Annotated in this window: 48 protein-coding genes (1 of these 48 running past the window's edge); 20 read left to right on the top strand and 28 right to left on the bottom strand. The window is 57.5% G+C overall.

Features of this window, described 5'->3' with window-relative positions; translation table 11 throughout:
- The 3 genes from nirD to IM284_RS02720 form a co-directional block, all read left to right on the top strand.
- Nucleotides 1-316: the 3' portion of a nitrite reductase small subunit NirD gene (gene nirD / locus IM284_RS02730; protein WP_047367187.1), read on the top strand. Its footprint begins 11 nt before the window's first position; only the last 316 of its 327 coding nucleotides appear in the window; its start codon lies beyond the left edge, outside the window; its stop codon occupies nucleotides 314-316.
- Between the two features lie 135 nt (nucleotides 317-451).
- Nucleotides 452-1,825, top strand: a complete 1,374-nt coding sequence (gene cysG / locus IM284_RS02725) for a siroheme synthase CysG (RefSeq protein ID WP_047367188.1) — start codon at nucleotides 452-454, stop codon at nucleotides 1,823-1,825.
- A 144-nt stretch (nucleotides 1,826-1,969) separates the two neighbouring features.
- On the top strand, nucleotides 1,970-2,140 hold the full coding sequence (locus IM284_RS02720; RefSeq protein WP_008503029.1) for a YhfL family protein: 171 nt from the start codon (nucleotides 1,970-1,972) through the stop codon (nucleotides 2,138-2,140).
- Nucleotides 2,141-2,211: 71 nt separating this feature from the next.
- Here the strand turns inward: IM284_RS02720 and trpS are convergent, their stop codons facing one another.
- The 12 genes from trpS to IM284_RS02660 all read right to left on the bottom strand — a co-directional run bounded on the left by trpS (nucleotide 2,212) and on the right by IM284_RS02660 (nucleotide 12,180).
- A complete protein-coding gene (gene trpS / locus IM284_RS02715) occupies nucleotides 2,212-3,216 on the bottom strand; it encodes a tryptophan--tRNA ligase (protein ID WP_023298773.1) in 1,005 nt (334 codons plus the stop codon).
- The gene (gene gph / locus IM284_RS02710; RefSeq protein ID WP_047367189.1) at nucleotides 3,209-3,970 is read right to left on the bottom strand and encodes a phosphoglycolate phosphatase; all 762 of its coding nucleotides are present in this window, start codon (nucleotides 3,968-3,970) and stop codon (nucleotides 3,209-3,211) included. Before gph ends, trpS begins: the two co-directional genes overlap by 8 nt.
- Complete coding sequence (rpe, locus tag IM284_RS02705) at nucleotides 3,963-4,640, bottom strand: ribulose-phosphate 3-epimerase (RefSeq protein WP_023333698.1); 678 nt, start codon at nucleotides 4,638-4,640, stop codon at nucleotides 3,963-3,965. Before rpe ends, gph begins: the two co-directional genes overlap by 8 nt.
- 41 nt (nucleotides 4,641-4,681) lie before the next feature.
- On the bottom strand, nucleotides 4,682-5,494 hold the full coding sequence (gene dam, locus IM284_RS02700) for an adenine-specific DNA-methyltransferase (protein WP_028014659.1): 813 nt from the start codon (nucleotides 5,492-5,494) through the stop codon (nucleotides 4,682-4,684).
- Nucleotides 5,495-5,561: 67 nt separating this feature from the next.
- A complete protein-coding gene (gene damX, locus IM284_RS02695; protein ID WP_047367190.1) occupies nucleotides 5,562-6,863 on the bottom strand; it encodes a cell division protein DamX in 1,302 nt (433 codons plus the stop codon).
- Nucleotides 6,864-6,955: 92 nt separating this feature from the next.
- Nucleotides 6,956-8,044 (bottom strand): 3-dehydroquinate synthase, encoded by a 1,089-nt coding sequence (aroB, locus tag IM284_RS02690; protein ID WP_041911921.1) that lies wholly within the window; start codon nucleotides 8,042-8,044, stop codon nucleotides 6,956-6,958.
- Between the two features lie 57 nt (nucleotides 8,045-8,101).
- On the bottom strand, nucleotides 8,102-8,623 hold the full coding sequence (gene aroK / locus IM284_RS02685) for a shikimate kinase AroK (protein ID WP_003861630.1): 522 nt from the start codon (nucleotides 8,621-8,623) through the stop codon (nucleotides 8,102-8,104).
- 286 nt (nucleotides 8,624-8,909) lie between these two features.
- A complete protein-coding gene (gene hofQ / locus IM284_RS02680) occupies nucleotides 8,910-10,148 on the bottom strand; it encodes a DNA uptake porin HofQ (protein ID WP_047367191.1) in 1,239 nt (412 codons plus the stop codon).
- Complete coding sequence (locus tag IM284_RS02675) at nucleotides 10,060-10,464, bottom strand: HofP DNA utilization family protein (RefSeq protein WP_045259352.1); 405 nt, start codon at nucleotides 10,462-10,464, stop codon at nucleotides 10,060-10,062. The genes hofQ and IM284_RS02675 overlap by 89 nt, the downstream gene beginning before the upstream one ends.
- Entirely contained in the window at nucleotides 10,454-10,909 is a 456-nt protein-coding gene (locus tag IM284_RS02670; RefSeq protein ID WP_047367192.1) for a hypothetical protein, read from the bottom strand. The genes IM284_RS02675 and IM284_RS02670 overlap by 11 nt, the downstream gene beginning before the upstream one ends.
- 3 nt (nucleotides 10,910-10,912) lie before the next feature.
- A complete protein-coding gene (locus IM284_RS02665; protein WP_047367193.1) occupies nucleotides 10,913-11,407 on the bottom strand; it encodes a PilN domain-containing protein in 495 nt (164 codons plus the stop codon).
- Nucleotides 11,404-12,180 carry a hypothetical protein gene (locus tag IM284_RS02660; protein ID WP_047367194.1) on the bottom strand — a complete coding sequence of 259 codons (777 nt, stop codon included), beginning with the start codon at nucleotides 12,178-12,180 and terminating at the stop codon, nucleotides 11,404-11,406. The genes IM284_RS02665 and IM284_RS02660 overlap by 4 nt, the downstream gene beginning before the upstream one ends.
- Nucleotides 12,181-12,300: 120 nt before the next feature.
- Here IM284_RS02660 and mrcA point away from each other — a divergent pair, with 120 nt between their 5' ends.
- Nucleotides 12,301-14,853, top strand: a complete 2,553-nt coding sequence (mrcA, locus tag IM284_RS02655; RefSeq protein WP_028014665.1) for a peptidoglycan glycosyltransferase/peptidoglycan DD-transpeptidase MrcA — start codon at nucleotides 12,301-12,303, stop codon at nucleotides 14,851-14,853.
- 79 nt (nucleotides 14,854-14,932) lie between these two features.
- Here the strand turns inward: mrcA and nudE are convergent, their stop codons facing one another.
- On the bottom strand, nucleotides 14,933-15,493 hold the full coding sequence (gene nudE, locus IM284_RS02650; RefSeq protein ID WP_028014666.1) for an ADP compounds hydrolase NudE: 561 nt from the start codon (nucleotides 15,491-15,493) through the stop codon (nucleotides 14,933-14,935).
- Between the two features lie 322 nt (nucleotides 15,494-15,815).
- On the opposite strand from nudE, the gene IM284_RS02645 reads away from it, so the two are divergent.
- The 5 genes from IM284_RS02645 (at nucleotide 15,816) to pckA (ending at nucleotide 21,979) form a co-directional block, all read left to right on the top strand.
- The gene (locus IM284_RS02645; RefSeq protein WP_028014667.1) at nucleotides 15,816-17,951 is read left to right on the top strand and encodes an intracellular growth attenuator family protein; all 2,136 of its coding nucleotides are present in this window, start codon (nucleotides 15,816-15,818) and stop codon (nucleotides 17,949-17,951) included.
- Between the two features lie 67 nt (nucleotides 17,952-18,018).
- Nucleotides 18,019-18,702 carry a GMP/IMP nucleotidase gene (gene yrfG / locus IM284_RS02640; RefSeq protein ID WP_028014668.1) on the top strand — a complete coding sequence of 228 codons (684 nt, stop codon included), beginning with the start codon at nucleotides 18,019-18,021 and terminating at the stop codon, nucleotides 18,700-18,702.
- The gene (hslR, locus tag IM284_RS02635) at nucleotides 18,699-19,100 is read left to right on the top strand and encodes a ribosome-associated heat shock protein Hsp15 (RefSeq protein ID WP_028014669.1); all 402 of its coding nucleotides are present in this window, start codon (nucleotides 18,699-18,701) and stop codon (nucleotides 19,098-19,100) included. The genes yrfG and hslR overlap by 4 nt, the downstream gene beginning before the upstream one ends.
- An 18-nt stretch (nucleotides 19,101-19,118) precedes the next feature.
- Nucleotides 19,119-20,003 carry an Hsp33 family molecular chaperone HslO gene (hslO, locus tag IM284_RS02630; RefSeq protein ID WP_161495995.1) on the top strand — a complete coding sequence of 295 codons (885 nt, stop codon included), beginning with the start codon at nucleotides 19,119-19,121 and terminating at the stop codon, nucleotides 20,001-20,003.
- 356 nt (nucleotides 20,004-20,359) lie between these two features.
- Nucleotides 20,360-21,979, top strand: a complete 1,620-nt coding sequence (gene pckA / locus IM284_RS02625) for a phosphoenolpyruvate carboxykinase (ATP) (RefSeq protein ID WP_041911911.1) — start codon at nucleotides 20,360-20,362, stop codon at nucleotides 21,977-21,979.
- Nucleotides 21,980-22,069: 90 nt separating this feature from the next.
- Here pckA and envZ read toward each other — a convergent pair whose 3' ends face one another.
- Together envZ and ompR are read right to left on the bottom strand one after the other, a co-directional pair.
- On the bottom strand, nucleotides 22,070-23,416 hold the full coding sequence (gene envZ, locus IM284_RS02620) for a two-component system sensor histidine kinase EnvZ (RefSeq protein WP_028014672.1): 1,347 nt from the start codon (nucleotides 23,414-23,416) through the stop codon (nucleotides 22,070-22,072).
- Nucleotides 23,413-24,132 carry a two-component system response regulator OmpR gene (gene ompR, locus IM284_RS02615; RefSeq protein ID WP_001157751.1) on the bottom strand — a complete coding sequence of 240 codons (720 nt, stop codon included), beginning with the start codon at nucleotides 24,130-24,132 and terminating at the stop codon, nucleotides 23,413-23,415. Before ompR ends, envZ begins: the two co-directional genes overlap by 4 nt.
- Nucleotides 24,133-24,360: 228 nt before the next feature.
- Here ompR and greB point away from each other — a divergent pair, with 228 nt between their 5' ends.
- The 5 genes from greB (at nucleotide 24,361) to feoC (ending at nucleotide 30,379) form a co-directional block, all read left to right on the top strand.
- A complete protein-coding gene (gene greB, locus IM284_RS02610) occupies nucleotides 24,361-24,834 on the top strand; it encodes a transcription elongation factor GreB (protein WP_047367195.1) in 474 nt (157 codons plus the stop codon).
- 86 nt (nucleotides 24,835-24,920) lie between these two features.
- Entirely contained in the window at nucleotides 24,921-27,251 is a 2,331-nt protein-coding gene (locus IM284_RS02605; protein ID WP_047367196.1) for a Tex family protein, read from the top strand.
- Between the two features lie 302 nt (nucleotides 27,252-27,553).
- The gene (gene feoA, locus IM284_RS02600; RefSeq protein ID WP_006177893.1) at nucleotides 27,554-27,781 is read left to right on the top strand and encodes a ferrous iron transporter A; all 228 of its coding nucleotides are present in this window, start codon (nucleotides 27,554-27,556) and stop codon (nucleotides 27,779-27,781) included.
- Between the two features lie 30 nt (nucleotides 27,782-27,811).
- Nucleotides 27,812-30,130 carry a Fe(2+) transporter permease subunit FeoB gene (gene feoB / locus IM284_RS02595; protein WP_047367197.1) on the top strand — a complete coding sequence of 773 codons (2,319 nt, stop codon included), beginning with the start codon at nucleotides 27,812-27,814 and terminating at the stop codon, nucleotides 30,128-30,130.
- A 12-nt stretch (nucleotides 30,131-30,142) separates the two neighbouring features.
- Complete coding sequence (gene feoC / locus IM284_RS02590; RefSeq protein ID WP_041911908.1) at nucleotides 30,143-30,379, top strand: [Fe-S]-dependent transcriptional repressor FeoC; 237 nt, start codon at nucleotides 30,143-30,145, stop codon at nucleotides 30,377-30,379.
- A gap of 33 nt (nucleotides 30,380-30,412) precedes the next feature.
- Here the strand turns inward: feoC and IM284_RS02585 are convergent, their stop codons facing one another.
- Together IM284_RS02585 and bioH are read right to left on the bottom strand one after the other, a co-directional pair.
- Entirely contained in the window at nucleotides 30,413-30,682 is a 270-nt protein-coding gene (locus IM284_RS02585) for a YdgH/BhsA/McbA-like domain containing protein (RefSeq protein ID WP_028014676.1), read from the bottom strand.
- A gap of 111 nt (nucleotides 30,683-30,793) precedes the next feature.
- On the bottom strand, nucleotides 30,794-31,567 hold the full coding sequence (bioH, locus tag IM284_RS02580; RefSeq protein WP_047367198.1) for a pimeloyl-ACP methyl ester esterase BioH: 774 nt from the start codon (nucleotides 31,565-31,567) through the stop codon (nucleotides 30,794-30,796).
- Nucleotides 31,568-31,603: 36 nt separating this feature from the next.
- Here bioH and gntX point away from each other — a divergent pair, with 36 nt between their 5' ends.
- The 3 genes from gntX to gntT all read left to right on the top strand — a co-directional run bounded on the left by gntX (nucleotide 31,604) and on the right by gntT (nucleotide 34,547).
- Nucleotides 31,604-32,287 (top strand): DNA utilization protein GntX, encoded by a 684-nt coding sequence (gene gntX, locus IM284_RS02575; RefSeq protein WP_047367199.1) that lies wholly within the window; start codon nucleotides 31,604-31,606, stop codon nucleotides 32,285-32,287.
- A gap of 61 nt (nucleotides 32,288-32,348) precedes the next feature.
- A complete protein-coding gene (nfuA, locus tag IM284_RS02570) occupies nucleotides 32,349-32,924 on the top strand; it encodes a Fe-S biogenesis protein NfuA (RefSeq protein ID WP_003861601.1) in 576 nt (191 codons plus the stop codon).
- Between the two features lie 306 nt (nucleotides 32,925-33,230).
- The gene (gene gntT / locus IM284_RS02565; RefSeq protein ID WP_028014680.1) at nucleotides 33,231-34,547 is read left to right on the top strand and encodes a gluconate transporter; all 1,317 of its coding nucleotides are present in this window, start codon (nucleotides 33,231-33,233) and stop codon (nucleotides 34,545-34,547) included.
- 59 nt (nucleotides 34,548-34,606) lie between these two features.
- Here the strand turns inward: gntT and malQ are convergent, their stop codons facing one another.
- A complete protein-coding gene (gene malQ, locus IM284_RS02560; RefSeq protein ID WP_047367200.1) occupies nucleotides 34,607-36,688 on the bottom strand; it encodes a 4-alpha-glucanotransferase in 2,082 nt (693 codons plus the stop codon).
- Between the two features lie 9 nt (nucleotides 36,689-36,697).
- Nucleotides 36,698-39,091: a maltodextrin phosphorylase gene (gene malP, locus IM284_RS02555; protein WP_047367201.1), complete on the bottom strand. Its 2,394-nt coding sequence runs from the start codon at nucleotides 39,089-39,091 to the stop codon at nucleotides 36,698-36,700.
- Between the two features lie 585 nt (nucleotides 39,092-39,676).
- Between malP and malT the strand changes: the two genes are divergently transcribed.
- On the top strand, nucleotides 39,677-42,382 hold the full coding sequence (malT, locus tag IM284_RS02550; RefSeq protein ID WP_047367202.1) for an HTH-type transcriptional regulator MalT: 2,706 nt from the start codon (nucleotides 39,677-39,679) through the stop codon (nucleotides 42,380-42,382).
- Between the two features lie 61 nt (nucleotides 42,383-42,443).
- On the opposite strand, the gene IM284_RS02545 is transcribed toward malT, so the two are convergent.
- From IM284_RS02545 to glpE, 3 genes are read right to left on the bottom strand one after another with little or no spacing between them, the layout of a single operon-like run.
- On the bottom strand, nucleotides 42,444-43,202 hold the full coding sequence (locus IM284_RS02545) for a DeoR/GlpR family transcriptional regulator (RefSeq protein WP_008503060.1): 759 nt from the start codon (nucleotides 43,200-43,202) through the stop codon (nucleotides 42,444-42,446).
- A gap of 16 nt (nucleotides 43,203-43,218) precedes the next feature.
- A complete protein-coding gene (gene glpG / locus IM284_RS02540) occupies nucleotides 43,219-44,049 on the bottom strand; it encodes a rhomboid family intramembrane serine protease GlpG (RefSeq protein ID WP_028014685.1) in 831 nt (276 codons plus the stop codon).
- 47 nt (nucleotides 44,050-44,096) lie between these two features.
- Nucleotides 44,097-44,429, bottom strand: a complete 333-nt coding sequence (glpE, locus tag IM284_RS02535) for a thiosulfate sulfurtransferase GlpE (protein WP_028014686.1) — start codon at nucleotides 44,427-44,429, stop codon at nucleotides 44,097-44,099.
- Nucleotides 44,430-44,617: 188 nt separating this feature from the next.
- On the opposite strand from glpE, the gene glpD reads away from it, so the two are divergent.
- Nucleotides 44,618-46,126 (top strand): glycerol-3-phosphate dehydrogenase, encoded by a 1,509-nt coding sequence (gene glpD, locus IM284_RS02530; protein WP_041911900.1) that lies wholly within the window; start codon nucleotides 44,618-44,620, stop codon nucleotides 46,124-46,126.
- A gap of 36 nt (nucleotides 46,127-46,162) precedes the next feature.
- Here glpD and glgP read toward each other — a convergent pair whose 3' ends face one another.
- From glgP to asd, 6 genes are all read right to left on the bottom strand, one after another.
- The gene (gene glgP, locus IM284_RS02525) at nucleotides 46,163-48,610 is read right to left on the bottom strand and encodes a glycogen phosphorylase (RefSeq protein WP_041911899.1); all 2,448 of its coding nucleotides are present in this window, start codon (nucleotides 48,608-48,610) and stop codon (nucleotides 46,163-46,165) included.
- 18 nt (nucleotides 48,611-48,628) lie between these two features.
- Nucleotides 48,629-50,062: a glycogen synthase GlgA gene (gene glgA / locus IM284_RS02520; RefSeq protein ID WP_193055711.1), complete on the bottom strand. Its 1,434-nt coding sequence runs from the start codon at nucleotides 50,060-50,062 to the stop codon at nucleotides 48,629-48,631.
- Nucleotides 50,062-51,357: a glucose-1-phosphate adenylyltransferase gene (gene glgC / locus IM284_RS02515; protein ID WP_028014690.1), complete on the bottom strand. Its 1,296-nt coding sequence runs from the start codon at nucleotides 51,355-51,357 to the stop codon at nucleotides 50,062-50,064. Before glgC ends, glgA begins: the two co-directional genes overlap by 1 nt.
- A 17-nt stretch (nucleotides 51,358-51,374) precedes the next feature.
- Nucleotides 51,375-53,348 (bottom strand): glycogen debranching protein GlgX, encoded by a 1,974-nt coding sequence (glgX, locus tag IM284_RS02510; protein ID WP_047367204.1) that lies wholly within the window; start codon nucleotides 53,346-53,348, stop codon nucleotides 51,375-51,377.
- The gene (glgB, locus tag IM284_RS02505) at nucleotides 53,345-55,531 is read right to left on the bottom strand and encodes a 1,4-alpha-glucan branching enzyme (RefSeq protein WP_047367205.1); all 2,187 of its coding nucleotides are present in this window, start codon (nucleotides 55,529-55,531) and stop codon (nucleotides 53,345-53,347) included. The genes glgX and glgB overlap by 4 nt, the downstream gene beginning before the upstream one ends.
- A 239-nt stretch (nucleotides 55,532-55,770) precedes the next feature.
- Nucleotides 55,771-56,874, bottom strand: a complete 1,104-nt coding sequence (gene asd / locus IM284_RS02500) for an aspartate-semialdehyde dehydrogenase (RefSeq protein WP_022649649.1) — start codon at nucleotides 56,872-56,874, stop codon at nucleotides 55,771-55,773.
- Nucleotides 56,875-57,051: 177 nt separating this feature from the next.
- Here asd and yhgN point away from each other — a divergent pair, with 177 nt between their 5' ends.
- Nucleotides 57,052-57,645, top strand: a complete 594-nt coding sequence (gene yhgN / locus IM284_RS02495) for an NAAT family transporter YhgN (RefSeq protein ID WP_003861574.1) — start codon at nucleotides 57,052-57,054, stop codon at nucleotides 57,643-57,645.
- Nucleotides 57,646-57,671 lie beyond the last annotated feature (26 nt).

Genomic DNA, 57,671 nt, shown 5'->3' with positions numbered 1-57,671 from the left:
GGTAAACATCTGCAACATTAACGACATTCTGCCAGCAACCGGCGTCTGTGCCTTGCTGGGTAACGAGCAGGTGGCGATTTTCCGCCCTCGCCACGATGAACAGGTCTTTGCCATCAGCAATATCGATCCGTTCTTTGATGCCAGCGTGCTCTCCCGCGGTCTGATTGCTGAACACCAGGGTGAGCTGTGGGTCGCCAGCCCGCTGAAAAAGCAGCGTTTCCGCTTAACCGACGGGCACTGCATGGAAGATGAAAGCTTCTCCGTGAAGCACTACGACGCCCGCGTGAAGGACGGCAAGGTGCAGCTCAAAGCGTAACCCTCCGCCTTTCCAATAGGAAAGGCTTATGACCCCTTATGGGTAACGGCAGGAAAAACCGTATGTTCTGTACGATTCCTGCTGTTATCCTGACGTCAATTCTTACCCCCTCCTTGAATGCTGTGAGGTAACGTCGTGGACCACCTGCCGATTTTTTGTCAATTACGCCATCGCGACTGCCTGCTTGTAGGCGGCGGCGATGTGGCTGAACGCAAAGCGCGCCTGTTGCTGGATGCTGGAGCCCGACTGACCGTCAATGCCCTCACCTTCGCTCCGCAGTTTGACGTCTGGGCTCAGGAAGGGATGCTCACGCTGGTGCAGGGGGAGTTTGATGAGTCCCTGCTGGATACCTGCTGGCTGACGATTGCCGCGACGGATGACGATGAAGTGAACCAGCGCGTCAGCGACGCCTGCGAAGCGCGCCGGATCTTCTGCAACGTGGTGGATGCGCCGAAAGAGGCCAGCTTTATCATGCCGTCGATTATCGACCGTTCACCGCTGATGATCGCGGTGTCTTCCGGCGGCCGCTCGCCCGTACTTGCCCGCCTGCTGCGGGAGAAACTGGAAGCTATTTTGCCGCAGCATCTCGGCCAGATAGCCCACTACGCCGGGCAACTTCGCTCCCGCGTGAAGCAAACCTTCTCAACCGTGGGTGAGCGTCGTCGCTTCTGGGAGAAATTTTTCGTTAACGACAGGCTGGCGCAGTCGCTGGCGAATCAGGACGCGAAAGCGGTTGAAGAGACGACCGAGCAGCTGCTGAGCGAGCCGCTGGATCACCGTGGTGAAGTGGTGCTGGTCGGGGCTGGTCCGGGAGATGCGGGTTTACTGACCCTGAAAGGGCTCCAGCAGATCCAGCAGGCGGATATCGTGGTGTATGACCGCCTGGTCTCCGATGACATCATGAACCTGGTGCGCCGCGACGCCGACCGCGTCTTCGTCGGTAAACGGGCAGGCTACCACTGCGTGCCGCAGGAGGAGATTAATCAGATCCTGCTGCGTGAAGCGCAAAAGGGAAAACGCGTGGTGCGCCTCAAGGGCGGCGATCCGTTTATCTTTGGCCGCGGCGGCGAGGAGCTGGAAACCCTGTGCAATGCAGGCATTCCGTTCTCCGTGGTGCCGGGCATAACGGCGGCGTCCGGCTGTTCAGCCTACTCAGGCATTCCGTTGACCCATCGCGACTACGCCCAGAGCGTGCGTCTGGTGACGGGCCACCTGAAAACCGGCAGCGAGCTGGACTGGCATAACCTGGCTGCTGAAAAGCAGACGCTGGTGTTCTACATGGGGCTGAACCAGGCCGCCACCATCCAGGCGAAACTGCTGGAACACGGCATGGAGGCAGATATGCCGGTCGCGCTGGTAGAAAACGGTACCGCCATTACGCAGCGCGTGGTTGATGGAGTGCTGACGCAGCTGGGCGAGCTGGCGCAGCAGGTTCAAAGCCCGGCGCTGATTGTGGTGGGTCGCGTGGTTGAACTGCGCGATAAGCTGAACTGGTTCTCGAATCACTAACGCATATTCTCCCCCCTTCGAGTAGTCCTTAAGCGGACTACTCCCTTCATACCCCAGTCGATAACATACCGCTCGCATAGTGGAACTTTTCCATTTATTCCCTCGTGTTACATCCAATTTAAGATTTTTAGACAAGGAATGCGTATGTTCAAGCTGGCAAAAGCCGCCGTTCTGGTTGGCCTGTTATCGACTCTGACCGCCTGCACCGGTCACGTTCAAAATACTAAAAATAACTGCAGCTACGATTACCTGCTGCACCCGGCGATCTCCATTTCGAAGATCATCGGCGGTTGCGGCCCGGCGGCACAGCAGTAAGCGTTTTTCAGGCGTAAAAAAACCGGGGATTTCCCGGTTTTTTATTGAGTCCGTATTTGTCGGGTAGCGGCTTAAGGTTTCGCCACAAACCCAATCGCCTCGTACACCGCTTTCAGGGTTTCGGACGCGCGCGCGCTGGCTTTTTCTGCGCCCTCTTTCATCACTTTTTGCAGGAAAGCTTCGTCGTTACGGTAACGATGATAACGCTCCTGCAACTCGGTCAGCATACCGGAAACGGCATCAGCCACTTCGCCTTTCAGGTGGCCGTACATCTTGCCTTCGAAGTGTTTTTCCAGCTCAGGGATGCTCTGTCCGGTTACGCCGGAGAGAATGTCCAGCAGGTTGGAGACGCCCGCTTTGTTCTGCACGTCGTAGCGCACTACCGGCGGCTCGTCGGAGTCGGTTACCGCACGCTTGAGCTTTTTCACCACCGATTTCGGATCTTCCAGCAGGCCGATAACGTTGTTGCGGTTATCGTCAGACTTGGACATCTTTTTGGTCGGCTCCAGCAGCGACATCACGCGCGCGCCGGATTTAGGAATAAACGGCTCTGGCACTTTGAATACGTCGCCGTACAGCGCATTGAAGCGCTGGGCGATATCGCGGCTCAGCTCCAGGTGCTGCTTCTGGTCTTCACCCACCGGCACCTGGTTGGTCTGGTACAGCAGGATGTCGGCCGCCATCAACACCGGATAGTCGAACAGGCCAGCGTTGATGTTTTCAGAGTAGCGGGCAGACTTATCCTTGAACTGGGTCATGCGGCTCAGCTCGCCGAAATAGGTATAGCAGTTCAGCGCCCAGCCCAGCTGCGCATGCTCCGGCACGTGAGACTGAACGAAAATGGTGCTCTTTTCAGGATCGATACCGCAGGCCAGATAGAGGGCCAGGGTGTCCAGGGTGGCTTTGCGCAGCTTCTCAGGATCCTGACGCGCGGTGATAGCATGCAAATCTACGATGCAGTAAATGCAATGGTAGTCATCCTGCATGCTGACCCACTGACGCAACGCACCCATGTAGTTACCAATGGTCAATTCACCTGAAGGCTGTGCGCCACTAAAAACGATGGGCTTAGTCATTATTCAATTCCTGATGTTCACTGTGCGAAAGCCCGAGTGCGGGCAACAAATCTTTGAAGTGGTCGAACACAACATCCGGCTCACTCAGCGTAATGGCCTCACCGTAGTTGTAGCCATAGGTTAAACCGACGGAAGGACACCCCGCCGCTCGGGCAGCCAGAATATCATTACGCGAATCCCCGACAAAGAGCAGCTCCGCAGGCGTTAAGGATAATTTTCCTGCCACCAGCAACAGCGGCTCCGGATGCGGCTTTTTGTTCTGCACGTCATCCCCGCCTACAATCACGGAGAAATATTTCGCGATATTGAGCGCTTCCAGCAGCGGCGCAACAAACGGCGTCGGCTTGTTGGTCACCAGTCCCAGCGGGATGCCTTTTGCGTGCAGCGCGCTCAGGGTTTCCTGGACGTCCGGGAACAGGAAGCTCCCCTCCTCGACGGCCTCTTCATAGAAGCGATCGAACAGCTTGCGCAGAATACGCAGCTGCTCATGCTGCGGGATATCGGCGTGATCGACGCTTGGTTTCCCCTGCGCGGAACGCTGCGACGCGCGTTCCTGACGAGCCCACGTCAACGCCCGCTCCATCAGGACATCGGCACCGTTGCCAATCCACGTAATCACACGATCTTCGCCCGCAACGGGCAGTTCCAGTGCATACAGCGCCTGATCGACGGCGCTCGTTAAGCCCGGCGCGCTGTCCACCAGCGTGCCGTCGAGGTCGAATGCCACACCCCGAATTGCCTGCAATTTATCCATGACTTACCTTCGCCAGCTCGCGGCGCATTTCATCAATGACTTTTTTGTAATCCGGTTGGTCGAAAATTGCCGAACCTGCAACGAACATATCCGCGCCCGCTGCCGCAATTTCGCCAATATTATTCACTTTCACACCGCCGTCCACTTCCAGACGAATATCATAGCCAGACTCGTCAATGCGACGGCGCACTTCGCGCAGCTTATCCAGCGTGTGAGGGATGAACGACTGGCCGCCAAAGCCCGGGTTGACGGACATCAGCAAAATCACGTCCAGCTTGTCCATCACGTAATCGAGATAGCTCAACGGTGTTGCCGGGTTAAACACCAGCCCCGCCTTACAGCCGTTCTCTTTGATCAGCTGCAGCGTGCGGTCAACATGCTCGGAGGCTTCCGGATGGAAAGTGATAATGCTGGCGCCCGCTGCGGCAAAGTCAGGCACGATGCGGTCGACAGGCTTCACCATCAGGTGAACGTCGATCGGTGCGGTAATACCGTAGTTACGCAGGGCCTTGAGCACCATCGGACCGATGGTCAGATTGGGAACGTAGTGGTTATCCATAACGTCGAAATGGACGACATCTGCGCCAGCTGCGAGAGCTTCCGCCGTGTCTTCACCCAGGCGGGCAAAATCGGCCGACAGAATTGAGGGGGCAATCAAAAACTGTTTCATCCGCATCTCCTTGAAATGTGTTTACCGGCGGGCAAAACGGCTCAGGGGCGATAAAGAGCCAGGAGTTCGTCCACCTTTTTACGTGTGCCGCCGTTGCTGCTAATGCTACGCCGCACCTTAACCTGAAAATGCTTCGCGGCTTTGTACCATTCGCGCGTATCAGGGGTATCGTGATTTGAAATTAACACCGGAATTCTTTTGCTGACCAGTTTTTCCGCCATCTCCGCCAGGCGGGCCTGTTCGGCCGGGCTGAAGCTATTGGTGTGGTAGGCGGTGAAGTTCGCCGTCGCAGACAGCGGCGCATAAGGCGGATCGCAGTAAACCACCGAGTTTACGCCTGCCAGTTCCATGCACTCTTCATAGGAGAGGCAGTGGAACTCTGCATTCTGCGCTTTCTTCGCAAAATGATACAGCTCGTCCTGCGGGAAGTACGGGCGCTTATAACGACCAAACGGCACGTTAAATTCGCCGCGCAGATTATACCGGCACAGGCCGTTGTAACCATGACGGTTGAGGTAAAGGAACAGCAGCGCGCGGCGGAACGGATCCTGGCTCTGATTAAATTCCGTGCGGAACTGATAGTAAACGTCAGGGCTGTTGTTCTCTGGCGTAAACAGCTTGCGCGCCTCTTCCACATACTCATCGGTACGCAGCTTAACGATGTTATAAAGGCTGATAAGGTCGCTGTTGATATCCGCCAGGATATAACGAGAAAAATCGGTGTTCAGGAACACCGATCCCGCACCCACGAAGGGCTCGATAAGACACTCGCCTTTTGGCAGGTGCTTTTTAATATCATCGAGCAGGGGGTATTTCCCCCCTGCCCATTTCAGAAAAGCGCGATTTTTTTTCATGCTGACTAACTGATTACACCTTCTCCGGCTGTGGAGAAAGCTCCGACAGCATCCTGCGCTTTAAACATTACTTCAGATCGGCCTGCACCTGATGAATCGGCTTCGCCCACGGGTTTTTCGCCTGAACGTCTGCTGGCAGTGTCGCCACGGCGCGCTTCGCTTCATCTTTAGAAGCATACACACCGCTCACCAGCACGTACCACGGCTGTCCGTTACGGGTTGTCTGATAAACCACGTAGTTTTTCAGATTCGATTTCTTCGCCCAGCCGTTGAGGTTGTCATAGTTAGACGAACTGCTCAACTGCAGCGTGTAGTTGCTGGACGGTGCAGATTTCAGCGAACCGACGTTGCCAGCTGATTTACCTGCTGCAGCACTGGAAGCCGTCGCCGTTGCGGCAGGCGCAGCGGTGGCAGCAGGTGCCGTTGTGGTTGCCGTCGCTTTCGGCGCAGTCTGCGTGACTGGCGCTTTGGCCGGCTCGCTCACGGCAGCCGTTTCAGAGCGTTTCGGCTGTGCCGGTGCGGCTTTCACTTCAGGCGCTTTTACCACGGCCTGAGGCTTGGTTTCACGCTTCGGCTCAATGACCGCCTGCTTACGTTCAGGACGCGTCGCAGTTTGCGTCTGGCGCGGTTTAGTTTCCGTTGCTGCCGTCTGCGGCTGCGCGGTAGCACCGTGGATCGGCGCGACGGTTGCAGGTTCAGTTGGCAGCGTAGAGTTAACCACAACGTTATCAACCTGCTGCTGGTTTTGCGGCTGCATCAGCGCATTGTTCAGGTCTCCCTGAACTTCAACACGCTGCTGGCCTTCGGGCGTGACAGGTGCCTGGCCCTGAGCAGGCGTTGATGAAACGGGCGGCAGAGAAACATCCTGCGGCGTCGTTGTGTTGCTGGCAGTCTGCTCAGCGGAAGTGGTGCCCGGCGCTGGCTGTGCACCATTCGCCTGATCCGTCGCATCATTACCGGAGAGGTTGATGCTCTTCTCTGCGGAGGCGGTTTGTTCGGTTGAGTTGGTGGACGGTGCTTTCAGCGCAGAGCCAATGCCAACAATCAGCAGCACAAGCACCAGAACGCCAAGTCCCATCATGATGTACTGACGGGAGGCCGGTTTCTGCGCAGCGGCTTTTTTACGTTTACGCGGGCGACGCTCTACAGGCTGTTCGTCCATTGAATCTTCTTCGGACTCATAATCCTCTTCTTCTCGCTCATCACGCGCGTTGCGGCTGCGCGAAGGGCGACGATCGTCTGCATCCAGATCAACATCGTCAAAGTTGATCTGCGGCTCGTTATCACGTTCTGAAGATTGACGAGAACGACCAGTACGACGATCGCTGGGATCGGGTTTCAGCTCGTCTTCTGGTTTGAATTCATCCATTTAACACCCCACTCAAAGGCTTATGCCTACGTCTTTGCATTTCGCCTGAAGCTAAACGACCACCGATAACAGTGGCCTGACCTTTCTAGTTGTTACGCCTGCTGGCAATCAGCAATGGCGCCAAGAACGACATCGTGCGACACTCCGCCGCGCACTTCACTCTTCCCTATTGCAAGCGGGAGTACAAGACGCATCTCACCTGCCAATACTTTTTTATCGCGCATCATGTGGGGTAAATACGCCTGCGCCGACATCTCCTGCGGCCCGGTTACCGGCAAACCTGCACGTTCAAGTAGCGCAATGATACGTGCCGTCTCTTCCGGTTTAAACTGCCCAAGACGTTCAGAGGTGCGGGCTGCCATGACCATGCCAGCCGCGACGGCTTCACCGTGCAACCAGTTGCCGTAACCCATTTCGGCTTCAATGGCGTGGCCAAACGTATGCCCAAGATTCAGTAAAGCACGTAAGCCGGTTTCACGCTCGTCTGCCGCGACAACTTCTGCTTTCAGCTCACAACAACGACGAATGCAGTATGCCAGTTTCGCCTCATCCAGGCGCAGCAGCGCATCCATATTCTCTTCAAGCCAGTTAAAGAACTCGCCATCCAGAATAATGCCGTATTTGATCACTTCAGCCAGGCCAGAGGCCAGCTCGCGTTTCGGCAGGGTTTTCAGGCAGTCGAGATCCACCACCACCGACGCAGGCTGGTAGAACGCGCCAATCATGTTTTTGCCGAGGGGATGGTTGACTGCCGTTTTGCCACCGACAGAGGAGTCGACCTGAGACAGCAACGTGGTCGGGATTTGAATAAAACGGACGCCACGCTGATAGCTTGCGGCCGCAAAGCCGGTCAGATCGCCCACAACACCGCCGCCCAGGGCAAGCAGTGTTGTATCGCGACCGTGCGGTTTTTGCAGCAATGCGGTAAAGACGGTATCGAGTACCGTCAGGCTTTTATACTGCTCGCCATCGGGCAGAATCACACTGTCGACTTTTACGCCTGCCTGCTCAAGCAGGTGGCGCACGCGGTCGAGATAAAGCGGAGCCAGCGTCTCATTGGTGACCAGCATCGCCTGATCACCCGCTTTTAGTGGTAAAAAGGAAGCTGGGTCGTTAAACAAACCAGCCGCGATGGTGATAGGGTAACTACGTTCCCCGAGAGTAACTGTAATCCTCTCCATGACGCGACATCCACCTTTAATGCTTTTACCCGCAGGCGAGTGTATATAAAGCCAGAATCAGTTGCTTTCCAGCATATGAATAATCTGGTTTGCAACCACTTTAGCGCTCTGATCGTCAGTACGAATGGTCACATCGGCAATCTCTTCATACAGGGGATTGCGTTCGTCGGCCAACGCTTCCAGAACTTCGCGTGGTGGCGTTTCAACCTGCAGCAGCGGGCGCTTTTTATCGCGCTGCGTACGTGCCAGCTGTTTCTCAATGGTCGTCTCAAGATAGACCACTACGCCACGGGCGGAGAGACGGTTGCGGGTTTCGCGAGATTTCACAGAGCCGCCGCCTGTTGCCAGTACGATGCCCTGTTTTTCCGTGAGTTCGTTGATCACTTTTTCTTCTCGGTCACGGAAACCTTCTTCGCCTTCTACATCGAAAACCCAGCCCACATCAGCTCCGGTTCGTTTCTCAATCTCTTGATCAGAATCGTAAAATTCCATATTGAGTTGTTGAGCTAACTGACGCCCAATAGTGCTTTTGCCGGCACCCATAGGCCCAACCAGAAAGATATTGCGTTTCTCTGCCATTTTATCGGTACTACTAAGACTATTCGTTAATGGTAATCCCCGCTTCGCAGACACCCGGCGTAGCAGGACATGAACTGAAACCTCATATGCAATAGAGCGAGAGTCAGACTAAAAATTATCTCAATACTCCGGCTTGTTTGGCAACTGATTAAATCACCGCGCCGGACGCATAAGGTAATAAGACGTAAGTCCAACTCAAATCGGTACTCCTTGTATGCTAATTCATGCCCCACGTCAAACATCTGCAACAAACTGAATGCAAAATCATTGCGGGGATCGTTACCCGTTAGTGAATACCGACCAGACGTGGCGTAATAAACACCACTAACTCACGCCGCTCATTATCTTTTCCATCATGGCGAAAAAGCTGTCCCAGCCAGGGGATGCTCCCAAGCCCGGGCACGCTGTCACTGCCGGTTTTGTTCTTTTGCGAGAAAATTCCCCCCAGCGCCAGCGTTTCTCCACTTTTTACCTCCACCTGGGTTTCTATCTCCTGCTTATCGATGGCAAGCGTTTCGCCATCGGCCTGCTGCAGCACCTGTCCCGGCATGTTTTCACTGATGTGTAGCTTCAGGCGCACGCGCCCGCCGGGCAGTACTACCGGCGTGACCTCCATTCCGAGTACCGCCTCTTTGAACTCCACCGAGGTCGCCCCGCTTTCACCGCTTGAAACCTGATACGGGATCTCACTCCCCTGCTTAATGCTGGCCGGTTGCATGTGCGAGGCCAGCAGCCGCGGGCTGGCAATGATATCGACCTGCTGTTTTTGCTCCAGCGCAGAGAGCTCCAGATCCAGCAGCCTGCCGTTAATTCGCCCGATATTAAACCCCACATGCGTGGTAGCACTGGCCACGGAAAGATCGCTGCCAAGCGTCGTTAGCTGTCCAACCTTGCCCGCCTCAGTGGCCTCGGCAAGATTCCACTTCACCCCCAACTCTCGCAGGCTTTTTTCATTAATGGTGACAATGTGCGCCGCCAGTTCGACCTGCTCGACGGGAATATCCATCTGAGCCGCCCACTGCTGCAGCGCCTCCAGCACCGCCTGGCTATCCCTGACCAGTAGACGGTTGGTGCGTTTGTCGACAGATAAACTCCCCTTTGGGCTCAGGAGCTTTTCAGCCGCTTTTTGCAGTTCTCCGGCATCCGCATAAGAAAATGGGATGCTGTGCGAGACCAGCGGAGCATCAAGCTGTCGACGCGCTCGCTCCTGCTCTAAACGTTCCCGCTGTTCACGCTGCCAGGCCGCGGTATGGACATAATAAATACCGCCCTCCTCTCGTAAAACGAGTCCGGCGCTGGTGACTACCGTCTGTAACGCCTGCCGCCAGGGAACGCGCGTCAGGTTAAGCGAGAGCGTGCCGCCGACATCCGGCGATACCACCAGATTACGGTTCTCCTGCGCAACCAGCGCCTGTAGCACCTGAACCACCGGCACGTCATCCACCACCAGCGTGACCGGCTTTGGCGCGACTGCCCACAGCGGGCGGCTGAACGCCAGCAGCAACAGCACTATCCTTAACTTCATTTTTATCCTTTCCTTCTCGTTGCCACGCCCATTCTTCGGGATCGCATGTGTCACCCACATCAACAACCAGTTCCGTTTCATTGATGGCCGTTATCCGCCAGCCCGCCGGGAAACGATCGTGCTCTTTCAGACGATGCCAGCGCCGTTGCCCATCCAGCAAAATACCAACGCGCTGCTGCCCTCCCACCATTCCGCGGTAGTGCCACTGTGCCAGCTCGGCTGTGGCGCAGGGGTCGTCCGGCGGGCGAAACGGATCGCGCATGCCGGTCAACAGCAGCGCCGAGCAAACCAGCAGGTATCTCGCGCTATTTCGCATGTTCCAGCTCCAGCCTCAGGCGTAACGCCGTACTTTGTGGCGCAAGCGTGAAAGCAGCGACCCGCACATCCCGCTGCGCCAGCCGGGAAAAAAGAGGCGGGATCGCCTGCCACTGCGCCTCCAGCGCCAGTTCACCGCCGTTTTGCAACGGCTTCCAGTGAAGGAGCCTTGTACCCTCCCCCTGAAAATCGAGCGGTGAAAAGGGCTTTATCTCCAGTGCCGTCCGGGTTTGCGGGCTAAACGGCACCTGACTGGCGGTGGGCCACAGCGACGCGTTAGTCCGCGCCGCCTGGCTCAACTGCTGCCGCTGATCCGCACACTGCCTCTCTGCTGGCCGGAGCAATACACCCCATGCTGTCAGGCCCATCAGGAGAATACCCAGCCCCCCGCAGACCAGCCGACACCAGGGACGACTTTCACACCAGCGTTCTAGCAAGGTCTCCACGCATTACCCCTCGCTTTTCAGGTGCAGAGTGAACATCCAGCGCCCCTGGCTATCCTGCCGGAGTTCCCCCTCAGAACCGGGCGTAAAGCCGTCTATGTGCTCCAGCCCATTCCGCAAGGCAGAGAGCGCCTGCAGGGTAGTGGCATAGCCGATCAACATCAGAGCAGGAGGCTGATAACGCAGCTCTGTCAGCCATACCTGCGCAGGCATGGCCTCAGAAAGTGACTCCAGCACCGGTTGCCATGCGCGGCGTTGCGGCGTGCCCGCAGGGTTCTGCACCTCTGCGGTGGGTCGCTGGCGAGACACAAGACCACGCTGCACGGACTGCGTGCCCGCCAGTTGAGCCTGCAGCGCGCGCAGCGTTACCAGATGATTCATCCTTACGCTAAAAACGGTCACCAGCATGAGCAGCAATGCGCCGACAAATACGCCGCCCCAGAAACGCAGGCATCGCGCGCGCCGCTGCTGACGCCAGGGCAGGAAGTTGGTCACGTTCATTCAGGCACCTCGCTCATGGCCAGCGCCAGCGCGACGGTATAGTCAGCCCCGCATTCGGGAAGAGGCGCATGCCAGCGCTGCAGCGTTTCCCATGGGGTTCGTTCGGCATCAAAGAACGCGATGTCATTCTGATTGAGGGCCAGCAGCGCCGCCAGCTCAGTGACGTTTTCTGCTTCAGTGGTATAACGACGCCCCCACTGATGGCGCATAGCCCACAGCCAGTAATGCGCATCCCGCCAGGCGACGCACTGCGTCGGCGCTAACGAAGGCAGCAGGTTCGCCAGCGCGCTGGCATCCGGGGTGATGGTCGCCAGCCGCAAACGTAGCGTTTTCGCCAGATCAAGAAGCGTTTCAACCTCTTTGTTTTGTGCAGCAGTCACGTGAAACGTATTGCTGAAGGTGTCCTGGGTGTAGTCGAAACAGAGGGACTCTGTCGACATCTCCAGTTCGCGCGAAAGCGCCGCCCCCATCCACGAGAGCTGCTCGCTGTCGCGCAATGCAAGAGCCGGTCGGGGCAACGTTTTTTGCAGAGTCCGTGCAGCAGGAAAGGAGAGAAATACCCGGTGGTAGTGCGGGAGCGCTTTTCGCCAGTCGCGTAAGGCATCGGCCAGCGCTTCTGGCTGACAAATTTTGCCGTCACGAATGATGCCTTCGGCCAGAGAAATGGCCCACCAGCGGCGTAAGCACCAGCCGCCTCTCTCCCGGACCAGTGCCGTAATCAGCACCTTATCCTGTTGAATATGAACGCCCGTTTGCCATGTTTTGAAAGCCATGCTTCACGATCTCCTTATCGCCCGTCGCCTTGACGGCTATATCAATGAATCAGGCTTGCCTTTATACTACCGCGCGATTGTTTAGAAACTGCCCAAGTGAAACCAAATGGGAAATCTCCGGTGAAGTTCGTAAAGTATTTATTCATCCTTGCAGTCTGTTGCATTCTGCTGGGAGCAGGCTCGATTTACGGTTTGTACAAATATATTGAGCCACAGCTACCTGATGTCGCCACGCTCCGCGATGTGCGTCTCCAGATCCCAATGCAGGTCTATAGCGCCGATGGCGAGCTGATGGCGCAGTATGGCGAGAAGCGTCGTATCCCGCTGACCTTAAACCAAATTCCCCCCGTGATGGTGAAAGCTTTTATCGCCACGGAGGACAGCCGTTTCTACGAGCACCACGGTGTCGATCCGGTCGGGATTTTCCGTGCCGCAAGCATTGCGTTGTTCTCCGGTCACGCCTCCCAGGGGGCGAGCACCATTACGCAACAGCTGGCGCGTAACTTCTTCCTCAGCCCTGAAAAGACGCTGACGCGTAAGATCAAAGAGGTGTTCCTGGCGATCCGTATTGAGCAACTGCTGAACAAGGACGAGATCCTTGAGCTGTACCTCAATAAAATCTATCTGGGCTACCGTGCCTATGGCGTGGGGGCAGCCGCGCAGGTGTACTTCGGTAAGCCTGTTGAACAGCTCACCTTAAGCGAAATGGCAACCATTGCCGGTCTGCCAAAAGCGCCGTCCACGTTTAACCCGCTTTACTCGCTCGATCGCGCTACCTCACGTCGTAATGTCGTCCTGTCACGTATGCTGAGCGAAGGCTATATCAGCCAGAGCGAGTACGACCAGGCGCGTAACGACGTCATTGACGCCAATTATCACGCCCCTGAGATCGCCTTCTCTGCCCCTTATCTGACTGAAATGGTGCGCCAGGAGATGGTGAGTCGTTATGGCGACAAGGCCTATGAAGATGGCTATCGCGTGTACACCACCGTTACCCGTAAAGTGCAGCAGGCGGCTCAGGACGCGGTGCGCAATAACGTGATGGACTACGATATGCGTCACGGCTATCGCGGACCGTCGAACGTGCTCTGGAAAGTGGGCGAAAGCGCATGGGACAGCAAAAAAATCACCAGCACGCTGAAAGCGCTGCCAACCTATGGTCCGCTCCTTCCAGCCGTAGTGACGCAGGCCGATCCTCAGGAAGCCGTTGCGACGCTGGCGGACGGCACGTCCGTCTCCCTGCGCATGGACGGTATTCGCTGGGCGCGTCCATACCGTTCGGACACCCTGCAGGGGCCAACGCCGCGCAAGGTGACCGACGTGGTACAGGCCGGGCAGCAGATTTGGGTGCGCAAGTCAGGCGATGCCTGGTGGCTGGCGCAGGTACCGGATGTGAACTCGGCTCTGGTCTCCATCAACCCACAGAACGGGGCGGTAATGGCGCTGGTCGGCGGGTTCGATTTCAACCAGAGCAAATTTAACCGCGCCACGCAGGCGCTGCGTCAGGTGGGTTCCAACATCAAGCCGTTCCTCTACACGGCAGCGATGGATAAGGGACTGACCCTTGCCAGCATCCTAAACGACGTGCCGATTTCCCGCTGGGATGCCGGTGCCGGTTCCGACTGGCAGCCGAAGAACTCTCCTGCGGAGTATGCCGGTCCTATTCGTCTTCGCCAGGGTCTGGGGCAGTCGAAAAACGTGGTGATGGTGCGTGCCATGCGCGCGATGGGCGTCGACTATGCGGCAGAGTACCTGCAGCGCTTCGGCTTCCCGGCGCAGAACATCGTTCGCACCGAGTCGCTGGCGCTGGGCTCAGCCTCCTTTACGCCGCTTCAGGTCGCCCGCGGATACTCGGTGATGGCCAACGGCGGCTTCCTGGTTGACCCGTACTTCATCAGCAAAATCGAGAACGACCAGGGCGGCGTGCTGTTTGAAGCGAAGCCGAAAATTGCCTGCCCTGAATGTGATATTCCGGTTATTTACGGCAACACGCCGAAATCCGAGGTGCTCGAAAACAAGGACATGGAAGACCCTGCCGTTTCTCAGGAGCAGCCAAATATCGTCTTGCCGCAGCCGCAGCTGGAGCAGGCTAACCAGTCGCTGGTGGCGCAAACCGGCGCGCAGGAGTACGCCCCGCATGTGATCAACACGCCGCTGGCGTTCCTGATCAAGAGCGCGCTGAACACCAACATCTTCGGTGAACCCGGCTGGCAGGGTACCGGCTGGCGAGCAGGGCGCGATCTGCAGCGCCATGATATCGGCGGTAAAACCGGGACAACTAACAGCTCGAAGGATGCGTGGTTCTCCGGCTATGGGCCGGGCGTGGTGACGTCAGTCTGGATCGGTTTCGACGATCATCGCCGTGATTTAGGCCGTACCACGGCATCCGGCGCGATTAAAGATCAGATTTCCGGCTACGAAGGCGGCGCCAAAAGCGCGCAGCCGGCCTGGGATGCCTACATGAAATCCGTTCTTGAAGGCGTGCCGGAGCAGCCGCTGACGCCGCCACCGGGCGTGGTGACGGTCAATATTGACCGCAGCACCGGCCAGCTCGCTAACGGCGGTAATAGCCGTGCCGAGTATTTCATCGAAGGTACGCAGCCAACCACACAGGCGGTGCATGAGGTGGGTACAGAGATTATTGATAACGGCGAGACGCACGAGCTGTTTTAAGCATAAAAATGCCCGGTAAAAACCGGGCAAAGAATTGCAGGCCGGGTAAGGCGAAGCCGCCACCCGGCTTTTTTATGGCCTACAGCCGCCCTTGCCCCTTCAGCCACTCGCGAACCAGGAACAGCGCGCTCACGTTGCGAGCCTCGTTAAAGTCAGGGTCTTCAAGCAGATCCATCAGATGCGCCAGCGGCCAGCGAACCTGCGGCAGCGGCTCTGGCTCATCTCCCTCCAGCGATTCAGGATAGAGATCTTCAGCCACCACAATGTTCATTTTGCTGGAAAAATAGGACGGCGCCATGCTCAGCTTTTTCAGGAACGACAGTTCGTTCGCGCCAAAACCCACCTCTTCTTTCAGCTCGCGGTTTGCTGCTTCAAAGACCGTTTCACCCGGATCGATGAGCCCTTTCGAGAACCCAAGCTCGTAAGATTCCGTCCCCACGGCGTATTCGCGGATCAAAATCAGATGATCGTCGACGATAGGGACAATCATCACCGCTTCGCGCGAAGAGGGGCGCATACGCTCATAAACACGACGCACACCGTTGCTGAACTCCAGATCCACACTCTCGACGTTAAACAGGCGCGATTTGGCGACAGTTTCAACGTGCAGAATGGTGGGTTTTTGTAGTGGTTTGCTCATCTTGATGGGGTCTTAGCAGTGTGAACTGGCGTTATTGTGCGATATGCCGCACGGTTTCGGCAATGTCAATTGTTCTTTATTTACATTTATGCAACGCAGCAGGGATCAATCCTCAATTCAAAACAAATGTCAAGAGGTTGAAATGTTTCCAGGAATTTGCTGATATCGCGCCATGACAGGCTTTGCTATCATCACCGGTCACTGGGATGCGCTTTAGAATGCTCAAGTTCGACTCCATACTTGCCGATAGCCAGCCACAGACTCTCATTCAATGTAAAGGTGCTACTGACTACACCTGTAAGATAAGTAAGATGGGGAAAGCATGAGCACCATTTTGATTGTTCTCGCTGCTATGCTGGTCAGCGCATTGATTGCAGGGTGGCTGTACAGGCGACGCATACAGCGCCGTTACCGGCTGCCCTTTTTAAATGCCTTCGCGGGTGCGACAACGCGTAAACTCACGCAAGACGAGCGCGATGCAGTTGAAAACTATCTCGAAACGCTGAACCGTTCTCAGTTAACGCCTGGGCCGACGGGAGCCACGACTGCACCTGTCGCGCTTAAGCTTAACGCGCAAAGTGACACCGTGCTCTGCGTGACGCGCTCCATCACGCGCTACGGCATTACGACTGACGACCCCAACAAGTGGCGCTACTACCTGGATTCGGTTGAGGTGCATCTGCCTCCGTCCTGGGAGCAGTACATTAACGACGAAAACAGCGTTGAGCTAATTCACACCGATTCGCTGCCGCTGGTAATCTCGCTCAACGGCCATACCCTGAATGACTATCTTCACGAAGCCCCGCGCTTTGCGCTGGAACGCGCGAGTTCAACGCAGGCCTCTATTCGTGGTGAAGAGACCGAGCAGATTGAGCTGCTGAATATTCGTCAGGAGACGCATGAAGAGTATGCCCTGAGCCGTCCGGACGGTATTCGTGAAGCCATCCTGATCGTTGCCGCTTTCCTGCTCTTTTTTGTCTGCCTGCTGACGCCGGACGTCTTTGTCCCATGGCTGGCGGGTGGCGCGGTGTTGCTTCTTGCGGCCGGGCTGTGGGGGCTCTTTGCCCCGCCGGCCAAAACCTCGCTGCGGGAGATCCACTGCCTGCGCGGCACGCCAAAGCGCTGGGGCCTGTTCGGTGAGAACGATCAGGAGCATCTCAACAATATCTCACTCGGGATCATTGACCTGATCTACCCGCGCCACTGGCAACCGTGGATTGCGCAGGATTTAGGGCAGAAAACCGATATTGATATCTATCTTGACCGCCACGTTGTGCGACAGGGGCGCTTCCTGTCTCTGCATGATGAAGTGAAAAATTTCCCGCTTCAGCACTGGCTCCGCAGCACGGTCATCGCCGCTGGCGCCGGGCTGGTGTTTATCATGCTGCTGCTTTTCGTGCCGCTGGATATGCCCATCAAATTTACCCTGTCGTGGATCAAAGGCGCGCAGACCATCGAGGCGACCAGCGTCAACCAGCTCGATGAAGCGGGTGTACGGGTGGGCGATACGCTGCGCCTGAAAGGCACCGGAATGTGTAATATCCATACCCCGGGGGCGTGGAACACGCGCCAGAATTCACCGTTCACGCCGTTCGACTGTTCGCAAATTATCTGGAACGACGCCCCGCCGCTGCCGCTGCCGGAATCCGAAGTGGTGAATAAAGCCACGGCGCTGACCCAGACGGTCAACCGCCAGCTGCACCCGAAACCGGACGATGATTCACGCGTCAGCCCCGCGCTGCGTTCCGCCATCCAGAAATCAGGCATGATTCTGCTGGATGATTTTGGCGACATTGTCCTGAAAACCCAGGACTTATGCTCCTCGCAGGATGAGTGCATACGCCTCAAGAACGCGCTGGTTAACCTCGGGAACAGTAAAGACTGGGACTCGCTGGTGAAACGCGCCGAGGCGGGACGACTGGATGGCGTCAACGTGCTGCTGCGTCCGGTCAGCGCGGAATCGCTTGATAACCTGGTCGCCACCTCGACATCGCCGTTTATGATGCGCGAAACCACCCGGGCGGCTCAGGCGCTCAACAGTCCGGCACCGGGCGGCTTTGTGATTGCCAGCGATGAAGGCAGCGACCTGGTCGATCAGCCTTACCCACAGGTAGCGCTTTATGACTACCCGGCCCAGGAGCAGTGGAGCCAGTTCCAGCGTCTGGCGCAGATGCTGATGCAAACGCCGTTCAGTGCCGAAGGGATTGTCACAAGCATCTACACCGACGCCAACGGCACGCGCCATATCGGCCTGCACCGGATGCCGGACAGCGCAGGATTGTGGCGTTACATTGGCACCTCTCTGCTGATGATCGCCATGCTGATCGCTATTTTCTGGAACGGTTTTATGGCCCTGCGCCGCTACCAGCGCTCCCGCACGCGTCTGGCGGAGATCCAGCAATATTATGAGAATTGCCTCAATCCTAAGCTGATCCCCTCCTCTGAGAGCCTGATCTGATAACGTCGTTGCGCGGCAAGATGTGCTACCCTGTCGCGCACGTTTCTTCTGGCTGGAGTTCCCCCCTATGCATCTTGATATCGACTGGCAGCAGGTCGACACCGTTCTGCTGGATATGGACGGCACGCTGCTCGATCTCGCCTTTGATAACTATTTCTGGCAAAAGCTGGTGCCGGAAACCTATGGTGAGCAGCAGGGTATCTCCCCGGCAGAAGCGCAGGCGTTCATTCGTTCGCAATATAGCGCGGTGCAACATACGCTAAACTGGTACTGTCTGGACTACTGGAGCGAGCGCCTCGGTTTGGATATTTGTGCCATGACCACTGCCCAGGGACCACGCGCCGTGCTGCGCGAAGATACGGTTCCCTTCCTGGACGCGCTGAAAGCAAGCGGCAAGCGCCGTATTTTGCTGACTAACGCGCATCCACATAACCTGGCCGTGAAGCTGGAGCATACGGGACTGGCGTCGCACCTTGATTTATTACTTTCCACCCACACATTTGGTTATCCGAAAGAGGATCAGCGGTTGTGGCATGCGGTGAAGGAAGAGACCGGCCTGCAGCCGGAGCGCACGCTGTTCATTGACGACAGCGAGCCTATTCTGGATTCTGCGGCAACGTTTGGCATTCGCTACTGTCTGGGTGTCACTAATCCTGACTCTGGCCTGGCTGAAAAAAGCTATCTGCGCCATCCGGGACTGAACGACTACCGCCAGATGATCCCCTCACTGACCGTGAAGGAGACGCCATGAAAGAAAAGCCCTCAGATGGGGTAAGACTGGATAAATGGCTGTGGGCAGCCCGTTTTTATAAAACGCGCGCCCTTGCCCGTGAAATGGTTGACGGCGGTAAAGTGCATTACAACGGCCAGCGCAGCAAGCCGAGCAAGCTGGTTGAGCTGAACGCCACCTTAACGCTGCGCCAGGGCAACGACGAACGTACGGTAGTGATTAAAGCCATTACCGAACAGCGGCGGCCCGCATCGGAAGCCGTACTGCTTTACGAAGAGACGGCTGAAAGCGTTGAAAAGCGCGAGAAGACCGCGCTGGCGCGCAAAATGAATGCGCTGACCATGCCCCACCCGGACCGGCGACCGGATAAAAAAGAGCGCCGCGATCTGATGAAATTTAAACACGGTGAGAGCGAGTAACCCTCACCCGCACGAGAGATGAAAATGGCCCAACACGACCAATTACACCGCTATCTGTTTGAACAATTCGCCGTGCGCGGCGAGCTGGTCACCGTATCCGAAACCTGGAAACAGATTCTGGAAAACCACAACTACCCGCTGCCGGTGAAGACCCTGTTGGGCGAACTGCTGGTTGCCACCAGCCTGCTGACCGCAACGCTGAAGTTTGCCGGTGATATCACCGTGCAGCTGCAGGGTGACGGCCCGATGACGCTGGCGGTGATCAACGGCAATAACCAGCAGCAGATGCGCGGCGTAGCGCGCGTTCAGGGCGACGTTCCTGAAAATGCTGATCTCAAAACGCTGGTGGGCAATGGCTACCTGGTGATCACCATCTCCCCGGAGGAAGGTGAACGCTATCAGGGCGTGGTCGGTCTGGAAGGCGATACCCTGGCAGCCTGCCTGGAAGATTACTTCATGCGCTCCGAACAGCTGCCGACGCGTCTGTTCATCCGTACCGGTGAAGTGGACGGCCAGCCTGCTGCGGGCGGCATGCTGCTGCAGGTTCTGCCAGCGCAGGACGCGCAGACCAATGACTTTGAGCATCTGGCGACGCTGACCGAAACCATCAAGGCGGAAGAGCTGTTCAACCTGTCGGCGACCGACGTGCTGTGGCGTCTGTACCACGAAGAAGAAGTGACCGTGTACGATCCGCAGTCCGTGGAGTTTAAGTGCACCTGCTCGCGCGAGCGCTGCGCTGGCGCACTGAAAACTCTGCCGGATGAAGAGATCGACAGCATCATGGCTGAAGACGGCGAAATTGATATGCACTGTGACTACTGCGGTACGCACTACGTGTTCAATTCAATGGATATCGCTGAAATCCGCAATAACGCCTCTCCGGCGGATCCGCAGGTTCATTAATACGCTACCCCTCACCCTGCCCTTTCCCCTTTGCGGAGAGGGTTAGGGTGAGGGGCAAAAATCCCCCAAAAGCTGAATCGTTTTCCCTATGTAACTCTTACGTAATTTTCTTACATGTATGCGATTACATTCACATTCTCTCCGATAAAATCACCACCTCTTAACCTTTTCGGAACATTTTCCCCAACCAAAAAGCGATTCCTGCGATAATCCGCCTGCACTGTGACTGGAGTCGCAGCGTTTTCCGTTAGTAAGGGTTTTATCCAGATGCACAAATCTATGAGCCCCGTCGCGGTTAACATCCCCAGAAAAACCCTACAATTTCAGGCAGTACATATTGGCTAAGGAGCAGTGATATGCGTGTTACTGGTTTAACCCCGCAAGATCTCAAGGCTTATGGTATTCACGACGTCCAGGAAATCGTCTACAACCCCGATTACGATACGCTGTATCAGGAAGAGCTCAATCCAGCACTGGAAGGATACGAGCGCGGTGTGTTGACGAACCTTGGTGCTATCGCCGTCGATACCGGTATTTTTACCGGTCGTTCGCCGAAAGATAAGTATATCGTCCGAGACGAAACTACCCGCGATACGCTGTGGTGGGCTGACAAGGGCAAAGGGAAGAACGACAACAAACCGCTCTCCCCGGAAACCTGGCAGCATCTGAAAGGGCTCGTCACCCATCAACTTTCCGGTAAGCGTCTGTTCATTGTCGACGCTTTCTGCGGCGCTAACGCCGACACCCGCCTTTCCGTGCGTTTCATTACCGAAGTGGCCTGGCAGGCGCATTTCGTTAAGAATATGTTTATTCGTCCGACCGACGAAGAGCTGCAGGACTTCACACCTGACTTCATCGTGATGAACGGTGCGAAATGCACTAACCCACAGTGGAAAGAGCAGGGACTGAACTCCGAAAACTTCATTGCCTTCAACCTGACCGAACGTATTCAGCTGATCGGCGGTACCTGGTATGGCGGCGAAATGAAGAAAGGGATGTTCTCGGTTATGAACTACCTGCTGCCGCTGCGCGGTATTGCCTCTATGCACTGCTCGGCGAACGTCGGCGAGAAAGGCGACGTAGCGGTGTTCTTCGGTCTTTCCGGCACCGGGAAAACCACGCTCTCCACCGATCCAAAACGCCGTCTGATTGGCGATGACGAACACGGCTGGGACGATGACGGGGTGTTTAACTTCGAAGGCGGCTGCTACGCGAAGACCATTCGCCTGTCTGAAGAGGCCGAGCCGGATATCTTCCACGCGATTCGCCGCGACGCGCTGCTGGAAAACGTCACCGTGCGTGCCGACGGCTCTATCGACTTCGACGATGCGTCAAAAACCGAAAACACCCGCGTCTCTTACCCGATCTACCACATCGACAACATCGTGAAGCCGGTGTCAAAAGCGGGCCATGCCACGAAGGTGATTTTCCTGACGGCGGATGCGTTCGGCGTGCTGCCACCGGTTTCCCGCCTGACCGCCAGCCAGACGCAGTACCACTTCCTCTCTGGCTTTACCGCCAAGCTGGCGGGTACCGAGCGTGGCGTCACGGAGCCAACCCCAACCTTCTCCGCCTGCTTCGGTGCGGCATTCCTGTCGCTGCACCCGACGCAATACGCTGAGGTGCTGGTGAAACGCATGCAGGCATCCGGCGCGCAGGCCTACCTGGTGAATACCGGCTGGAACGGTACCGGCAAGCGTATCTCCATCAAAGATACCCGCGCCATTATCGACGCCATTCTGGATGGTTCTCTGGATAACGCCGAAACCTTCACGCTGCCGATGTTCGATCTGGCCATTCCGACGGAACTGCCGGGTGTGGACACGCGTATCCTCGACCCGCGCAATACCTACGGATCGCCGGAACAGTGGCGCGAGAAGGCGGAATCGCTGGCGAAGCTGTTTATCGAGAACTTCGAGAAGTACACCGATACCCCGGCGGGTGCTGCGCTGGTGAGTGCGGGTCCGAAGCTGTAGGTAAAAGCAAAAAGGCAACGAAAGTTGCCTTTTTTAATGTTTTCTCCCTCTCCCCGTGGGAGAGGGCCGGGGTGAGGGCATCAGACCGCACTATCCCTCTTTCACCTGCCCCCGCGTCACCGGAACCGGCAACCAGGCGCGAATGCTCAACCCGCCCCGCTCGCTGGTACCAATCTCCAGCAATCCGTTATGGTTATCCACAATACGCTGCACAATCGCCAGGCCTAAGCCCGTACCGCTGGTGCTGCGCGCGCTATCGCCGCGCACAAATGGCTGGAACAGATGCTTACGCTGCTCGGGCTTAATGCCCGGGCCGTCGTCTTCCACCTGGAACCAGGCGCGGTTGAGTTCAGACCCGCTGCTAACCTTAATCCAGCCGTTACCGTAGCGCGCCGCGTTAACCACCATATTGGCCACCGCACGCTTAATGGAAAGCGGGTGCATACGAACCTGAATTTCACCGTCCTGAAGGTCAGTATCAATTTCACGCTCATAACCACTTTCTGCGGCCACCACTTCGCCCAGCACCGCGTTCAGATCGGCCATTTCCATCGGCATCTCCTGACCGGTGCGCAGGTAGTCGATGAACTGCTCGATGATGGCGTTACACTCTTCGATGTCCTTGTTAATAGACTCGGCGAGATAACCGTCCTCTTCACCCATCATCTCCGTCGCCAGACGAATACGCGTTAGCGGGGTGCGCAGGTCATGACTGACGCCGGCCATCAGCAGCGTACGGTCATCCGCCAGCTGCTTAACGCCTGCCGCCATGTGGTTAAACGCGCGCGTTACTGAACGCACTTCAGAGGCACCATATTCGCGCAGTGGAGGAGGAATAATGCCTTTACCGACCTGGAGCGCCGCGTGCTCCAGGTCGACCAGCGGTCGGTTCTGGATACGGATAAACAGCCACGCGCCGCCTATCGCCAGCAGCATAATGGCAAGGGTGTAGCGGAACAGCGGCGAGAAATCGCCCTGATGGATTTCAGTCAGCGGAACGCGTACCCAGATGTTGGGTGACAGCCAGGTTTTCAGCCAGACGACGGGCGAGCTTTTGTTGACCTCAACGCGCACTTCCGTCGGGCCACCCAGCTGTTGCGCCATCTGCTGGCTGAGGAATTCATAGTGCTGCGCCCAGCGCAGGCCAGCATCTTCCGCCGCTTCATTGGAGTAAAGCGAAATGCCCAGTTCACGGTAGATTTCACGGCGAAATGCCGGGGGAACAACCAGCTGCGTGCCGTCCTCCAGCTGCAGCTTATCGGTCATCAGCATACGCACTTCGTAGGCCAGGACCTTATTAAACTGCTGGAGGCTCGGCAGAATCGCAAAGTTCAACACCACCAGGTAGGTCGTCACCAGGCTGACGAACAGCAGGGTGACGATCAGTAAGAGGGTGCGGGCAAACGAGCTTCGCGGCGAGAAGCGCATTCGCCTCATGCTTTAGAGCCGTCCGGAACGAACACGTAGCCCAGACCCCATACGGTCTGAATATAACGAGGATGCGCCGGATCTTCTTCCACCATGCGGCGCAGGCGGGAGATCTGCACGTCGATGGAGCGTTCCATTGCGGAGTATTCGCGACCGCGCGCCAGGTTCATCAGCTTGTCGCGGGAAAGCGGCTCGCGCGGATGGCTGACCAGCGCTTTCAGTACGGCAAACTCGCCGCTGGTGAGCGGCATTGGCTCATCTTCACGGAACATCTCGCGCGTGCCGAGGTTCAGCTTGAACTTGCCGAAGGCAATGACGGCTTCTTCCTGGGACGGCGCGCCCGGCAGTTCATTCGCCTGACGGCGCAGCACGGCACGAATACGCGCCAGCAGCTCGCGCGGGTTAAACGGTTTTGGAATGTAGTCGTCGGCGCCGATTTCGAGGCCCACGATACGGTCAACTTCTTCGCCCTTCGCCGTCACCATGATGATCGGCATCGGGTTGCTCTGGCTGCGCAGACGGCGGCAGATAGAAAGCCCGTCTTCACCCGGCAGCATCAGGTCGAGAACCATCAGATGGAAAGATTCGCGGGTCAGCAGACGGTCCATCTGCTCAGCGTTCGCGACGCTACGAACCTGGAAGCCCTGCTCGGTCAGATAACGCTCAAGCAGCGCGCGCAGGCGCATGTCGTCATCCACGACCAGAATTTTGTAGTTTTCTTGCATTGTGTGTACTCCCAAAGGTTCGGATAGTCTTTGTAACAGCGTATTCTAAAAAAGTGCACGTATTCGACCAGTTAATTCTGGTATAAATTCTAGTCGAAATTGTTACAAAGCATATTTAACAGCAGCTTATCTGTTCATTTCATCACATAAATCATTATTAATCCTGTCTGTTACACTGTGTGGTACGTATTGTGCGCAAAACAGAGAACCGGCAGCAAAGGCAGCACCATGAAAACGCCCCTGATCACCCGCGAAGGGTACGAAAAGCTCAAAAAAGAGATGGATTACCTGTGGCGCGAAGAGCGTCCTGAAGTAACCAAAAAGGTGACCTGGGCGGCCAGCCTGGGCGATCGCAGCGAAAATGCTGATTATCAGTACAACAAGAAGCGGCTGCGTGAAATTGACCGCCGGGTACGCTATCTGACGAAGTGTCTTGAGAATCTAAAAATCGTCGATTACTCCCCGCAGCAGGAGGGCAAAGTGTTCTTCGGCGCGTGGGTGGAGATTGAAAACGACGATGGTAACACCCTGCGTTTTCGCATCGTCGGTTACGATGAAATTTTTGGTCGTAAAGATTACATTTCTATCGACTCCCCGATGGCCCGCGCGCTGCTGAAAAAGGAAGTGGGCGATTTAGCCGTCGTTCAGACCCCAGCCGGTGAAGCCAGCTGGTACGTCAATGAGATCGTCTACGTAAAATAGTCCGAGAGCGCCCTCCCCGGCTGGCATTTTGCCGTGTCAGCCCGTATAACTATCCCCTGATTTTTGACCCACAAGATGATAAAGCCATGATGAAAGATTCGCTCTGCCGCATTATTGCGGGTGAACTTCAGGCCAGAGCCGAACAGGTAGAAGCTGCCGTTCGCCTGCTTGATGAAGGGAACACCGTGCCGTTTATTGCACGTTATCGTAAGGAAGTCACAGGCGGTCTGGATGACACGCAGCTGCGTAACCTGGAGACCCGCCTGGGCTATCTGCGCGAGCTGGAAGAACGTCGTCAGGCGATCCTCAAATCCATCGGCGAACAGGGCAAGCTGACCAGCGAGCTGGAAAGCGCCATTAACGGCACCCTGAGCAAAACCGAACTCGAAGATCTCTATCTGCCGTACAAACCGAAGCGCCGTACCCGCGGGCAGATTGCGATTGAGGCGGGCCTTGAGCCGCTGGCAGAGCTGCTGTGGAATGAGCCATCTCACGCCCCGGAAACCGAAGCGGCGAAATTCGTCGACGCCGACAAAGGTGTCGCTGACACCAAGGCCGCTCTGGACGGCGCGCGCTACATCCTGATGGAGCGCTTCGCGGAAGACGCCGCCCTGCTGGCCAAAGTGCGTGATTATTTGTGGAAGAACGCGCATATCGTCTCTACCGTCGTCGCGGGCAAAGAGGAAGAAGGCGCGAAGTTCCGCGACTACTTCGATCACCACGAACCGATTTCGACCACCCCGTCTCACCGCGCGCTGGCGATGTTCCGCGGCCGCAACGAAGGCGTGCTCCAGCTCTCCCTGAACGCCGACCCGCAGTTTGACGAGCCGCCGAAAGAGAGCCACTGCGAGCAGATTATCATCGACCATCTCGGCCTGCGCCTGAACAACGCCCCGGCGGACAGCTGGCGCAAAGGCGTGGTGAGCTGGACCTGGCGCATCAAGGTGCTGATGCACCTGGAAACCGAGCTGATGGGCACCGTGCGCGAGCGAGCGGAAGACGAAGCGATCAACGTCTTCGCCCGTAACCTGCATGACCTGCTGATGGCCGCTCCTGCGGGCCTGCGCGCCACCATGGGGCTCGATCCGGGCCTGCGTACCGGCGTGAAGGTGGCGGTCGTTGACGGCACCGGCAAGCTGGTCGCCACCGATACCATTTACCCGCACACCGGCCAGGCAGCGAAAGCCGCCGTCGTGGTGGCGGCGCTGTGCGAGAAGTACAACGTGGAGCTGGTTGCCATCGGTAACGGCACCGCATCACGCGAAACCGAGCGTTTCTACCTCGACGTGCAGAAGCAGTTCCCGAAAGTGACGGCACAGAAAGTGATCGTCAGCGAAGCGGGCGCATCGGTCTATTCCGCCTCTGAGCTGGCGGCGCAGGAATTCCCTGACCTGGACGTTTCCCTGCGCGGCGCGGTCTCCATCGCCCGTCGTCTGCAGGATCCGCTGGCGGAGCTGGTGAAGATCGATCCGAAATCCATCGGCGTGGGCCAGTATCAGCACGACGTGAGCCAGACGCAGCTGGCGCGCAAGCTGGACGCGGTCGTGGAAGACTGCGTAAACGCCGTCGGCGTGGACCTGAACACCGCTTCCGTTCCTCTGCTGACCCGCGTGGCGGGCTTAACCCGCATGATGGCGCAAAACATCGTCGCCTGGCGCGATGAGAATGGCCAGTTCCAGAACCGTCAGCAGCTGCTGAAAGTAAGCCGCCTGGGGCCGAAAGCGTTTGAGCAGTGCGCGGGCTTCCTGCGCATCAACCACGGCGATAACCCGTTGGATGCCTCTACCGTTCACCCGGAAGCGTATCCAGTGGTGGAACGCATCCTGGCCGCCACCCAGCAGGCGCTGAAGGATCTCATGGGCGACAGTAGCGCTCTGCGTAACCTGAAAGCCGTTGATTTCACCGACGACAAATTTGGCGTGCCAACCGTCACCGATATCATTAAAGAGCTGGAAAAACCGGGCCGCGATCCGCGTCCTGAGTTCAAAACGGCGACCTTTGCTGACGGCATCGAGACCATGAACGATCTCCTGCCGGGCATGGTGCTGGAAGGCGCGGTGACCAACGTCACCAACTTCGGCGCGTTTGTGGATATCGGCGTGCACCAGGACGGTCTGGTGCATATCTCTTCCCTTGCCGACAAGTTCGTTGAAGACCCGCACACCGTGGTCAAAGCGGGCGACATCGTGAAGGTGAAAGTGCTGGAGGTGGATCTGCAGCGCAAGCGTATCGCCCTGACCATGCGTCTGGATGAGCAGCCGGGCGACACCAGCGCGCGCCGTGGCGGCAACGGCGGAGGCCGCGAGCAGCAGCGTCCGGCCACGAAAGCCACAAAACCGCGCGGGCGTGACGCGCAGCCTGCGGGCAACAGCGCGATGATGGACGCGCTGGCGGCGGCGATGGGTAAGAAACGCTAAGGTAACCCCCCCTCACCCTAACCCTCTCCCCAAAAGGGAGAGGGCCGGGATGAGGGGAATAAAACCCTCCCAAAATATATGAAACCGATTGCACACCCATATTTAAACCGCTATTTATCACTCCATTAACAAATACGCTTTTTATTCCTTCCCGGGTAATTCTGCAAATATTGAGCAAGGTCAATCAGACCGCAAATTAATACGATTAACAACATCCCGTCACATTTTTATTATTGCTGATAAAAACTATTCTCATTATCATCGCAGTGTAGATTATTTAACCTCTCGTGGAATCAGGCATTATGCAATTCACTCCAGACAGTGCATGGAAAATTACCGGTTTTACCCGCGAAATTAGCCCGGCCTATCGGCAGAAGCTGCTGTCACTTGGCATGCTGCCCGGCTCATCATTCCAGGTCGTGCGTGTGGCGCCGTTGGGCGATCCTGTTCATATCGAAACCCGGCGCGTAAATCTGGTTCTGCGCAAAAAAGACCTCGCATTAATAGAAGTTGAATCTTTATCCCGTTAACAAGCCAGCGGTTTCGGTGGGTCTAATACAATGAAAAAATTAACTATTGGCTTAATTGGCAATCCTAATTCCGGCAAGACAACCTTATTTAATCAGTTAACCGGCGCGCGCCAGCGCGTGGGAAATTGGGCAGGCGTAACGGTTGAACGTAAAGAAGGCCAGTTCACGACAACGGACAATCAGGTCACCCTGGTTGACCTTCCCGGCACCTACTCCTTAACCACGATTTCATCCCAGACTTCGCTCGATGAGCAAATTGCCTGCCACTACATTCTTGGCGGCGACGCGGATCTGCTGATCAACGTGGTCGACGCTTCGAACCTCGAGCGAAACCTTTACCTGACGCTACAGCTGCTGGAGCTGGGGATCCCCTGCATCGTGGCGCTCAACATGCTCGACATTGCGGAAAAACAAAAGCTGCGCATCGACGTCGATGCGCTCTCCGCGCGCCTGGGCTGTCCGGTGGTTCCGCTGGTCTCGACCCGCGCTCGCGGTATCGACGCCCTTAAGCTGGCGATTGACCGCCACGCGGGAAACCGCGACGTTGAGCTGGTGCACTACGCCCAGCCGCTGCTGCGCGAAGCCGAACGGCTGGCGCAGGAGATGGACAGCAGCATGCCTGCAAAACAGCGCCTGTGGCTCGGCCTGCAGATGCTGGAAGGGGATATCTACAGCCGCGCCTATGCCGGACATGCGGCGGATAAGCTGGACGTGGCCCTCGCCCGTCTCAGCGACGAGCTGGACGATCCGGCGCTGCACATCGCCGATGCGCGTTATCAGGCCATTGCGTCAATTTGCGACGTGGTCAGCAACGCTCTTACCGCAGAGCCCAGCCGCTTCACGGCGGCGGTGGATAAGATTGTGCTCAACCGCTTCCTCGGTTTGCCCATCTTCCTGCTGGTGATGTACGTGATGTTCCTGCTCGCGATTAACATCGGTGGCGCGCTGCAGCCGATTTTTGATGCCGGTTCTGTCGCGGTCTTCGTACACGGTATTCAGTGGGTAGGTTACACCCTGCACTTCCCGGAATGGCTGACCATCTTCCTTGCCCAGGGGATTGGCGGCGGTATCAACACCGTGCTGCCGCTGGTACCGCAGATCGGCATGATGTATCTGTTCCTCTCGTTCCTCGAAGATTCCGGCTACATGGCGCGCGCCGCCTTCGTGATGGACCGCCTGATGCAGGCGCTGGGCCTGCCGGGCAAATCGTTCGTCCCGCTGATCGTCGGCTTCGGCTGTAACGTGCCGTCGGTAATGGGCGCGCGCACCCTGGATGCACCGCGTGAACGACTGATGACCATTATGATGGCGCCGTTTATGTCCTGCGGCGCGCGTCTGGCAATCTTTGCCGTCTTCGCGGCAGCCTTCTTTGGCCAGCAGGGCGCGCTGGCGGTCTTCTCGCTGTACGTGCTGGGCATCGTGATGGCGATCCTGACCGGCTTAATGCTCAAGCACACCATCATGCGCGGTGAAGCGTCACCGTTTGTAATGGAGCTTCCGGTCTATCACGTCCCGCATCTGAAAAGCCTGGCGATCCAGACCTGGCAGCGCCTGAAAGGCTTTGTACTGCGCGCCGGTAAGGTGATTGTTATTGTCAGTATTTTCCTGAGCGCGCTGAACAGCTTCACCCTCACCGGTCAGGCGGCAGATAACATCAACGACTCTGCCCTCGCCTCCGTCAGCCGCGTCATCACGCCGGTCTTCAAACCGATTGGCGTACAGGAGGATAACTGGCAGGCGACCGTGGGCCTGTTCACCGGTGCGATGGCGAAAGAGGTGGTCGTCGGGACTCTGAACACGCTCTACACCGCAGAGAACATTCAGGAGCAGGAATTTAACCCGGCGGAGTTTCACCTCGGTGACGAACTGCTGGCTGCCGTAGAGGAGACCTGGCAGAGCCTGAAAGACACCTTCAGCCTGAGCGTGCTGGCTAACCCGATTGAGGCCAGCAAAGGCGACGGCGAAATGGCGACCGGTGCCATGGGCGTGATGGGCGAGAAGTTTGGCAGCGCGTCCGCAGCCTACAGCTACCTGATCTTCGTTCTGCTCTATATTCCGTGCATCTCAGTGATGGGGGCGATTGCCCGTGAGTCCAGCCGCGGCTGGATGGGCTTCTCCATTCTGTGGGGGCTGAATATCGCCTACTCGCTGGCGACGCTGTTTTACCAGACCGTTAACTTCAGCCAGCATCCGCGCTACAGCCTGGTCAGCATCCTGGCGGTCATCCTGTTTAACGTGATTGTGATTGGCCTGCTGCGCCGGGCGCGAAGCCGCGTTGATATCAACCTGCTGGCGACGCGTAAAACCCCGGCCACCTGCTGCAACAGCCCGGCTGGCGATTGTCATTAAGGGGAAAAACAGATGGCATCGTTGATTCAGGTTCGTGACTTACTGGCATTGCAGGGACGCATGGAGGCAAAACAGCTCAGCCTTAGCCTGCATACGCCGCAGCCGATGATCGATGCCATGCTGGAGCGCCTGGAAGCCATGGGTAAAGCCGTGCGGATTCAGGAAGAAGCGGAGGGTTGCCTCTCCGGCAGTTGTAAAAGCTGTCCGGAAGGAAAGGCCTGTCTAAGGGAGTGGTGGGCACTGCGCTAATAAAGCCGGGCATTGCTGCCCGGTTTTATCGTATTACTTATAGACGTCCGCAGTAGCGCGTACGTTTTTGGTCTGTTTTTCTGCGCTGGTGACGACGAAGTATGTCCCGCCCAGCTCATCCGCTTTCTTCGACAGCTCTTTTCTTGCATCCATCGGCGCGGTGGTGTCAGACGTAGAAATCTCACCAATTTTCGTCAAATTCATCCCGGCAACTTTATCTTTTTCCAGCTCTTTTGCCGCAAAAACGCCAAATGAAAGTGACCCAATAACCAGAGAAGTGACAATACCTGTAACAAGTTTCATAGCCTGACTCTCCATAGGATTGTTGTTTTGATCATCGTAGGCAGAACAACCGCAACGACATCTGGAGTATGGTTGCGGTGTGTAACTTTTTCCAGATTGGATAGAAAATAATCAGTCTAAACGTTGACTTAACGCAACCAACGCTGAACAAAATTCCTTCGGATGAGAGATAAACGGCGCATGCGCGGCTTTTGCTATGACCTGTGATTCGCTGTCCGGCCAGAGGGAATCCAGAAGTGGGACCACTTTGCGCGGCACCAGCCCGTCGAGATAGCCATAGATGCGCAGGTGCGGCATGCTCAGCCCGGCCAGCGGCTCGCGCAGATCGGCCGTTTTCAGGATCTCCAGACCGCCGTTAAGCACCTCAACGTCCGGCATCGGCAGGGAGAGCACCACCTGCTTTAACGCTCTGGCATCCTGACGCGCGGTTTCGGTGCCCATCGTCTGCAAGGCGAGGAATCGCTCGACGGTCCGCTGGAAATCGTCGCTCAGCTGCTGCTGGAAGCCCGCCAGAACGTCAGGTTTGATGCCGGGCCACGCCTCTTTTGCGCTAAAGCATGGCGACGAGGCCACGGTGACCAGCGCCCTAACGCGCTCGGGCCAGGAGAGCGCAATCTGGCTTGCCACCAGCCCGCCCAGACTCCAGCCCAGCCAGATGGCATTTTGCGGCGCGGCGTCTACAACGTGCTGCGCCATTTCATCAAGCGACATCGCGCCAAAGCCACGGCTGCGCCCATAGCCCGGCAGATCTACCAGATGTAATGTAAATTTCGAGGCAAGTTCCTCGCTTATGCAATGCCACACTTCCGCATTCAGGCCCCATCCGTGCAGCAGCACAAGATGGCAATTTCCTGTCCCTACGGTCTGCCACCACAGCGTCTTCATCAGTTACTGTTCTCTTTTTTCACATGGAGGTTGCACATGCTAACAGTGCCTGGCTTGTGCTGGCTATGCAAAATGCCGCTTGCCCTCAGCGCGTGGGGCGTCTGTTCCGTCTGTACGCGTTCGCTGGAAAGGCGTATCACAACCTGCCCGCAATGTGGTTTACCAGCGGCGAACCGCGATTTGCCCTGCGGTCGCTGCCTGAAAAAATCCCCGCCGTGGAGCGCGCTGGTGACCGTGGATGATTATGTTCCGCCGCTGAGCGGGCTTATTCACGCCCTGAAGTTTTCCGGCCAGAGTTCGCTGGCGCAGCCCCTTGCCCGCCTGCTTTTGCTGGCCGTTTTACAGGCGCGACGAACCCGCGCTTTGCCGAAAATCGACATGGTGGTGAATGTCCCCTTATACCGACGCCGACACTGGCGGCGCGGCTATAATCAAAGCGACTTGCTCTGCCGCCCGCTCGCCCGGTGGCTGGGTTGTCGCTACGATGCCAGCGCGCTTACCCGCGTTCATGCCACCGCCATCCAGCATCAGCTCAACGCCCGGCTTCGCAAAAGGAACCTGAAAAACGCCTTTCGCCTTGAATTGCCGGTCCACGGCCTCCATATCGCCATCGTGGATGACGTCGTCACCACAGGCAGTACCGTTGCTGAACTTTCCCGACTGCTTTTGCAAAGCGGCGCCGCGTCGGTTCAGGTATGGTGTCTGTGCCGTACCTTGTAGCCCTTCTTCAATGGGCGTATGATTATACCCAGGTAATTTAGTCAACTATTAGGCCAAAGCTATGATCCGTATTTCCGATTCTGCACAAGCGCACTTTGCCAAACTGCTGGCAAATCAGGAAGAAGGGACGCAGATCCGCGTGTTTGTGATCAATCCAGGCACTCCGAATGCAGAATGTGGTGTCTCTTATTGTCCTCCGGACGCTGTGGAAGCAACTGACACTGCCCTTAAATTTGAACAGCTCACCGCTTACGTCGATGAACTGAGCGCGCCGTATCTTGAAGATGCGGAAATCGACTTTGTCACTGACCAGCTGGGTTCTCAGCTGACCCTGAAAGCGCCAAACGCCAAAATGCGTAAAGTCTCTGACGATGCGCCGCTGATGGAACGCGTTGAGTATCTGCTGCAGTCCCAGATCAACCCACAACTGGCCGGCCACGGCGGTCGTGTTTCCCTGATGGAAATCACGGAAGACGGCCTGGCGATCCTGCAGTTCGGCGGCGGCTGTAACGGTTGCTCCATGGTCGACGTGACCCTGAAAGAAGGGATCGAGAAGCAGTTGCTGAACGAATTCCCGGAACTGAAAGGCGTGCGCGACCTGACAGAGCACCAGCGCGGCGAGCACTCTTACTACTAATTCAGTACCCGTCTGTATTGCCCGGTGGCGCTGCGCTTACCGGGCCTGACTCCCTTGCCTTCCCCCTCTATATGTTGACCTGCGTCTCATAATTCAAATTTTGCCTCACCGGGTGATTCTCAACCACGATATGTTACCCGTATCATTCTCGTGGGCACTCAACACCCTTATAACAGCCGACTAAACTTATCTGTTTCGCAGGCATCAGTATGAGTGCCGTTAACCACTCTGTTCCCAGTTGGGACAACCGGAATTTGTCGTTGAAACAATGACGTTACCCATAACAATTCAAAGGCCAGGTAAATCATGCCATTAGTCATCGTTGCTATCGGTGTTGTGTTATTACTGCTCTTGATGATCCGCTTCAAAATGAACGGATTTATCGCTCTGGTTCTGGTGGCACTTGCAGTCGGTCTGATGCAGGGGATGCCGCTGGTTAAAGTTATCAGCTCTATCAAAGCCGGTGTCGGCGGCACGCTCGGCAGCCTGGCGCTGATCATGGGCTTCGGCGCCATGCTCGGTAAAATGCTGGCGGACTGCGGGGGCGCGCAGCGTATTGCCACCACGCTTATCGAAAAGTTTGGTAAGAAGAACATCCAGTGGGCGGTGGTGTTAACCGGTTTTACCGTCGGTTTCGCGCTGTTCTATGAAGTGGGCTTCGTGCTGATGCTGCCGCTGGTGTTCACCATCGCCGCCGCGGCCAACATCCCGCTGCTGTTCGTGGGTGTGCCAATGGCTGCTGCGCTGTCCGTGACCCACGGCTTCCTGCCGCCGCACCCGGGTCCAACCGCCATCGCCACCATCTTCCACGCCGATATGGGTAAAACCCTGCTGTTCGGTACGATTCTGGCGATCCCGACCGTAATTCTGGCAGGCCCGGTATATGCCCGTTTCCTGAAAGGCATTGATAAGCCTATTCCGGAAGGTCTGTACAGCGCCAAAACCTTCACTGAAGAAGAGATGCCAGGCTTTGGCGTCAGCGTCTGGACCTCGCTGGTACCGGTGATCCTGATGGCAATGCGCGCCGTGGCGGAGATGATCCTGCCGAAAGGCCACGCTTTCCTGGCCGTTGCCGAGTTCCTCGGCGACCCGGTGATGGCAACGCTGATTGCGGTATTGATTGCGATGTTCACCTTCGGCCTGAACCGTGGCCGCTCCATGGATCAGATCAACGACACGCTGACCTCGTCCATCAAAATCATTGCCATGATGCTGCTGATTATCGGCGGTGGCGGTGCGTTCAAGCAGGTGCTGGTCGACAGCGGCGTGGACAAATACATCGCTTCCATGATGCATGAAACCAATATCTCTCCAATCCTGATGGCGTGGTCTATTGCTGCCGTGCTGCGTATCGCGCTGGGTTCTGCAACCGTTGCGGCGATTACAGCGGGCGGTATCGTTGCGCCGCTGATTGCCACCACGGGCGTCAGCCCTGAGCTGATGGTTATTGCGGTAGGCTCCGGCAGCGTGATTTTCTCTCACGTGAACGATCCGGGCTTCTGGCTGTTCAAGGAGTACTTCAACCTGACCATCGGTGAAACCATCAAGTCCTGGTCAATGCTGGAAACCATTATTTCGGTCTGCGGCCTGGTAGGGTGTCTGCTGTTGAATATGGCTCTCTGAATCTCCTGCTCGATCGGTTCCCTCTCCCCTTTGGGGAGAGGGCTAGGGTGAGGGGCAAATTACGACTTCTTACCCACCGCCCTTCTGCGCTTATCCAAATCCTTAATCAGCCTGTTCACCCCGTCATCGGCAAACATCGTCTCAAGCGTTGTGGACAGCTTGCGGCGCCAGTTCTTGTACTGATAGCTGGTGCCCGGAACGTTCACCGGCTCCGCCATATCAATCCAGTCTTCCGGCTGCAGGCCGAGCAAAGCGCTGTTGCTGTCGGCAATATAGCGCTGCAGGCCACGGTTGAGCGTTGGGGTCATTGCCATCAGCGACGCCTTATGTCCGGCACGCTTCGGCAGACAGCCATGCTTGTGCAGAGCGTCCAGCAGCCCCTGCTTCGCCAGCTCGCGGTCCTGATACAGCCCGCGCAGAACCTCTTCATCTGGATAGAGGCCCAGCGTTTTGCCGAGGGTCAGATCGCCGCTTTCCCAGTAGCCTCTGAGCGTAGGAAGATCATGCGTCGTCGCGACTGCCATTGACTGTTCAGGGTACGCTTTCGGCGCGCGGAAGGTTTTCTCATGGTCGTTTTCAAAATAGAGCACTTTGTAGGAATAAACCCCGCTGTCGCGGAGCTTGCTGACAATTTCCACCGGTACGGTACCGAGATCTTCACCGATCACCATGCACTGATGACGTTTACTCTCCAGGGCCAGGATCGACAGCAGATCGTCCACCGGATACTGCACGTACGCCCCGTGATCGGCCGTTTCACCGTACGGGATCCACCACAGGCGCAGCACGGACATCACGTGGTCGATGCGCAGCGCCCCGCAGTTCTGCATGTTCGCGCGCAGCAGGTCGATAAACGGCTCGTAGGCGCGCGCCGCCATCACGTGCGGATCCATCGGCGGCAGGCCCCAGTTCTGACCGAGCGGGCCGAGGATATCCGGCGGCGCGCCGACGGATGCTTTCAGGCAGTAAAGCTCACGGTCACACCAGGTTTCCGCGCCGCCTTCCGCCACGCCCACGGCCAGATCGCGATACAGGCCGATCGGCATCTTATAGCCCTGGCTCACCTGCCAGCAGGCGGCAAACTGGCTGTACGCCAGCCACTGCAGCCACAGGTAGAAGTCCACCTCGTCGACATGATTTTTACAGAAGGCTTTGACTTCAGGGGTATCCACGGTCTGATACGCTTCCGGCCAGACCGGCCAGCCCCAGCGCATTTCGTCCTCTTTCACCTGATACGCGTGCAGCGCATCAAATGCCGCCTGCCAGTAGAGGCTTTCACCTTCCTGCATCACGAACTGGCGGAAGGCCGCCATCTGCTCGTCGTCGCGCTTCGCAAAGCCTTTCCACGCCAGGCGCAGAGCCGCCATTTTCAGCGCGGTCACGGAGGCATAATCTACCCAGTCCGCATCGCGGGCCTGCTTCAGCAGCTGCTGGGTGGTCTCAAGCTTCCACCACGCCTGCGCCTCTTTGCTGTTTTTGAAATCGTCTAACGCGTTAACGTCGATGTAAATCACGTTTAGCCAGCGTCGGGAAGACGGGCTGTACGGGCTCGCGCTTTCCGGGTTGGCCGGATAGAGCGCGTGGATCGGGTTGAGGCCGATAAACGCGCCGCCGCGCTCACCAACAGATGCCAGCATCTTTTTCAGATCGCCAAAATCGCCGATGCCCCAGTTGCTGTCTGAACGCAGCGTATAGAGCTGCACGCAGGCGCCCCACAGCTTTTTGCCTTCGAGCAGCGCCTGCGGCTCATAGCAGCGTTTTGGCGCGACGATCACCCGGCAGTGAAAACGCTGTTCGTCCTGGGTGAGCGTCAGGCTGTGATAGCCCTCCGGCAGCTTTGCCGGAAGGTTTAACGTTTTGCCGCCGGTGGCGTGGCCTTTATGCTGATGCCCCTCTTCGGTGGTGAGCAGCCAGCTAAACTCGCCGCGCCCCTCCACCGCCAGCGGCATCTTTTTGCCTGCGGTAAAGACCTTCACGTTTGGCACCGGAGCAACCGACGCGTTCGCGTCGGTTTTGTGCATGGCATCCAGCAAACGTCTTTTGGTGTCCGCACCAATAGACTGCGGTTTGCCGTGCGCATTGATGTAACTGAGGCTAATTCCCGCCGCCTGCGCGGCACTGTCCAGACGTTTACTCTCCATCGCGCTTCCTTAGCGTTTTGCCTGCCAGATACGGGCCTGATAATCACGGATTGAGCGGTCAGAGCTGAACATGCCGCAGCGCGCGGTGTTCAGAATGCACGCCCGGGTCCACGCCTCCTGGTCGCGGTACAGCACGTCGACCTGTTTCTGCGCTTCAACGTAGGCCGTGAAGTCCGCCATCACCAGGTACGGGTCGCCGCCGTGTTTGTCCATGCTGTGCAGCATCTGGTCAAACGCGTGCTTGTCGCCATCGCTGTATTTGCCGCTTTCCAGCTCCTTCAGCACCGCATCCAGCACTTTGTCTTTTTTACGCCATTTCACCGGGTCGTAGCCTTTGGCCTTGATGGCTTTCACTTCTTCAACAGTATGGCCGAAGATAAAGATGTTCTCTTCACCGACCTTCTCGGCGATTTCGACGTTCGCACCGTCCAGCGTGCCGACGGTCAGCGCGCCGTTCAGCGCCAGCTTCATGTTGCCAGTACCGGACGCTTCTTTCCCTGCGGTCGAGATCTGCTCGGAGATATCCGCCGCCGGGATCAGCATTTCAGCCGCCGAGACGCAGTAATCCGGCAGGAACACGACCTTCAGCTTGTCGCCCACTTTCGGATCGCTGTTGATCGCCGCCGCCACTTTATTGATGGCGAGGATAATGTTTTTCGCCAGGTAGTAGCCCGGCGCCGCCTTCGCACCGAACAGGAACACGCGCGGCACGCGGTCGGCCTGCGGGTTCTCGCGGATCTCTTTGTACAGCGCCAGAATATGCAGCAGGTTCAGGTGCTGACGCTTGTACTCGTGCAGGCGTTTGATCTGGATATCGAAAATCGCGTTCGGGTTGATCTCAATCCCGGTACGCATTTTCACAAACTCCGCCAGGCGAACCTTGTTCTCCAGCTTGATCGCGCGGTACTGCTCGCGGAATTTCGCGTCGTCGGCGTATTTTTCCAGGTTAATCAACTGGTCCAGATCGTTGGCCCACTCTTTCTTCAGGGTCTTATCCAGCAGGCCGGCCAGCAGCGGATTGCACTGCTTGATCCAGCGACGCGGCGTAATGCCGTTGGTCACGTTGTGGAATTTGGTCGGCCACAGCTGGTGATATTCCGGGAACAGATCTTTCACCACCAGATCGGAGTGCAGCGCCGCCACGCCGTTAACGGCAAAGCCGCTCACCACGCACATGTTCGCCATACGCACCTGTTTGTCGTGCACCACCGCCAGCTTCGCCCAGACGGCTTTGTCGCCCGGCCAGGTTTTCTCCACCAGCGTTTTGAACTGGTCGTTAATCTTGTTGATGATCTGCATGTGGCGCGGCAGCAGCGTTTTCACCAGCTTCTCATCCCAGCACTCCAGCGCTTCCGGCATCAGGGTGTGGTTGGTATAGGCGAAGGTGCGGCTGGTGATGGCCCAGGCGTCGTCCCAGCTCAGCTGATGCTCGTCAATCAGCACGCGCAGCAGTTCCGGGATGGCAATAGTCGGGTGCGTATCGTTAAGCTGAATGACTTCGAAGTCCGGCAGCTGCGCCAGCTTGCGGCCCGCCAGGTGATGGCGACGCAGAATGTCCGCCACGGAGCAGGCGCACTGGAAGTACTGCTGCATCAGGCGCAGCTTTTTGCCCGCCAGATGGTTGTCGTTCGGATAAAGCACTTTCGTCAGCTTCTCGGCGTCGATCCCCTGCTGCTCAGCGCGCAGGAAATCGCCGTCGTTGAATTTGGTCAGGTTGAACGGATGCGCGTGCTTCGCCTGCCACAGGCGCAGCGGCTGCGCCACGCCGTTACGGTAGCCGAGCACCGGCAGATCCCAGGCTTCACCGGTAATAGTGAACGCCGGTTCCCAGAGCCCCTGCTTCGTCACTTTCCCGCCGATGCCGACCTGCACGTCCAACTGCGCGTTGTGGTGGAACCACGGGTAGGTATTGCGATGCCAGTCGTCCGGCGCTTCCATCTGGTGGCCGTCGGCAAACGACTGACGGAACAGGCCGTACTGGTAGTTCAGGCCATAGCCAATCGCCGACTGGCCGACCGTTGCCATAGAGTCAAGGAAACAGGCCGCCAGACGCCCCAGTCCGCCGTTGCCCAGCGCCGGGTCGATCTCTTCTTCCAGCAGGTCGGTCAGGTTAATGTCGTGCTCTTTCAGCACATCACCCACCTCCTGATACCAGCCAAGGTTCAGCAGGTTGTTGCCGGTCAGGCGGCCAATCAGGAACTCCATCGAGATATAGTTAACGTGACGCTGGCCTTTGACGGGCTTCGCCACGGGCTGAGCATCCAGCTGCTCTGCGAGCGCCCCGCTCACCGCCTGCCACCACTGGTGAGGCGTCATCTCGTTTGCAGCATGAAGGCCAAAACGCTGCCACTGACGCGTCAGGGCAGCCTGGAATTGAGCTTTGTTGAAGGTAGGCTGTGACATAGGGGATCGGCATCCTTTAGAAAGAAAACACAAGTTGGCGCTAGTGTGCCTGGCTCATTTCACCTCTTCCTCCTCCCGTGGGGGATTAGGCAGGGAGGAGTAGCGGGGATGAGCGTAAAAGTGTGATCGAGGCCACTCTGAGAGCATAGCTGGAGTGTGCCCGGAAGATAAAAAAGTAACCGGGGAGAATGTCAAAGAAATGAAATGCGGTTTTGGATGAAATTAATCCACGCGGAAATGATTGCTTACGGAGAATAATATTTCAGCAATCGGGTTCTGCCTAAGGAGATTATTAATCTCACTCAACTTTACCTGAAGTTTATTAAATTCGACGTCATTATACCTTTCTGAAACCAGTTTCAGCCCAGCCTCGTGACATCCATACAAGCCAGCATTGACGCGGCATCAAAGCCTTTTCAAAAAAGTTCCAGCACTGGCCGGAATGTTTTGTGACAGAGTGCAAATTCAGAGCCACAAAAGCCAGACATAACTTGCAATAGTTCTCTTTCTGACCGACCTTATAGCTATTAATTACGAAGCGCAAAAAAAATAAATTCTCTCGTTCCCCACAGTGAAGTGAAACCTATGTTGATTCCGTCAAAATTAAGTCGCCCGGTTCGTCTTGACCATACAGTGGTCCGCGAGCGTCTGCTGGCTAAACTTTCCGGCGCGCATAATTTCCGACTGGCGCTGGTTACGAGCCCTGCAGGTTATGGAAAAACAACGCTCATTTCACAATGGGCCGCAGGTAAGAGCGATCTTGGCTGGTACTCCCTCGACGAGGGCGACAACCAGCAAGAGCGTTTTGCCAGCTATCTGATTGCCGCTATTCAACAGGCAACCAACGGACACTGCGTCGCCAGCGAGGCAATGGTGCAAAAGCGCCAGTACGCCAGCCTGTCCTCCCTTTTTTCTCAGCTGTTTATCGAACTGGCCGAATGGCATCGCCCGCTGTACGTGGTAATTGATGACTATCATCTGATCACGAACCCGGTTATCCATGAGTCGATGCGCTTCTTCCTGCGCCACCAGCCGGAAAACCTGACCCTGGTCGTGCTGTCACGCAACCTGCCGCAGCTCGGTATTGCCAACCTGCGCGTGCGCGATCAGCTTCTGGAAGTGGGCAGCCAGCAGCTGGCCTTTACCCACCAGGAAGCGAAACAGTTCTTTGACTGCCGCCTGACCTCACCCATTGAGGCCTCCGAAAGCAGCCGCCTGTGTGATGATGTCGCGGGCTGGGCCACGGCGCTGCAGCTGATTGCCCTTTCTGCCCGGCAAAACAACAGCCCGACGCACCAGTCGGCGCGCCGTCTGGCCGGCATCAACGCCAGCCATCTTTCGGATTACCTGGTGGATGAGGTGCTGAACAGCGTCGATCCCTCCACCCGCAATTTCCTGCTGAAAAGCTCCCTGCTGCGCTCCATGAACGACGCGCTGATTGTGCGCGTAACAGGCTGTGAGAACGGTCAGCTGCAGCTGGAAGAGATTGAACGTCAGGGCCTGTTCCTGACGCGCATGGACGACCCCGGAGAGTGGTTCAGCTATCACCCGCTGTTTGGCAGCTTCCTGCGCCAGCGCTGCCAGTGGGAGCTGGCAACGGAATTGCCGGAAATCCACCGCGCCGCCGCCGAAAGCTGGATGGCGCAAGGCTTCCCGAGCGAGGCCATTCACCACGCGCTTGCCGCCGGTGACGCCAGCATGCTGCGCGATATCCTGCTTAACCACGCGTGGGGGCTGTTTAACCACAGCGAACTGACGCTGCTGGAAGAGTCGTTGAAAGCCTTGCCGTGGGAGAGCCTGCTGGAGAACCCGCGCCTGGTGCTGCTCCAGGCCTGGCTGATGCAGAGCCAGCACCGCTACAGCGAAGTGAATACCCTGCTGGCGCGCGCCGAGCAGGAGATGGAAAGCGAAATGGATATCACCCTGCACGGCGAATTTAACGCCCTGCGGGCGCAGGTCGCGATTAACGACGGCGATGCGGATGAAGCGGAACGGCTGGCGATGGTCGCGCTGGATGAACTGCCGCTGGCGAATTTCTACAGCCGGATTGTGGCTACCTCGGTGCACGGCGAAGTGCTGCACTGCAAGGGAGAACTGACGCGCTCCCTTTCGCTGATGCAGCAAACCGAGCAGATGGCGCGCCGCCATGATGTATGGCACTACGCCCTGTGGAGCCTGATCCAGCAAAGCGAGATTTTATTCGCACAGGGGTTCCTGCAGGCCGCCTGGGAAAATCAGGAAAAAGCGTTCCAGCTGATTCGTGAACAGCACCTGGAACAGCTGCCGATGCACGAGTTCCTGTTGCGTATTCGCGCTCAACTGCTGTGGGCATGGTCGCGTCTGGATGAAGCAGAAAGCTGCGCCCGTCAGGGTGTGAACGTGCTCTCTGGCTTCCAGCCTCAGCAGCAATTGCAGTGTCTGGCCCTGCTGGTGCAGTGCTCGCTGGCGCGTGGCGATCTGGATAACGCCCGCAATCACCTTAACCGTCTGGAAAACCTGCTCGGCAACGGTCAGTACCACAGCGACTGGGTATCGAACGCCGACAAGGTTCGGGTGATTTACTGGCAGATGACGGGGGACAAAAAATCCGCCGCCAACTGGCTGCGCCAGACGCCTAAACCGGAATTTGCCAATAACCACTTCCTGCAAAGCCAGTGGCGCAACATCGCCCGCGTGCAGATCCTGCTGGGTGACTTTGAGCCTGCCGAAATTGTGCTAGAAGAGTTAAACGAAAACGCCCGCAGCCTGCGTCTGATGAGCGATCTGAACCGCAACCTGCTGCTGCTCAACCAGCTTTACTGGCAGGCGGGCCGCAAAAATGACGCCCAGCGCGTGCTGCTGGAAGCCTTGCAGCTGGCGAACCGCACCGGGTTTATTAGCCACTTCGTGATTGAAGGTGAAGTGATGGCGCAGCAGCTGCGCCAGCTGATTCAGCTCAACACGCTGCCGGAGCTGGATCAGCATCGCGCCCAGCGAATCCTGCGCGAGATTAATCAGCACCATCGCCACAAGTTTGCGCATTTCGACGAGAACTTTGTTGAACGCCTGCTGAACCACCCGGAAGTGCCGGAGCTTATTCGCACCAGCCCGCTCACCCAGCGCGAATGGCAGGTGCTGGGGCTGATCTATTCCGGATACAGTAACGAGCAGATTGCCGGTGAGCTGGCGGTGGCGGCAACCACCATCAAAACGCACATTCGCAATCTGTATCAGAAGCTGGGCGTGGCGCACCGTCAGGACGCGGTGCAGCATGCGCAGCAGCTGTTGAAGATGATGGGGTACGGAGTTTAGTTTTGTGCGGCCTGATGCCCTCACCCCGGCCCTCTCCCACAGGGAGAGGGAGAACGGCTTTTCAACACAACTCTAACTGCAAATTATTATCCTTAATCACCTGCATCACGCCCGCTGGCGGCATCACGTCGGTATAGACCGCATCCACCATGCTGATGCTGCCCATGTTCACCATCGCGTTACGGCCAAACTTCGAGTGATCCACCACCAGCATCACGTGGCGCGAGTTTTCAATGATTGCGCGCTTGGTGCGCACCTCGTGGTAATCAAACTCCAGCAGCGAGCCATCGCTGTCGATGCCGCTGATCCCCAGGATGCCGAAGTCGAGGCGGAACTGAGAGATAAAGTCGAGCGTCGCTTCGCCGATAATTCCGCCGTCGCGGCTGCGCAGTTCGCCGCCCGCGAGGATGATGCGGAAATCATCTTTCTGCATCAACGTGTTGGCGACGTTCAGGTTGTTGGTCACCACGCGCAGGTTCTCATGATCCAGCAGCGCATGAGCGACCGCTTCCGGCGTGGTGCCGATATCAATAAACAGCGTCGCACCGTTCGGGATTTGGCTCGCCACTTTACGCGCAATGCGCTCTTTTTCTGCCGTCTGCGTGGCTTTACGGTCGTGCCAGGAGGTGTTGACCGAGCTGGACGGCAGCGCCGCGCCGCCGTGGTGGCGCAAAATACGGTTCTGATCGGCCAGATCGTTCAGGTCACGACGGATGGTTTGCGGGCTGACGGCAAACTGCTCGACCAGCTCTTCGGTGCTGACGTATCCCTGTTTTTTGACCAGTTCGATAATGGCGTCATGGCGTTGTGTTTGTTTCATCAATTATCCCTGAGAATTATGTTCGTTTTCGCGCATGGAGCGTGTCGGCAAGCGCCATTGCAAGACCGACGGCGAGGCCGGTGACGTGCGCACCATTGGCGATAGACATACCAAACAGATCAAACCATCCGGCAATTAGCCATATTAACGCAAAGGCTATTAATCCGCGTTGTAAATAGATGCCGCTTTCCGGGTCGCGCTCCCCGCGAAGCCAGACGTAGCCCATCAAAGCGTAGACGACACCCGACAGCCCGCCGAACCACGGGCCGCTGAATTTATGTTGTACATAGCCGCTCAGCAGGGCGCTGATTACGGTGATGACAATCAGCTTGCCGCTGCCGAGCCGCTTCTCAACGATACCGCCGAGATACCACCACCACAGCAGGTTAAAGAGGATATGCATCACCGAGAAATGCATCAGCGCGTGGGTAAAGTAGCGCCAGACGTCAAAATCCAGCGACGGATCATATGGCCACGCCAGCGCGATCATCACGCTCTGGTCGCCCACCACGTTCATAATAATGAAGACGATAATGCAGGCTGCCATCAGCAGCAGCGTAAACGGGCCCGCGCGCTCGCGAATCGTGGCAAGGAAGGGAAAGCGGCTGTAATGCAGTCCGCTGCCGGTCTGCCCGGATTGCCAGCTGGCCGCCAGATAGCGCGGGTCGCCGGGGTTCTCAAGGAAACGCGCCAGCTCCTCGTTGACCCGCGCAGCCTGGCTCTCGTCGGCCAGCCAGACGTCGGTCTGAGTATGTTGCTGAATAGTCAGAATAACGCCCTGCGTCGCCATATAGTCGACAAACGCCTGGGCGACGCGCGGGTTGGTAAAAGAGGTGATCATCAACATGGGCAGCGGTCGCTTATTTCCACACAAAAGGGGACAGTATAGCGGGATTAGCGCTCAAACGCGTATTCCACTTCTGCCGGGAAATGACGATGCCAGGCATCGAAGCCGCCGTCGACGCTGTAAACCGCGTCATAGCCTTGCTGAATCAGATACTGCGCCGCGCCTTTGCTGCTGTTGCCGTGGTAGCACATGACCATAACGGGCGTTTCGAAGTCGTTATCGCGCATAAACGCGCCCAGCGTGTCGTTGGTCAGATGAAACGCGCCCGGCGTGTGGCCCATCGCAAAACTCTGCGGGTCGCGGATGTCCACCAGCACCGCTTTTCCCTGGTGCATCTTCTGGTGGGCTTCTTCTACGTTAATACATTCAAACTGATCCATGGTGTTCTCTTTACAGTGGTCAACGACAAGATTTTACCCCGTAGTGTACGTCCTGGCGGCGGGTAAACGCCATTATGTTATCCATATCACTCTAAATTGTTTTTTTGATGTTACCAAAAGCGCGTTCCTTTGCTATTATGAGCGATATCGAACATTTTTGAGCTTTAACGAAAGTGCATGAGGGTGTTATGGAAACCAAAGATCTGATTGTGATAGGCGGTGGCATCAACGGTGCCGGTATTGCGGTTGATGCCGCAGGACGCGGTTTATCCGTGCTGATGCTGGAAGCTAACGATCTCGCCTGCGCGACGTCGTCCGCCAGCTCCAAGCTGATCCACGGTGGCCTGCGCTACCTGGAACACTACGAATTCCGCCTGGTCAGCGAAGCGCTGGCCGAACGCGAAGTGCTGCTGAAAATGGCCCCGCATCTGGCGATCCCGATGCGCTTCCGCCTGCCGCACCGCCCGCACCTGCGTCCGGCGTGGATGATCCGCATCGGCCTGTTTATGTACGATCATCTGGGCAAACGCACCAGCCTGCCGGGTTCGAACGGTTTGCGTTTTGGCTCAGAATCGGTCCTTAAGCCGGAAATCGTGCGCGGTTTCGAATATTCAGACTGCTGGGTGGACGATGCGCGTCTGGTTCTGGCGAATGCGCAGATGGTCGAGAAGAAAGGCGGCGAGGTGAAAACCCGCACCCGCGCGACCGCCGCCCGTCGTGAAAACGGCCTGTGGATTGTGGAAGCAGAAGACGTGGATACCGGCGAGAAGTTCAGTTGGAAAGCGCGCGGCCTGGTGAACGCTACCGGCCCGTGGGTGAAGCAGTTCTTCGACGACGGCATGCACCTGCCTTCGCCGTACGGCATCCGCCTGATCAAGGGCAGCCACATTGTGGTGCCGCGCGTGCATACCCAGAAGCAGGCTTATATCCTGCAAAACGAAGATAAACGCATCGTGTTTGTGATCCCGTGGATGGACGAATTCTCCATCATCGGGACCACCGACGTGGAGTACAAAGGCGATCCGAAAAACGTTGAGATCGACGAGAGCGAAGTCAACTACCTGTTGAAAGTGTATAACGCGCACTTTAAGAAACAGCTTTCGCGCGACGACGTGGTCTGGACCTACTCTGGCGTGCGTCCGCTGTGCGATGACGAGTCTGACTCACCGCAGGCCATCACCCGCGACTACACGCTTGATATCCACGACGTAGACGGTCAGGCACCGCTGCTGTCGGTGTTTGGCGGCAAGCTGACTACCTACCGCAAGCTGGCCGAGCACGCGCTGGAAAAACTGGCGCCGTACTACAAAGGTATTGGCCCGGCGTGGACCAAAGAGGCAGTGCTGCCCGGCGGAGATATTGGCGGAAACCGCGACGATTACGCCGCGAAGCTGCGCCGTCGCTTCCCGTTCATTACCGAAGGGATGGCGCGCCACTACGCCCGCACCTACGGCAGCAATACCGAGCTGTTCCTGGGCGACGCGAAATCGCTTGCCGATCTGGGTGAACATTTCGGCCACGAGCTGTACGAGGCCGAGCTGCGCTACCTGGTTGAGCACGAGTGGGTTCGCCGCCTTGAAGATGCCATCTGGCGTCGTACCAAAGAAGGGATGTGGCTTAACGCCGAGCAGCAGTCTCGCGTGGCGCAGTGGCTGCAGCAGCATGCGGGGAAGCGTGAATTATCATTGGCGTCGTAAATGAAAAAAGCCCGGTGGCGCCACCGGGCTTTGTTTTTACAACCGCACCGGATCAATATGCCAGATGTTCTCGGCATACTCCTTGATGGTCCTGTCAGACGAGAAATACCCCATGTTGGCGATGTTGTGCATCGCCGCGCTGGTCCACTTCTCCTGCTGACGGTACAGCTCGTCCACTTTATCCTGGCAGTCCACGTAGCTGCGATAATCCGCCAGCACCTGATAGTGGTCGCCAAAGTTAATCAGCGAATCCACCAGATCGCGATAGCGGCCCGGCTCGTCGGGGCTGAACACACCGGTCGCAATCTGCGTCAGGACCTGACGTAGCTCTTCATCCCCTTCATAGAACTCACGCGGGGAGTAGCCTTTCCTGCGCAGCGCCTCCACTTCTTCGGTGGTATTGCCGAAGATAAAGATATTCTCTTCCCCTACGTGCTCCAGCATCTCGACGTTCGCCCCGTCCAGGGTGCCGATGGTCAGCGCGCCGTTGAGGGCAAACTTCATGTTGCTGGTGCCGGACGCTTCCGTTCCCGCCGTGGAGATCTGCTCGGAGAGATCTGCCGCCGGGATGATCAGCTGCGCCAGGCTGACGCTGTAGTTCGGGATGAATACCACCTTCAGCTTGTCGCCAATCTCCGGATCCTGGTTCACCACCTTCGCCACGTCGTTGATCAGGTGAATAATGTGCTTCGCCATGTAGTAAGCGGAAGCCGCCTTACCGGCGAAGATCTTCACGCGCGGCACCCACTCTGCGGTTGGATCGGCCTTAATGCGGTTGTAGTGGGTGATCACGTGCAGCACGTTCATCAGCTGACGCTTGTACTCGTGGATGCGCTTGATCTGCACGTCAAACAGCGCTTTCGGGTTTGCGACCACGTTGAGGTGCATCGCCAGCCAGACCGCCAGACGTTTCTTGTTCAGCAGCTTGGCTTCCCGCACGGCCTTGTTCACCGTCGGGAAATCAATATGCTGCTTAAGCTCGCTCAGCTGGCTCAAATCGGTGCGCCAGGTGCGGCCGATATTCTCATCCAGCACGTCAGAGAGCGGCTGGTTGGCCAGCGCCAGCCAGCGGCGCGGCGTAACGCCGTTGGTGACGTTGCAGAAGCGCGTCGGGAAGATCTTCGCGAAGTCCGCAAACAGGGACTGCACCATCAGGTTCGAGTGCAGCTCGGACACCCCGTTAACCTTGTGGCTGATCACCACCGCCAGCCAGGCCATGCGCACGCGACGACCGTTGGATTCATCAATGATCGAGGCACGGCTCAGCAGCCCGGTATCGTTCGGGTACTGCTCCTGCAGCGTCTTGAGGAAGTAGTCGTTGATCTCGAAGATGATTTGCAGGTGGCGCGGCAGAATTTTGCCGAGCATGTCCACCGGCCAGGTCTCCAGCGCTTCGCTCATCAGGGTGTGATTGGTGTAGGAGAACACCTGGCACGTCACCTCAAACGCGTCGTCCCAGCTGAACTTGTGCTCGTCGATCAGCAGGCGCATCAGCTCGGGAATGGAGAGCACCGGATGGGTGTCGTTAAGGTGAATCGCGGTTTTCTCCGCCAGGTTGGCGTAGGTTTTGTGCAGCTGATGGTGACGGCTGAGGATGTCCTGAATCGTCGCGGAGACGAGGAAATACTCCTGACGCAGGCGCAGCTCGCGCCCGGAGTAGGTTGAGTCATCCGGGTACAGCACGCGGGAGACGTTCTCGGAGTGGTTTTTATCTTCCACCGCCGCAAAGTAGTCGCCCTGGTTAAATTTACCGAGGTTGATTTCGCTGCTCGCCTGGGCATTCCACAGGCGCAGCGTATTGGTCGCATCGGTGTCATAGCCGGGGATGATCTGATCATAGGCCACGGCGAGGATCTCTTCGGTTTCCACCCAGCGGGACTTTTTCCCTTCCTGCTGAATGCGTCCGCCAAAGCGCACCTTGTAGCGCGTGTTGTGGCGCTTGAACTCCCACGGGTTGCCGTATTCCAGCCAGTAGTCCGGGGACTCTTTCTGGCGGCCGTCAACGATGTTCTGCTTGAACATGCCGTAGTCGTAGCGAATACCGTAGCCGCGCCCCGGCAGCGCCAGCGTTGCCAGCGAGTCAAGGAAGCAGGCGGCAAGACGCCCGAGACCACCGTTACCCAGCCCCGGGTCGTTCTCTTCGTCAATCAGCTCTTCTAAATCCAGCCCCATCTCTTCCAGCGCGGTTTTGACGTCGTCGTAGATACCGAGCGACAGCAGCGCGTTGGAGAGGGTGCGGCCAATCAAAAATTCCATCGACAGGTAGTAAACCTGCCGCGTCTCCTGCGAAAGCTGGGCGCGGTTAGAGCGCAGCCAGCGTTCGACCATGCGGTCACGCACCGCAAACAGGGTGGCGTTCAGCCACTCGTGCTTGTTGGCGATGACCGGATCTTTCCCGATGGTAAACATCAGCTTGTAGGCGATGGAGTGCTTTAACGCCTCAACGCTGAGCGTGGGGGAAGAGTAGCTAAATGGAGCGTTCATATCAGTAACTTCGCCTCGTTACATCAAGCGTTGATAAAGGTCGCGGTACGACTGCGCCGCAACGTGCCAGCTAAAGTCCATGGACATCGCCTGACGCTGAACGTAACGCCACAGGGATGAACGGGACCACAAGACGAACGCACGCCGAATCGCCCGAAGCAGCGACCAGGCATTACTGTCTTCAAAGACAAACCCGCTGGCGATACCGTCCGCCAGGTTTTCCAGAGAGCTATCCGACACCGTATCCGCCAGCCCGCCCGTGCGGCGCACCAGCGGCAGCGTGCCGTATTTCAGGCCGTAGAGCTGCGTCAGGCCGCAGGGTTCGAAACGGCTCGGCACCAGAATCACGTCCGCGCCGCCCATAATGCGATGCGAGAACGCTTCGTGATAGCCAATCTGCACGCCCACCTGCCCCGGATGTTCCGCGGCGGCGGCGAGGAAACCTTCCTGCAGCACCGGGTCGCCCGCGCCGAGCAGCGCCAGCTGTCCGCCCTGCTCCAGTAAACCGGGCAGCGCCTCCAGCACCAGATCCAGCCCTTTCTGGCTGGTCAGGCGGCTGACCACCGCAAACAGCGGCACCTTGTCGTTGACCTTCAGCCCCATCGCAATTTGCAGCTGGCGTTTGTTTTCGGCTTTATCTTCCACCGAGTCGCGGCCATAGCGCGCGGCCAGCAGGAGATCGGTTTCAGGGCTCCAGATCTGCTCATCCACGCCGTTCAGAATGCCCGACAGGCGGCCTTCACGATGGCGCTGCTGCAGCAGCCCTTCCAGACCGTAGCCAAACTCCGGCCGGGTAATTTCACGCGCGTAGGTGGGGCTCACCGCCGTGATGTGGTCGGCGTAGTACAGCCCGGCCTTCAGGAACGAAATTTGCCCGTTGAACTCCAGCCCGTGCATGTTATAGAACGACCATGGCAGATCGATGTCATTCATATGATGCGCATAGTACATGCCCTGATACGCCAGGTTGTGCACCGTAAACACCGATTTTGCCGGATGCCCTTTTGCCGCCAGATACGCTGGCGTCAGCCCGGCGTGCCAGTCGTGCGCGTGGACCACATCCGGACGCCAGAATGGATCCAGCCCGACGGCCATCTCCGCCCCCACCCAGCCGAGCAGCGCAAAGCGCAGCACGTTGTCGGTATAGGCGAACAGGTTGGTATCGTGATACGGGCTGCCCGGACGGTCGTACAGGTGCGGCGCGTCGATCAGGTAGATCCCTACGCCGTTGTAGTGCCCAAACAGCAGGGTGATGCGTCCGGCAAACGTTTCACGGCGGGTCACGACCTTTGCATCAGGTATGCCGCGCCGGATATCCGGGAAGGCGGGCAGCAGGACACGGGTATCGACTCCACCGGCGATTTGCGCCGCGGGTAATGCACCAAGAACATCCGCCAGGCCGCCCGTTTTTAACAACGGGAACATCTCAGAACATACGTGTAAAACCTGCATCATCGCTCCTGTTTGATCTGCAGCTTCCGCAACATTTCCCGTGTGACTAACACGATCCCCTCTTCAGAACGGTAGAAGCGACGCGCATCTTCTTCCGCGTTTTCACCAATCACCATTCCCTCAGGAATGACGCAGGCGCGGTCGATCACGCAGCGACGCAGACGACACGAACGCCCTACCCAGACATCCGGCAGCAGAACCGCCGAATCGATATTACAGAATGAGTTTATACGCACGCGCGGGAACAGCACGGACTGCACCACCACCGAACCGGAGATGATGCACCCGCCGGAGACCAGCGAGTTCAGGGTCATGCCGTGGCTGCCGGAGCGGTCCTGCACGAACTTCGCCGGCGGCAGGGATTCCATGTGGGTACGAATCGGCCAGTTCTGGTCGTACATATCCAGCTCAGGCGTCACGGACGCCAGATCGAGGTTGGCTTTCCAGTACGCTTCCAGGGTTCCCACATCGCGCCAGTAAGGCTCCGCATTCGGATCGGACTGCACGCAGGACAATGGGAAGGGATGTGCATAGGCCATGCCAGCTTTGGTGATTTTCGGGATGATGTCTTTACCGAAGTCGTGGCTGGAGCTTTCGTCTTTGTCGTCTTCTTCGAGCAACTCATAAAGATAATCTGCATCAAAGACATAGATCCCCATGCTGGCGAGCGATTTGGTGTCATCGCCCGGCATGGTTGGCGGGTTCGCCGGTTTTTCAACGAAGTCGATAATCTTGTCGTCCGCATCCACGTGCATCACGCCAAACGCCGTCGCCTCGGCAACGGGCACCGGCAGACACGCCACGGTGCAGCGCGCCCCTTTTTCGACGTGGTCGATCAGCATGTGCGAGTAATCCTGCTTGTAGATGTGGTCACCCGCGAGGATCACGATGTATTCCGCGCTGTAGCGGCGAATAATGTCGAGGTTTTGGGTCACCGCATCCGCCGTGCCGCGGTACCAGTTTTCCCCGTGTACACGCTGCTGCGCCGGGAGCAGATCGACAAACTCGTTCATCTCTTCGCTGAAGAATGACCAGCCGCGCTGAATGTGCTGCACCAGGGTGTGCGACTGATACTGCGTAATGACGCCAATGCGGCGAATGCCCGAGTTCAGGCAGTTTGAGAGCGCAAAGTCGATAATGCGGAACTTACCACCAAAGTGAACGGCCGGCTTGGCGCGCTTGATGGTCAAATCTTTCAGACGGGTACCACGCCCGCCCGCAAGTATCAGGGCAACGGTTTTTAATGGTAGCTGGCGCGCCAACATTAACGGATCGTTCTTCTCTAATCTAACCATGACTAACTCCTTTTTTATCATCTTTGGAATACGCACACTCCGTGCGCAGGCCCGTGCCAGACAGCCATTACTACCGGATTATCCGCTCCGGCAAAGGGGGGAACAGCTCGCCACTCCCCGTCAGGTAAAACAATCTCTGCGACGTCGTCCGTCGCGTTCAGCGTCACCAGCCACTTACCCGAAAGCAGGATTTGCAGGCAGGTGATGCCGTGTTGCCACTCTTGCGCGCTCAACGGCTGCGCGTCTTTATTCAGCCAGCTAACGTTGCCGTCGCCCTCTTCCCACCAGCTGTCGGCGGTAAGGGCGGGGATCTGCTGGCGAAGGTGGATCAGCGCCGCGGTGAAATGGGTCAACCCGCTGTTCGCCTCCCCCCAGTCGAGCCAGGTTAAGGTATTGTCCTGGCAATAGGCGTTGTTATTGCCGTGCTGGCTGTGGCCGTGCTCGTCGCCCGCCAGCAGCATCGGCGTGCCCTGAGACAGCAAAAGCGTCGTCAGCAGCGCATGAACGCTGGCGCGTCGCCGCTCGATCACATCCAGACTTCCGCCTAACCCTTCTATACCATGATTGAAGCTATGGTTATTGTTAGTGCCATCGCGATTCTCTTCGCCGTTGGCCTCATTGTGTTTCTGATTGAAACAAACGCAGTCGCGCAGCGTAAAACCGTCATGCGCCGTCACCAGGTTGATGGTGGCCGACGGACGTTTTCCGTCGCGCTTAAAGAGATCGCTGGAGCCGGCAAAGCGTCCGGCGAACTCGCCCAGCGACAAATCGCGCGCCAGCCAGAATCGGCGGATGGCATCGCGGTAGTGGTCGTTCCACTCGGCAAACAGCGGCGGGAAGTTCCCCACCTGATAACCGCCTTCACCAATGTCCCAGGGTTCCGCAATCAGCTTCACCGTTGAGAGCACCGGGCAGTTTTTTATCGCCTCAAACAGCGGCGCCTGCTGGCTAAATGCTGGAGTGCGCCCCATCACCGGCGCCAGGTCGAAACGAAAACCGTCCACGTGGAACGTCTCTACCCAGTATTTCAGGCATTCGTACGCGTAATGCGTAACGGCCGGATGGCTGAGGTTGAGGGTGTTACCGCACCCGGTCCAGTTCTCGTAATCGCCATCTTCCCTGATCCAATAATAGCTACGGTTATCGATTCCGCGCTGTGAGAGCGTCGGGCCGTCAAGATCGCTTTCCGCACTGTGGTTCAGCACCACGTCCAGAATGACCTCAATGCCCGCGGCGTGGAGTGCCTTCACCGCGTCGCGAAACTCGTCCCGCGCTTTCTCCGGATGCACCGCGTAGCGCGGGTCGAGAGCGAACATCGCCAGCGGGTTGTAGCCCCAGTAGTTGCTTAACCCAAGACGCTGAAGACGCGGCTCGCTGGCGAAATGCGCCACCGGAAGCAGCTCCAGCGCGGTGATGCCCAAATGCTTCAGGTAAGCGACCATGGTCGGATGCCCCAGCGCTTTGTAGGTGCCGCGCATCTCTTTGGGGATCGACGGGTGCAGGTAGGTCAGCCCTTTGACGTGCGCTTCATAGATGACGGTGTTACCCCACGGCGTGCGCGGCGGGGCATCGTCTTCCCAGTCGTAGAGATCGTGCACCACCGCGCTTTTCGGCGCGACGGGCGCGCTATCGCGGTGGTCCGGTTCGCCGTAGCCGACGTGGAACAGCGGGTCGTCTTTAAACTCGCCGTCCACGCGGCGCGCGCACGGGTCAATCAGCAGCTTCGCCGGGTTAAACCAGTGCCCCTGAGAAGGCTCCCACGGGCCGTGTACGCGAAAACCGTAGTGCATTCCCGGACGCCCGCCGGACAGGTAACCGTGCCAGATGTCTCCCGTGCGGGACGGTAAATCGTAACGGTGCTCGTTACCCTCCCCGTCAAACACGCAGAGCTCCACCCGCTCCGCGTGAGCAGAAAAGAGCGTGAAGTTCACCCCCTTTCCATCAAAACTCGCGCCGAGCGGTTCGGGTTTACCTGCCGTAAGCTGCGTCATTCTCCCTCCCGCATCAGCCAGATGGTGCCAAGCGGCGGCAGCGTCAGGCTCAGGGAGTTTGGACGCCCGTGGCTTTCAATCGCATCGCTCTGCACCAGCCCGCCATTACCGGCGTTACTGCCGTGGTAATGCATGGAATCGGTATTCAGGATCTCGCGCCATTTGCCCGGCTGGTTAATGCCGAAGCGGTAGTGTTCGCGCGGCACCGGCGTGAAGTTGCTGGCGACGATAATCTCGTTGCCCGCTTTATCGCGACGCACAAAGACAAACACCGAGCGCTCGTGGTCGTCCACCACCAGCCACTCAAAGCCGTACGGATCAAAGTCCAGCTCGTGTAGCGCTTTGTGGTGGCGGTAGGTCAGGTTCAGGTCGCGCACCAGACGCTGTACGCCGTGGTGCCAGTTGTCGCCGCCCTCCAGCAGATGCCAGTCGAGGCTGGTGTCGTGGTTCCACTCGCGACCCTGGGCGAACTCATTGCCCATAAACAGCAGCTTTTTGCCCGGGAAGGCAAACATCCAGCCGTAGTAGGCGCGCAGGTTGGCAAACTTCTGCCACGCGTCGCCCGGCATGCGGTCGAGAATGGATTTTTTGCCGTGCACCACTTCATCATGCGACAGCGGCAGTATGAAGTTTTCGGTGTAGTTGTAGAGCAGCCCGAAGGTGAGCTTATCGTGGTGATACTGACGATAAACCGGGTCGAGCTTCATGTAGTCGAGCGTGTCGTGCATCCAGCCCAGGTTCCACTTGTACCAGAACCCCAGGCCGCCTGATGACGGAGGGCGGGAGACGCCCGCAAAGTCCGTCGACTCTTCCGCCATGGTCACGGCGCCTTCCACCTGCTCGCCGATGATGCGGTTGGTGTTGCGCAGAAACTCAATCGCTTCGAGGTTTTCACGGCCGCCATACTCGTTCGGGATCCACTCCCCCTCTTTGCGGCTGTAGTCGCGGTAGATCATCGAGGCCACCGCATCCACGCGCAGGGCGTCAATGCCGAAGCGTTCGATCCAGTACAGCGCATTCCCCACCAGGTAATTCGACACTTCACGGCGACCGTAGTTGTAGATCAGCGTGTTCCAGTCCTGGTGATAGCCTTCGCGCGGGTCGCTGTGCTCGTACAGCTTTGTGCCGTCGAACTCTGCCAGCGCAAAATCGTCCGACGGGAAATGGCCCGGGACCCAGTCGAGGATCACGTTCAGCCCGGCGGCGTGCGCGGCATCAATGAAATAGCGGAAATCATCGCGCGTGCCGAAGCGCCGCGTGGGCGCATACAGCCCGGTGGGCTGATAGCCCCAGCTGCCGTCGAACGGGTGCTCGTTAACCGGCAGCAGTTCGAGGTGGGTAAAGCCCATCCATTTGGCGTACGGCACCAGCTGGTCGGCGAGCTCCCGGTAGCTGAGCCAGAAGTTGTTATCGGTGTGGCGGCGCCAGGAGCCGAGATGCACTTCGTAAACGGAGATCGGCGCATCAAAGCGGTTGGCCTGCTTGCGCTCCTCGGTCTGAACGACCTTCTCCGGCAGGCCGCAGATCAGCGATGCGGTATCCGGGCGCATCTGCGCCTCAAAGGCGTACGGGTCGGCTTTAATGCGCAGCTTGCCGTGCGCGTCGATCATCTCAAATTTGTAGAGCTGGCCGTTATGCGCCCCGGGGATAAACAGCTCCCAGATGCCCGTCTCACGGCGCAGGCGCATCGGGTGGCGGCGACCGTCCCAGTAGTTGAACTGCCCAACGACGGAGACGCGCTGGGCGTTTGGCGCCCATACGGCAAAGCGCGTGCCGGTGATACCGTCCATGGTATCCGCGTGGGCACCCAGCGTTTCGTAGGGGCGTAAATGGGTCCCTTCGGACAGCAGCCAGGCGTCCATCTCTTTTAAGAGCGGCCCAAAGCTGTAGGGATCGTCAATCAGGTTTTGCTGGCCGTGCCAGATAACGGCGAGCTGATAGCGAAAGGGGTTTTTACGGCGGGGCATGACGCCCGAGAAGAAGCCGCGCGAATCGAGGCATTCCAGATTACCCACCTTGCGGCCGGTTTTGGGTTCGATAACCCACACTTCTGTCGCATCCGGCAACAGCGCCCGAACTTCCAGTCCGGCCTCTGTACGGTGCATCCCTAGCACAGAAAAGGGGTCTGCAAAATGACCCGCAATAAGCGCATTAATCACGTCTCTCGAAATACGATCGGACATGGTATTCATCCTGTTTTTTTATGTCGCCCTTTTTACGCGCTCCGGGACGACTTTTAATGTGACCTAAACGGTGCAGTTGATCCTCTCTGCTCCGCCCTACCCTCAGGTGAGAAATAAATCTTCCTTAAAGCATAGCCAACGTCGTGGTTCCTCCTGATAAAAAATAAGACATCTGCGTTTTACTCCATGTAGTACGCAAAAAAAGGGGGTGACAATCACCCCCCGTGTTTAACAAATTATTACGCCAGCTGGCGCAGCATGCGGCGCAGCGGCTCGGCGGCACCCCACAACAGCTGGTCGCCGACGGTGAACGCGGAGAGATACTCCGGCCCCATGTTCAGCTTGCGCAGGCGGCCAACCGGCGTGGTCAGCGTACCGGTAACGGCAGCCGGGGTCAGTTCACGCATGGTGATATCGCGATCGTTTGGTACCACTTTCGCCCACGGGTTGTGCGCGGCCAGCAGCTCTTCCACGGTCGGAATAGACACATCTTTTTTCAGTTTAATGGTGAAGGCCTGGCTGTGGCAGCGCAGCGCGCCGATACGCACGCACAGACCGTCAACCGGAATGGTATTCGCGGTGGCGAGGATTTTGTTGGTCTCCGCCTGGCCCTTCCACTCTTCGCGGGTCTGGCCGTTATCCAGCTGTTTGTCGATCCACGGGATCAGGCCGCCGGCCAGCGGTACGCCGAAGTTATCCACCGGCAGCTCGCCGCTGCGGGTCAGCTGAGTGACTTTGCGCTCGATGTCGAGGATGGCGGACGCCGGGTTTGCCAGCTCGGTCGCGACGCTTTGGTGCAGCTGGCCCATCTGGGTCAGCAGCTCGCGCATGTGGCGCGCGCCGCCGCCGGACGCGGCCTGGTAGGTCGCCACGGAGACCCACTCCACCAGGTCCTGCGCGAACAGGCCGCCGAGTGACATCAGCATCAGGCTGACGGTGCAGTTGCCGCCAACAAAGGTTTTTACGCCGTTGTTCAGGCCGTCGGTGATGACGTCCTGGTTAACCGGGTCGAGAATAATGATGGCATCGTCTTTCATGCGCAGTGAAGAGGCCGCGTCAATCCAGTAGCCCTGCCAGCCGCTTTCACGCAGCTTTGGATAGATTTCGTTGGTATAATCGCCGCCCTGGCAGGTCACAATAATGTCGAGTGCCTTCAGCGCTTCCAGATCGTAAGCGTCCTGCAACGTGCCTGTGGTACCACCAAAGGACGGAGCAGCCTGGCCGAGCTGGGAAGTGGAGAAGAAGACCGGGCGGATAGCGTCGAAATCGCGCTCTTCAACCATGCGTTGCATGAGTACAGAGCCGACCATACCGCGCCAGCCGATGAAACCAACGTTTTTCATAGCATTTTTTTCCTGCTGAGGGTGTGTGCTGATTGTGCAAGCCAGTATTGAACTGGGATATGCTTCACATTACAAAATGCTGCCAAAGTCGCAAGCGAAATTAATCGATGATTGCCCGGCAATCAGAAATACAGCTAATTATCATAATAACCATAGAGAGTTTCAGGGATAATTTACATGAGTGAAATCATTTCAGCAGCGGTTTTATTGATCCTGATAATGGATCCACTGGGCAACCTGCCCATCTTCATGTCGGTGCTGAAGCACACCGAGCCGAAGCGCCGCCGGGCGATCATGATCCGCGAGCTGCTTATTGCCCTGCTGGTGATGTTTATCTTCCTGTTTGCCGGTGAAAAAATCCTCGCGTTCCTGAACCTGCGCGCCGAAACGGTCTCCATTTCCGGCGGGATTATTCTCTTCCTGATTGCCATTAAGATGATCTTCCCGAGCGCCGAAGGCAGCAGCAGCGGCCTGCCCGCGGGCGAAGAGCCGTTTATCGTGCCGCTGGCGATTCCCCTCGTCGCGGGGCCAACCATTCTGGCGACGCTGATGCTGCTGTCGCATCAGTATCCGAATCAGATGAGCCATCTGGTCATTGCCCTGCTGATTGCCTGGGGCGGAACATTTATTATTCTGCTGCAGTCGTCGCTGTTCCTGCGCCTGCTGGGTGAGAAAGGAGTGAACGCGCTGGAGCGTCTGATGGGGCTGATTCTGGTAATGATGGCGACGCAGATGTTCCTGGACGGCATCCGGGCGTGGATGAAAGGATGACTTTCTCCCTCTCCCCGTGGGTGTAC

The organism is Enterobacter cloacae complex sp. P12RS, from assembly GCF_014895875.1.
GTDB classification, from domain to species: domain Bacteria; phylum Pseudomonadota; class Gammaproteobacteria; order Enterobacterales; family Enterobacteriaceae; genus Enterobacter; species Enterobacter bugandensis.
Note: the sequence above shows the minus strand (reverse complement) of the source record. Positions and strands in the feature narration are given on the sequence as shown.

What these genes read in the sequence shown, in the direction of transcription:
- IM284_RS02720 (WP_008503029.1), top strand. Translation starts at nt 1,970, where the DNA reads ATGTTCAAGCTGGCAAAAGCCGCCGTTCTGGTTGGCCTGTTATCGACT.
- trpS (WP_023298773.1), bottom strand. Translation starts at nt 3,216, where the DNA reads ATGACTAAGCCCATCGTTTTTAGTGGCGCACAGCCTTCAGGTGAATTG.
- gph (WP_047367189.1), bottom strand. Translation starts at nt 3,970, where the DNA reads ATGGATAAATTGCAGGCAATTCGGGGTGTGGCATTCGACCTCGACGGC.
- rpe (WP_023333698.1), bottom strand. Translation starts at nt 4,640, where the DNA reads ATGAAACAGTTTTTGATTGCCCCCTCAATTCTGTCGGCCGATTTTGCC.
- dam (WP_028014659.1), bottom strand. Translation starts at nt 5,494, where the DNA reads ATGAAAAAAAATCGCGCTTTTCTGAAATGGGCAGGGGGGAAATACCCC.
- damX (WP_047367190.1), bottom strand. Translation starts at nt 6,863, where the DNA reads ATGGATGAATTCAAACCAGAAGACGAGCTGAAACCCGATCCCAGCGAT.
- aroB (WP_041911921.1), bottom strand. Translation starts at nt 8,044, where the DNA reads ATGGAGAGGATTACAGTTACTCTCGGGGAACGTAGTTACCCTATCACC.
- aroK (WP_003861630.1), bottom strand. Translation starts at nt 8,623, where the DNA reads ATGGCAGAGAAACGCAATATCTTTCTGGTTGGGCCTATGGGTGCCGGC.
- hofQ (WP_047367191.1), bottom strand. Translation starts at nt 10,148, where the DNA reads ATGAAGTTAAGGATAGTGCTGTTGCTGCTGGCGTTCAGCCGCCCGCTG.
- IM284_RS02675 (WP_045259352.1), bottom strand. Translation starts at nt 10,464, where the DNA reads ATGCGAAATAGCGCGAGATACCTGCTGGTTTGCTCGGCGCTGCTGTTG.
- IM284_RS02665 (WP_047367193.1), bottom strand. Translation starts at nt 11,407, where the DNA reads ATGAACGTGACCAACTTCCTGCCCTGGCGTCAGCAGCGGCGCGCGCGA.
- IM284_RS02660 (WP_047367194.1), bottom strand. Translation starts at nt 12,180, where the DNA reads ATGGCTTTCAAAACATGGCAAACGGGCGTTCATATTCAACAGGATAAG.
- nudE (WP_028014666.1), bottom strand. Translation starts at nt 15,493, where the DNA reads ATGAGCAAACCACTACAAAAACCCACCATTCTGCACGTTGAAACTGTC.
- IM284_RS02645 (WP_028014667.1), top strand. Translation starts at nt 15,816, where the DNA reads ATGAGCACCATTTTGATTGTTCTCGCTGCTATGCTGGTCAGCGCATTG.
- yrfG (WP_028014668.1), top strand. Translation starts at nt 18,019, where the DNA reads ATGCATCTTGATATCGACTGGCAGCAGGTCGACACCGTTCTGCTGGAT.
- hslR (WP_028014669.1), top strand. Translation starts at nt 18,699, where the DNA reads ATGAAAGAAAAGCCCTCAGATGGGGTAAGACTGGATAAATGGCTGTGG.
- hslO (WP_161495995.1), top strand. Translation starts at nt 19,119, where the DNA reads ATGAAAATGGCCCAACACGACCAATTACACCGCTATCTGTTTGAACAA.
- pckA (WP_041911911.1), top strand. Translation starts at nt 20,360, where the DNA reads ATGCGTGTTACTGGTTTAACCCCGCAAGATCTCAAGGCTTATGGTATT.
- envZ (WP_028014672.1), bottom strand. Translation starts at nt 23,416, where the DNA reads ATGAGGCGAATGCGCTTCTCGCCGCGAAGCTCGTTTGCCCGCACCCTC.
- ompR (WP_001157751.1), bottom strand. Translation starts at nt 24,132, where the DNA reads ATGCAAGAAAACTACAAAATTCTGGTCGTGGATGACGACATGCGCCTG.
- greB (WP_047367195.1), top strand. Translation starts at nt 24,361, where the DNA reads ATGAAAACGCCCCTGATCACCCGCGAAGGGTACGAAAAGCTCAAAAAA.
- IM284_RS02605 (WP_047367196.1), top strand. Translation starts at nt 24,921, where the DNA reads ATGATGAAAGATTCGCTCTGCCGCATTATTGCGGGTGAACTTCAGGCC.
- feoA (WP_006177893.1), top strand. Translation starts at nt 27,554, where the DNA reads ATGCAATTCACTCCAGACAGTGCATGGAAAATTACCGGTTTTACCCGC.
- feoB (WP_047367197.1), top strand. Translation starts at nt 27,812, where the DNA reads ATGAAAAAATTAACTATTGGCTTAATTGGCAATCCTAATTCCGGCAAG.
- feoC (WP_041911908.1), top strand. Translation starts at nt 30,143, where the DNA reads ATGGCATCGTTGATTCAGGTTCGTGACTTACTGGCATTGCAGGGACGC.
- IM284_RS02585 (WP_028014676.1), bottom strand. Translation starts at nt 30,682, where the DNA reads ATGAAACTTGTTACAGGTATTGTCACTTCTCTGGTTATTGGGTCACTT.
- bioH (WP_047367198.1), bottom strand. Translation starts at nt 31,567, where the DNA reads ATGAAGACGCTGTGGTGGCAGACCGTAGGGACAGGAAATTGCCATCTT.
- gntX (WP_047367199.1), top strand. Translation starts at nt 31,604, where the DNA reads ATGCTAACAGTGCCTGGCTTGTGCTGGCTATGCAAAATGCCGCTTGCC.
- nfuA (WP_003861601.1), top strand. Translation starts at nt 32,349, where the DNA reads ATGATCCGTATTTCCGATTCTGCACAAGCGCACTTTGCCAAACTGCTG.
- gntT (WP_028014680.1), top strand. Translation starts at nt 33,231, where the DNA reads ATGCCATTAGTCATCGTTGCTATCGGTGTTGTGTTATTACTGCTCTTG.
- malQ (WP_047367200.1), bottom strand. Translation starts at nt 36,688, where the DNA reads ATGGAGAGTAAACGTCTGGACAGTGCCGCGCAGGCGGCGGGAATTAGC.
- malP (WP_047367201.1), bottom strand. Translation starts at nt 39,091, where the DNA reads ATGTCACAGCCTACCTTCAACAAAGCTCAATTCCAGGCTGCCCTGACG.
- malT (WP_047367202.1), top strand. Translation starts at nt 39,677, where the DNA reads ATGTTGATTCCGTCAAAATTAAGTCGCCCGGTTCGTCTTGACCATACA.
- IM284_RS02545 (WP_008503060.1), bottom strand. Translation starts at nt 43,202, where the DNA reads ATGAAACAAACACAACGCCATGACGCCATTATCGAACTGGTCAAAAAA.
- glpG (WP_028014685.1), bottom strand. Translation starts at nt 44,049, where the DNA reads ATGTTGATGATCACCTCTTTTACCAACCCGCGCGTCGCCCAGGCGTTT.
- glpE (WP_028014686.1), bottom strand. Translation starts at nt 44,429, where the DNA reads ATGGATCAGTTTGAATGTATTAACGTAGAAGAAGCCCACCAGAAGATG.
- glpD (WP_041911900.1), top strand. Translation starts at nt 44,618, where the DNA reads ATGGAAACCAAAGATCTGATTGTGATAGGCGGTGGCATCAACGGTGCC.
- glgP (WP_041911899.1), bottom strand. Translation starts at nt 48,610, where the DNA reads ATGAACGCTCCATTTAGCTACTCTTCCCCCACGCTCAGCGTTGAGGCG.
- glgA (WP_193055711.1), bottom strand. Translation starts at nt 50,062, where the DNA reads ATGCAGGTTTTACACGTATGTTCTGAGATGTTCCCGTTGTTAAAAACG.
- glgC (WP_028014690.1), bottom strand. Translation starts at nt 51,357, where the DNA reads ATGGTTAGATTAGAGAAGAACGATCCGTTAATGTTGGCGCGCCAGCTA.
- glgX (WP_047367204.1), bottom strand. Translation starts at nt 53,348, where the DNA reads ATGACGCAGCTTACGGCAGGTAAACCCGAACCGCTCGGCGCGAGTTTT.
- glgB (WP_047367205.1), bottom strand. Translation starts at nt 55,531, where the DNA reads ATGTCCGATCGTATTTCGAGAGACGTGATTAATGCGCTTATTGCGGGT.
- asd (WP_022649649.1), bottom strand. Translation starts at nt 56,874, where the DNA reads ATGAAAAACGTTGGTTTCATCGGCTGGCGCGGTATGGTCGGCTCTGTA.
- yhgN (WP_003861574.1), top strand. Translation starts at nt 57,052, where the DNA reads ATGAGTGAAATCATTTCAGCAGCGGTTTTATTGATCCTGATAATGGAT.